This is a genomic window from Streptomyces sp. NPDC085900 (assembly GCF_044540925.1).
Classification (GTDB): Bacteria; Actinomycetota; Actinomycetes; order Streptomycetales; family Streptomycetaceae; genus Streptomyces; species Streptomyces gilvifuscus.
Genome location: NZ_JBITSP010000011.1, coordinates 112833 through 168295, shown reverse-complemented (window position 1 = coordinate 168295; position 55463 = coordinate 112833). Strand labels below are relative to the sequence as shown.

Annotated in this window: 56 protein-coding genes, 1 pseudogene and 1 riboswitch (2 of these 58 cut by a window edge); of the genes and pseudogenes, 31 read left to right on the top strand and 26 right to left on the bottom strand. The window is 72.4% G+C overall.

Annotation, left to right across the window (positions count from 1 at the left end):
- On the top strand, positions 1-816 hold the 3' portion of the coding sequence (locus ACIGDI_RS32605) for a type III polyketide synthase (RefSeq protein ID WP_399904208.1). It extends 369 nt beyond the left edge of the window; only the last 816 of its 1185 coding nucleotides appear in the window; the start codon falls outside the window, past its left edge; it ends in the stop codon at positions 814-816.
- A gap of 97 nt (positions 817-913) precedes the next feature.
- On the opposite strand, the gene ACIGDI_RS32600 is transcribed toward ACIGDI_RS32605, so the two are convergent.
- The 5 genes from ACIGDI_RS32600 to ACIGDI_RS32580 form a co-directional block, all read right to left on the bottom strand.
- On the bottom strand, positions 914-3076 hold the full coding sequence (locus tag ACIGDI_RS32600; RefSeq protein WP_399904205.1) for a SpoIIE family protein phosphatase: 2163 nt from the start codon (positions 3074-3076) through the stop codon (positions 914-916).
- Positions 3077-3567: 491 nt separating this feature from the next.
- Positions 3568-4242, bottom strand: coding sequence for a hypothetical protein (locus ACIGDI_RS32595; RefSeq protein ID WP_399904203.1), 675 nt, complete (start codon positions 4240-4242; stop codon positions 3568-3570).
- The gene (locus tag ACIGDI_RS32590; protein WP_399904200.1) at positions 4239-4619 is read right to left on the bottom strand and encodes an STAS domain-containing protein; all 381 of its coding nucleotides are present in this window, start codon (positions 4617-4619) and stop codon (positions 4239-4241) included. Before ACIGDI_RS32590 ends, ACIGDI_RS32595 begins: the two co-directional genes overlap by 4 nt.
- A gap of 360 nt (positions 4620-4979) precedes the next feature.
- The gene (locus tag ACIGDI_RS32585; protein ID WP_399904197.1) at positions 4980-5237 is read right to left on the bottom strand and encodes a hypothetical protein; all 258 of its coding nucleotides are present in this window, start codon (positions 5235-5237) and stop codon (positions 4980-4982) included.
- A gap of 17 nt (positions 5238-5254) precedes the next feature.
- Positions 5255-5863 (bottom strand): DUF5994 family protein, encoded by a 609-nt coding sequence (locus ACIGDI_RS32580; protein WP_399904194.1) that lies wholly within the window; start codon positions 5861-5863, stop codon positions 5255-5257.
- 334 nt (positions 5864-6197) lie between these two features.
- On the opposite strand from ACIGDI_RS32580, the gene ACIGDI_RS32575 reads away from it, so the two are divergent.
- From ACIGDI_RS32575 to ACIGDI_RS32550, 6 genes are all read left to right on the top strand, one after another.
- Entirely contained in the window at positions 6198-6542 is a 345-nt protein-coding gene (locus ACIGDI_RS32575) for a hypothetical protein (protein ID WP_399904191.1), read from the top strand.
- Positions 6543-7477: 935 nt separating this feature from the next.
- Positions 7478-7927, top strand: coding sequence for a DUF5994 family protein (locus ACIGDI_RS32570; protein ID WP_399904189.1), 450 nt, complete (start codon positions 7478-7480; stop codon positions 7925-7927).
- Positions 7928-8119: 192 nt separating this feature from the next.
- The gene (locus ACIGDI_RS32565; RefSeq protein ID WP_399904186.1) at positions 8120-8323 is read left to right on the top strand and encodes a cold-shock protein; all 204 of its coding nucleotides are present in this window, start codon (positions 8120-8122) and stop codon (positions 8321-8323) included.
- Between the two features lie 178 nt (positions 8324-8501).
- On the top strand, positions 8502-10022 hold the full coding sequence (locus ACIGDI_RS32560; RefSeq protein ID WP_399904183.1) for a DEAD/DEAH box helicase: 1521 nt from the start codon (positions 8502-8504) through the stop codon (positions 10020-10022).
- Positions 10023-10105: 83 nt separating this feature from the next.
- Complete coding sequence (locus tag ACIGDI_RS32555; RefSeq protein ID WP_399904180.1) at positions 10106-10411, top strand: CBS domain-containing protein; 306 nt, start codon at positions 10106-10108, stop codon at positions 10409-10411.
- Positions 10412-10418: 7 nt separating this feature from the next.
- Positions 10419-10742, top strand: a complete 324-nt coding sequence (locus tag ACIGDI_RS32550; RefSeq protein WP_399904177.1) for an SCO5918 family protein — start codon at positions 10419-10421, stop codon at positions 10740-10742.
- 54 nt (positions 10743-10796) lie between these two features.
- Here the strand turns inward: ACIGDI_RS32550 and ACIGDI_RS32545 are convergent, their stop codons facing one another.
- The 5 genes from ACIGDI_RS32545 to ACIGDI_RS32525 form a co-directional block, all read right to left on the bottom strand.
- Complete coding sequence (locus ACIGDI_RS32545; RefSeq protein ID WP_399904174.1) at positions 10797-11873, bottom strand: fatty acid desaturase family protein; 1077 nt, start codon at positions 11871-11873, stop codon at positions 10797-10799.
- A gap of 21 nt (positions 11874-11894) precedes the next feature.
- Entirely contained in the window at positions 11895-13022 is a 1128-nt protein-coding gene (locus ACIGDI_RS32540) for a ferredoxin reductase (RefSeq protein ID WP_399904172.1), read from the bottom strand.
- 457 nt (positions 13023-13479) lie between these two features.
- Positions 13480-13950 (bottom strand): VOC family protein, encoded by a 471-nt coding sequence (locus tag ACIGDI_RS32535; RefSeq protein WP_399904169.1) that lies wholly within the window; start codon positions 13948-13950, stop codon positions 13480-13482.
- A 98-nt stretch (positions 13951-14048) separates the two neighbouring features.
- Positions 14049-14258 (bottom strand): hypothetical protein, encoded by a 210-nt coding sequence (locus tag ACIGDI_RS32530; protein ID WP_399904166.1) that lies wholly within the window; start codon positions 14256-14258, stop codon positions 14049-14051.
- A 79-nt stretch (positions 14259-14337) separates the two neighbouring features.
- Positions 14338-14823 (bottom strand): hypothetical protein, encoded by a 486-nt coding sequence (locus ACIGDI_RS32525; RefSeq protein ID WP_399904163.1) that lies wholly within the window; start codon positions 14821-14823, stop codon positions 14338-14340.
- A 363-nt stretch (positions 14824-15186) separates the two neighbouring features.
- On the opposite strand from ACIGDI_RS32525, the gene ACIGDI_RS32520 reads away from it, so the two are divergent.
- From ACIGDI_RS32520 to ACIGDI_RS32505, 4 genes are all read left to right on the top strand, one after another.
- Positions 15187-15534: a MerR family transcriptional regulator gene (locus ACIGDI_RS32520; protein ID WP_399904161.1), complete on the top strand. Its 348-nt coding sequence runs from the start codon at positions 15187-15189 to the stop codon at positions 15532-15534.
- A gap of 231 nt (positions 15535-15765) precedes the next feature.
- A complete protein-coding gene (locus tag ACIGDI_RS32515) occupies positions 15766-15969 on the top strand; it encodes a cold-shock protein (RefSeq protein ID WP_007383480.1) in 204 nt (67 codons plus the stop codon).
- A gap of 179 nt (positions 15970-16148) precedes the next feature.
- Positions 16149-17639 carry a DEAD/DEAH box helicase gene (locus ACIGDI_RS32510; RefSeq protein WP_399904157.1) on the top strand — a complete coding sequence of 497 codons (1491 nt, stop codon included), beginning with the start codon at positions 16149-16151 and terminating at the stop codon, positions 17637-17639.
- Positions 17640-17703: 64 nt separating this feature from the next.
- On the top strand, positions 17704-17991 hold the full coding sequence (locus tag ACIGDI_RS32505) for an SCO5918 family protein (protein ID WP_399904154.1): 288 nt from the start codon (positions 17704-17706) through the stop codon (positions 17989-17991).
- Between the two features lie 169 nt (positions 17992-18160).
- On the opposite strand, the gene ACIGDI_RS32500 is transcribed toward ACIGDI_RS32505, so the two are convergent.
- On the bottom strand, positions 18161-18940 hold the full coding sequence (locus ACIGDI_RS32500; protein ID WP_399904152.1) for a polysaccharide deacetylase family protein: 780 nt from the start codon (positions 18938-18940) through the stop codon (positions 18161-18163).
- A 202-nt stretch (positions 18941-19142) separates the two neighbouring features.
- Here ACIGDI_RS32500 and ACIGDI_RS32495 point away from each other — a divergent pair, with 202 nt between their 5' ends.
- Entirely contained in the window at positions 19143-19529 is a 387-nt protein-coding gene (locus ACIGDI_RS32495) for a hypothetical protein (protein WP_399904149.1), read from the top strand.
- Positions 19530-19554: 25 nt separating this feature from the next.
- Here the strand turns inward: ACIGDI_RS32495 and ACIGDI_RS32490 are convergent, their stop codons facing one another.
- The gene (locus tag ACIGDI_RS32490; RefSeq protein ID WP_399904147.1) at positions 19555-20286 is read right to left on the bottom strand and encodes a DUF4232 domain-containing protein; all 732 of its coding nucleotides are present in this window, start codon (positions 20284-20286) and stop codon (positions 19555-19557) included.
- Positions 20287-20500: 214 nt separating this feature from the next.
- On the opposite strand from ACIGDI_RS32490, the gene ACIGDI_RS32485 reads away from it, so the two are divergent.
- Positions 20501-21838 carry a helix-turn-helix domain-containing protein gene (locus ACIGDI_RS32485; RefSeq protein WP_399904144.1) on the top strand — a complete coding sequence of 446 codons (1338 nt, stop codon included), beginning with the start codon at positions 20501-20503 and terminating at the stop codon, positions 21836-21838.
- A gap of 170 nt (positions 21839-22008) precedes the next feature.
- Complete coding sequence (locus ACIGDI_RS32480) at positions 22009-25212, top strand: alpha-L-rhamnosidase (RefSeq protein WP_399904141.1); 3204 nt, start codon at positions 22009-22011, stop codon at positions 25210-25212.
- 107 nt (positions 25213-25319) lie between these two features.
- On the opposite strand, the gene ACIGDI_RS32475 is transcribed toward ACIGDI_RS32480, so the two are convergent.
- Together ACIGDI_RS32475 and ACIGDI_RS32470 are read right to left on the bottom strand one after the other, a co-directional pair.
- The gene (locus ACIGDI_RS32475; protein ID WP_399904139.1) at positions 25320-26057 is read right to left on the bottom strand and encodes a GAF domain-containing protein; all 738 of its coding nucleotides are present in this window, start codon (positions 26055-26057) and stop codon (positions 25320-25322) included.
- A 51-nt stretch (positions 26058-26108) separates the two neighbouring features.
- Entirely contained in the window at positions 26109-26873 is a 765-nt protein-coding gene (locus ACIGDI_RS32470; RefSeq protein ID WP_399904136.1) for a GAF and ANTAR domain-containing protein, read from the bottom strand.
- 289 nt (positions 26874-27162) lie between these two features.
- Between ACIGDI_RS32470 and ACIGDI_RS32465 the strand changes: the two genes are divergently transcribed.
- The 9 genes from ACIGDI_RS32465 to ACIGDI_RS32425 all read left to right on the top strand — a co-directional run bounded on the left by ACIGDI_RS32465 (position 27163) and on the right by ACIGDI_RS32425 (position 36328).
- Positions 27163-27885: a response regulator transcription factor gene (locus ACIGDI_RS32465; RefSeq protein WP_384816827.1), complete on the top strand. Its 723-nt coding sequence runs from the start codon at positions 27163-27165 to the stop codon at positions 27883-27885.
- Complete coding sequence (locus ACIGDI_RS32460; RefSeq protein ID WP_399904134.1) at positions 27882-29270, top strand: sensor histidine kinase; 1389 nt, start codon at positions 27882-27884, stop codon at positions 29268-29270. Before ACIGDI_RS32465 ends, ACIGDI_RS32460 begins: the two co-directional genes overlap by 4 nt.
- 81 nt (positions 29271-29351) lie before the next feature.
- Positions 29352-29741 carry a hypothetical protein gene (locus ACIGDI_RS32455; RefSeq protein ID WP_399904131.1) on the top strand — a complete coding sequence of 130 codons (390 nt, stop codon included), beginning with the start codon at positions 29352-29354 and terminating at the stop codon, positions 29739-29741.
- Complete coding sequence (locus ACIGDI_RS32450; RefSeq protein ID WP_399904128.1) at positions 29738-30697, top strand: FAD:protein FMN transferase; 960 nt, start codon at positions 29738-29740, stop codon at positions 30695-30697. Before ACIGDI_RS32455 ends, ACIGDI_RS32450 begins: the two co-directional genes overlap by 4 nt.
- On the top strand, positions 30694-31383 hold the full coding sequence (locus ACIGDI_RS32445) for a ferric reductase-like transmembrane domain-containing protein (RefSeq protein WP_399904126.1): 690 nt from the start codon (positions 30694-30696) through the stop codon (positions 31381-31383). Before ACIGDI_RS32450 ends, ACIGDI_RS32445 begins: the two co-directional genes overlap by 4 nt.
- Positions 31384-31706: 323 nt before the next feature.
- Positions 31707-33023, top strand: coding sequence for an NADH-ubiquinone oxidoreductase-F iron-sulfur binding region domain-containing protein (locus ACIGDI_RS32440; protein WP_399904123.1), 1317 nt, complete (start codon positions 31707-31709; stop codon positions 33021-33023).
- Entirely contained in the window at positions 33020-33232 is a 213-nt protein-coding gene (locus ACIGDI_RS32435) for a ferredoxin (protein WP_272176464.1), read from the top strand. The genes ACIGDI_RS32440 and ACIGDI_RS32435 overlap by 4 nt, the downstream gene beginning before the upstream one ends.
- Before the next feature lie 170 nt (positions 33233-33402).
- The gene (locus ACIGDI_RS32430; RefSeq protein WP_399904120.1) at positions 33403-34755 is read left to right on the top strand and encodes a S8 family serine peptidase; all 1353 of its coding nucleotides are present in this window, start codon (positions 33403-33405) and stop codon (positions 34753-34755) included.
- A 187-nt stretch (positions 34756-34942) separates the two neighbouring features.
- Positions 34943-36328 (top strand): hypothetical protein, encoded by a 1386-nt coding sequence (locus tag ACIGDI_RS32425; protein WP_399904561.1) that lies wholly within the window; start codon positions 34943-34945, stop codon positions 36326-36328.
- Here the strand turns inward: ACIGDI_RS32425 and ACIGDI_RS32420 are convergent.
- The gene (locus tag ACIGDI_RS32420; RefSeq protein WP_399904117.1) at positions 36315-37376 is read right to left on the bottom strand and encodes an alpha/beta fold hydrolase; all 1062 of its coding nucleotides are present in this window, start codon (positions 37374-37376) and stop codon (positions 36315-36317) included. The genes ACIGDI_RS32425 and ACIGDI_RS32420 overlap by 14 nt on opposite strands.
- A gap of 160 nt (positions 37377-37536) precedes the next feature.
- On the opposite strand from ACIGDI_RS32420, the gene ACIGDI_RS32415 reads away from it, so the two are divergent.
- A complete protein-coding gene (locus tag ACIGDI_RS32415; RefSeq protein WP_200702342.1) occupies positions 37537-37833 on the top strand; it encodes a zinc-ribbon domain-containing protein in 297 nt (98 codons plus the stop codon).
- An 18-nt stretch (positions 37834-37851) separates the two neighbouring features.
- The gene (locus tag ACIGDI_RS32410; protein WP_399904114.1) at positions 37852-38682 is read left to right on the top strand and encodes an SAM-dependent methyltransferase; all 831 of its coding nucleotides are present in this window, start codon (positions 37852-37854) and stop codon (positions 38680-38682) included.
- A 53-nt stretch (positions 38683-38735) separates the two neighbouring features.
- On the opposite strand, the gene ACIGDI_RS32405 is transcribed toward ACIGDI_RS32410, so the two are convergent.
- Together ACIGDI_RS32405 and ACIGDI_RS32400 are read right to left on the bottom strand one after the other, a co-directional pair.
- Positions 38736-39872: a sugar ABC transporter substrate-binding protein gene (locus tag ACIGDI_RS32405; protein WP_399904111.1), complete on the bottom strand. Its 1137-nt coding sequence runs from the start codon at positions 39870-39872 to the stop codon at positions 38736-38738.
- A gap of 174 nt (positions 39873-40046) precedes the next feature.
- A pseudogene (locus ACIGDI_RS32400) lies at positions 40047-41584 on the bottom strand (alpha/beta hydrolase).
- A 357-nt stretch (positions 41585-41941) separates the two neighbouring features.
- On the opposite strand from ACIGDI_RS32400, the gene ACIGDI_RS32395 reads away from it, so the two are divergent.
- Positions 41942-42841: a hypothetical protein gene (locus ACIGDI_RS32395; protein ID WP_399904109.1), complete on the top strand. Its 900-nt coding sequence runs from the start codon at positions 41942-41944 to the stop codon at positions 42839-42841.
- A 13-nt stretch (positions 42842-42854) separates the two neighbouring features.
- Here the strand turns inward: ACIGDI_RS32395 and ACIGDI_RS32390 are convergent, their stop codons facing one another.
- The 3 genes from ACIGDI_RS32390 to ACIGDI_RS32380 form a co-directional block, all read right to left on the bottom strand.
- Complete coding sequence (locus ACIGDI_RS32390; protein ID WP_399904106.1) at positions 42855-43580, bottom strand: DUF4328 domain-containing protein; 726 nt, start codon at positions 43578-43580, stop codon at positions 42855-42857.
- Positions 43581-43635: 55 nt separating this feature from the next.
- Positions 43636-45591 (bottom strand): YncE family protein, encoded by a 1956-nt coding sequence (locus tag ACIGDI_RS32385; RefSeq protein ID WP_399904103.1) that lies wholly within the window; start codon positions 45589-45591, stop codon positions 43636-43638.
- Between the two features lie 192 nt (positions 45592-45783).
- Entirely contained in the window at positions 45784-46188 is a 405-nt protein-coding gene (locus ACIGDI_RS32380) for a luciferase family protein (protein ID WP_399904100.1), read from the bottom strand.
- A gap of 168 nt (positions 46189-46356) precedes the next feature.
- Here ACIGDI_RS32380 and ACIGDI_RS32375 point away from each other — a divergent pair, with 168 nt between their 5' ends.
- A complete protein-coding gene (locus ACIGDI_RS32375; RefSeq protein ID WP_399904097.1) occupies positions 46357-46725 on the top strand; it encodes a DUF6479 family protein in 369 nt (122 codons plus the stop codon).
- Between the two features lie 12 nt (positions 46726-46737).
- On the opposite strand, the gene ACIGDI_RS32370 is transcribed toward ACIGDI_RS32375, so the two are convergent.
- Positions 46738-47424: a DUF6445 family protein gene (locus tag ACIGDI_RS32370; RefSeq protein WP_399904094.1), complete on the bottom strand. Its 687-nt coding sequence runs from the start codon at positions 47422-47424 to the stop codon at positions 46738-46740.
- A 246-nt stretch (positions 47425-47670) separates the two neighbouring features.
- Between ACIGDI_RS32370 and ACIGDI_RS32365 the strand changes: the two genes are divergently transcribed.
- Complete coding sequence (locus ACIGDI_RS32365) at positions 47671-48399, top strand: DUF4142 domain-containing protein (protein WP_272176638.1); 729 nt, start codon at positions 47671-47673, stop codon at positions 48397-48399.
- Positions 48400-48649: 250 nt separating this feature from the next.
- On the top strand, positions 48650-49555 hold the full coding sequence (locus ACIGDI_RS32360) for an LAETG motif-containing sortase-dependent surface protein (protein WP_399904091.1): 906 nt from the start codon (positions 48650-48652) through the stop codon (positions 49553-49555).
- Between the two features lie 67 nt (positions 49556-49622).
- Here ACIGDI_RS32360 and ACIGDI_RS32355 read toward each other — a convergent pair whose 3' ends face one another.
- Positions 49623-49982, bottom strand: a complete 360-nt coding sequence (locus tag ACIGDI_RS32355) for a metalloregulator ArsR/SmtB family transcription factor (protein ID WP_200702331.1) — start codon at positions 49980-49982, stop codon at positions 49623-49625.
- Positions 49983-50036: 54 nt separating this feature from the next.
- Positions 50037-50252, top strand: a riboswitch (cobalamin riboswitch).
- Positions 50253-50277: 25 nt separating this feature from the next.
- Between ACIGDI_RS32355 and ACIGDI_RS32350 the strand changes: the two genes are divergently transcribed.
- Positions 50278-51318 carry a HoxN/HupN/NixA family nickel/cobalt transporter gene (locus ACIGDI_RS32350; RefSeq protein ID WP_399904088.1) on the top strand — a complete coding sequence of 347 codons (1041 nt, stop codon included), beginning with the start codon at positions 50278-50280 and terminating at the stop codon, positions 51316-51318.
- On the opposite strand, the gene ACIGDI_RS32345 is transcribed toward ACIGDI_RS32350, so the two are convergent.
- Both ACIGDI_RS32345 and thrS read right to left on the bottom strand, forming a co-directional pair.
- A complete protein-coding gene (locus ACIGDI_RS32345) occupies positions 51315-52274 on the bottom strand; it encodes a nucleoside hydrolase (protein WP_399904085.1) in 960 nt (319 codons plus the stop codon). The two genes, ACIGDI_RS32350 and ACIGDI_RS32345, sit on opposite strands and share 4 nt — an antisense overlap.
- Positions 52275-52485: 211 nt before the next feature.
- A complete protein-coding gene (gene thrS / locus ACIGDI_RS32340; RefSeq protein WP_399904083.1) occupies positions 52486-53706 on the bottom strand; it encodes a threonine--tRNA ligase in 1221 nt (406 codons plus the stop codon).
- 289 nt (positions 53707-53995) lie between these two features.
- Between thrS and ACIGDI_RS32335 the strand changes: the two genes are divergently transcribed.
- Positions 53996-54766 (top strand): hypothetical protein, encoded by a 771-nt coding sequence (locus tag ACIGDI_RS32335; RefSeq protein ID WP_399904080.1) that lies wholly within the window; start codon positions 53996-53998, stop codon positions 54764-54766.
- 15 nt (positions 54767-54781) lie between these two features.
- Here ACIGDI_RS32335 and ACIGDI_RS32330 read toward each other — a convergent pair whose 3' ends face one another.
- Positions 54782-55060 (bottom strand): ribosomal protein L7/L12, encoded by a 279-nt coding sequence (locus tag ACIGDI_RS32330; RefSeq protein WP_399904078.1) that lies wholly within the window; start codon positions 55058-55060, stop codon positions 54782-54784.
- A gap of 10 nt (positions 55061-55070) precedes the next feature.
- Positions 55071-55463 carry the 3' portion of a GAF domain-containing protein gene (locus tag ACIGDI_RS32325; RefSeq protein WP_399904075.1) on the bottom strand. Its footprint extends 366 nt past the window's final position, so 393 of the gene's 759 nt are visible here — the last part of the coding sequence; its start codon lies off the right edge, out of view; it ends in the stop codon at positions 55071-55073.

Below are 55463 nucleotides of genomic sequence, written 5' to 3'. Positions count from 1 at the left end.
CGTGCGGCGCGCGGGGCCCTGCAGATCGCCGGGCTGGACGCCGCTGACGTCGACTGTCTGATCACCAGTCACTCCACCACGCCGGCGCTGCCGGGGCTGGACGTCTCCCTGGCCAACCGACTCCCGCTCCGCAGCGACGTGATGCTGCTGCCGGCCACGCAGTGGGCCTGCATAGCCGGGACCCGCTCCCTGGCGCTGGCGGCGGATCTCGTGGCCGCGGACCCCGACCGGGTGGTCCTGGTCGTGATAGCGGAGGCGCTGAGCACGACCTACCAGCCCGCGGACGACACCCTGGAGTCCCTGATCGTCCGGTTGCTGTTCGCGGACACCGCGGTCGCCGCGGTGGTCACGGGCCGCCCGAGGCCCGAGTCGGTGCTGCGGCTGGACGCCGCCTGGAACCACACCCTGCCCGGCACCCAGGACCTGCACCGCCTGGAGACACGGGAGGACGGCACCCACTTCGTGATGGACCGGCGCGGGCCGCGCGCCGTGCAGGAGACGGTCACCGCGATGTGGGAGTGGCTGCGCCTGCGTTACGAGGACGACCCCGCCTCCTGGCACCCCGACGTTCTGCTCGCGCACCCCGGCGGGACGCGGGTGCTGGAGTACATGGAGCAGACGATGCCCGACGGGTGGCCGTCCGGGCTGCTGGACTACAGCCGGGACAGCTACACCACCGGCAACCGCGGGGGCGCCGCCGTGTTCGACATCATGCGCAGGGCGTACGACGCCGGGCAGAAGCCGGGCAGCCGTGCCGTCCTGTACGCGGCGGCCCCTGGGCTCACGGCCACCGCCCTGGAAGGGGAGTGGCTGTAGGGCGAACTCCCGCCACCCGTACCGCCGGTGGCGCCAGTGGCGCCGGCCGACGAGCTCACGCACCGTCCGGCCGAGGTGCCGCCGGGCCGAAGACTCGTCACCGCTCGACCGAGGCCCAGACCACCTTGCCGGTGTCCGTCCACCGCACCCCCCACCGGGTGGTGAGTCCATGGACGACGTGCAGGCCGCGGCCACCGTCGTCGAGGAGGCCGCCCGGGCCCAGCCGTGGCCTGCCGTTGCCGGTGTCGCCCACCTCGCACAGCAGTCCGCGGCCGGTCCTGATCAGTCGTACCGTGATGGGTCCGCCGGCGAAGCGGACCGCGTTGGCGACCAGTTCGTCGACCACCAGCAGCACGCTGTCCCGGGTGTCGTCCCTGGTGCCCCACCTGCTCAGCAGCTCGGCGGTCAGCGTGCGGGCCCGGGCGGCCGCGTCGCCGCGAGCGGGCAGCCGCCAGGTCGCGGTGTCCCCCTTGCGGTAACCGATCATGCGCGCGAGCAGCAGGGTCACGTCGTCGCGCCGGCGCGCAGGCGCCAGCGCCGAGACCACGCGCCGCGCGGCCTGCTGCAGGCCGTCCCAGGGGTGCACCGAGGACACGGCGTCCGTCAGCCTGTCGATGCCCTCGTCGATCGACAGGGCGGGATCCTCCACCAGGCCGTCGGTGTAGAGGGCGAGCAGCGAGCCCGGCGGTGCGGAGAAGGCGTGCACGTCGTACGGCTCCCGCAGTGCGAACTCGGTACCCAGCCCGGGGTGAGGGCGTATCGCGACCGGGCCGGCGGGTCCGCCCGGGGGTACCAGGACCGGGGGGAGGTGGCCGGCGCTGGCCAGCTCCACGTGGTGGCTGACCGGGTCGTACACGGCGATGCAGCACGTCGACCCGAGGGCGCTGTAGCCGGCCGCCAGCCCGGACTCCGCGTCGTCCAGCAGCGACACGGTGTCGTCCAGGTGCTCCAGCACCTCGTCGGGCCCCAGCCCCGCGGACAGCAGCGCGCGGGCCTCCATGCTCAGCTGTCCCATGGTCGCCGCGGCTCCCAGGCCGTGCCCGACGACGTCTCCGACCACCAGCGCGGTACGGCCGTCCGGCAGCGGAAAGCTGTTCACCCAGTCCCCGCCGACGCCCGCGCTGTCGGGGGTGGCGGGCTGGTAGACGCTGGCGGTCTCGATGGTGTCGCCGGCGGACCTCGGCAGCAGCCGGCGCTGCAACGCCAGCACCTGCGTGTGCTCGCGCTGGTGCTGGCGGGCCAGGTCGACATGGTGGGAGGTCCTGGCCACGAGCTCCTGCAGGTCGAGCAGCTCGCTGTCCTCGAAGGGGCGGTCCGCCCGCCGCCAGACCTCCGCCACCCCCAGTACGACGGGCGGCGCGCCGTCCAGGACCAACGGGATGCACGCCACGCTCGCCGCCTGGTCGCCGGGCACCAGGGCACGTACCAGCTGCGAACTGCCCAGTACCCGCTCGATCGCTTTCCGGTCGGGTATGACGATGGCCTGCGCGGCGTCGTCGCGCAGGATCGCCTGCGACAGCAGGCGGCTCGCGTCGCCGGGAAGGTCGTCGCCGGGAGTCACGTAGCCGTCGGGCCATGCCCGGTCCGGCACCAGGGCCGCCCGCCGCAGCCGGATGCGCCCCTGTGGGTGCTCGGTGACCACCTCGCCCGACCACACGGCGAAGTCGAGGTCGATGGCGGTGACGTCTCCCCAGGCCAGCAGGGACTCCGCCAGCGACTGCGCGGTCTCGCCGATGTCCAGCGAGGTGCCGATCGCGGTCTCGGCGGCGTACAGGTGCAGCCGCCTGGCCATGGCGATCAGGGAGACGGTCAGGCCCTCCTGAGGTGCGGCGGCGGCCAGGATGCTCATCGAGACCACCAGCTCCGACCCGTCGCCGCGCCGCAGCCGCTGAACCCGGGCGACGTGCGGCTCACCGGTCTCGAGGACCTGCCGCAGCCGCCGAGTGACGGTCGGTACGTCCCACGGAGGCAGGAGGTCGACGAAAGGGCTCCCGATCACCGCCTCCACGCCCGCGAAGACGGGGGCGTCCAGATTGGCGCGGGTGATTCTCAGTTCAGGGTCCAGATTGACCGCGCCGAGGATTTGCTCCTGACGGGCGGGGGGTGGATCGGCGGGTACGGGTCGGAGGGCGGCGTTGTCGCCCCGCGGCTCGGCGGAACCGGCGGCCGCTGCCGCTCCGTCGGCCGGCATGTACTGCCCCAAAGCGCTGCTGACCATGTCGAACGGTGACGCAGACGAGGGGGGTGGGGTGGAGTCCATGCGGCTCTCTCAGCTCGCTCGCCGACCCCGGCACCGTGCTGGGGCCGTACCAGAACCCCGGGCGACAGAGGACCGGGATTCCTGACCGCAAACCTCATTCAATAACACCTGGGGCCGCTTCGCCTACACCAGCAGGTCGCAAGGTGACCGCGGACCGTGGTCGGACGAACCGTTCTCCCGGGGAGAAAAGGTGTGGCGAGCCGCAGGAAAGCCACGCGCCCTCGGTGCGGGGTGGACGGCGGGCGAAGTCGACGTCGAAGGGCAGCCGGGGCCGGTGCGCGCACGCATCACCGCCGGAGGCCGGTGTGCATACGCATCCGCAATCACGCATGGATCGGGGGCATGATCGAGCGGCCGACCGCCGAGGGGCCCGCGTCGGAACGGGTGGTCGCCGGGAGGTGTCCGGAACACCTTGTGGCGGCCCGGGGCGCGGTGGCGGGCCCGCAGAGGCCGGGCGGGGCACGTCGCCGTGCGGCCCGCCCGGGCGGCTGTCAGTCGGGGCGTTGGGTGCGGTTCTCGTGGGCGAGACCGTCCGGACGGGTGGCCAGGGGCTGCCCGAGGGGAAGGACCAGGGCCCGCAGGAGTACGGGGGCCGGCGGCCGCAGGGTCGTGGGATCCGACGGTCGGCGGAGCGCCCCGATGTCGCGCCATCCCCACGACAGGAAGGCGTCGTAGGAGCGGGTGTCGGCCTGGTCGACCTGCGTCGCGCCGAGCGAGGCGTGGTGGTCGGCGAGCAGGCCTTGCTGGAGTCGCCGGGCGAGGCCCTGGTCGTCCGTATGGGGATGCACCACGATCTCGGTGATCGCGAAGACGTGTCCGGACGCGGTGAGCTGTTCGACGCTGTGTGGCAGGGGTCCGTCGAACCCCCTCCACCATGTCCCCTCGCGCGGGACGGGGAATCCGTACACGCACCCGGCCAGGGCCGTGTCCTCCGCGACCAGCAGGGCGAACCCGGCGCGCCGGATGTCGCCGGTGAGCCGACGCAGAAACGCCTTGCGGCTCCGGAACTCCTGGCCCGCCCGTACGCGGGTGGACTCGACGTACAGGTCGGCCAGGTCCTCCCGGAGGGTCTCGGCCTGCCAGCGGTTCAGCCGGCGCAGACGCACCGCGTGGGCGGGGGTCCTTTCCTCGCTCCGTACCCGCTCGCGGCGGAGCGGGGCCGTCACGGCGCACCGCGCATGGCCGCGGGAATCCCACCGCGCAGTGAACGGGCGGGCCGGACGGCGTGCAACCGGTGGAGCAGGAAGCCGGAGCCGGTGATCTCGATGACGCGGGCCATCACCGGTGGCGGGTAGTGCAGTTGGAGGACCGTTCCGGCCCGGGTGGCCGCCTGGAAGGCCGCGAGGAAGACGTTGAGTCCGCTGGCGTCGCAGAAGGTGACCGCCGTGAGATCGACGTCGACCTTGCCGACGCCGTCGCGCGCGCATGCGGCCAGCGCGGCGTGTACGACCGGGGCGCTGGACAGGTCGATCTCTCCGGCGAGGGTGATCTGCGTGTGGTCCGCGTGGTCGTGCCGGTAGACGTTCAGCTGAGGTATGGACATGGTTCCTCGGTTCGGGGTGCCCGGCGCGGTGTACCGCCGACGCGGGGGGTGCTGAGGAGTGAACGGCCGGTCCGACGGCCCGAGTCCTGGAGGGCGGTGGGGGATGGCCGTCCGGCGATGCGCCTCGGGACCGGGCGGACGGTCCGCACCCCGGTGGGCATCGTGTCCTGCAGGGGGCCGCCCGGAGCCCGGACGGCGCCGTCGGGAGCCTGGTCGGCTCGGAGGGGACAGGACACGCGAAGACCCCGGCCTGTCAGTTCAGTGCTGCGGCCGGGGTCACGGGCTGCGGTGGTGCACGTCAGTCGTTCGGTTCGGCCCGTTCGGTGACGAACGGGGGGTGGGGGCCGGAGGAGCGGGAGCTCAACCGGCCCTGTTACGGGTGTGGCGCCTGGGGCGGAGCCGTCCGCGTCCGCCGTCGCGGTGGTCGCGCCGACGGTCGGCGCCGTTCGTCCCGGCCTTGCCGTGGACCTTGCGCGGGGTCGGGGCGGCCGGTCCCTCGACGGGCGTTCCGGAGCGGCCGTAGTGGAAGGCGGCGACGCGGTCGCCGTGCTGTGCGTCGAGCCGGTGGATGAGGAACGCCCCGAGGGCGATCATCGCGAGGATCACGAGTACGGTCACGAACGCCTCCACGGTGCTCACCTCCCGTCCGTCGGCCTGTGCGGCATCGCGGGCATCGGGGGCGTCACGGCCGGAATCCGTGGACGTGCGGCCGGGTCGAGGGCCGTATGCCCTCCTTCGTAGTCCCAGACCGCCTCAACGGCACGGTCGGCCGCGGACACCGCCCGCACGCGTGCCGCGTCCTCCATCAGCCGGCTCGCGGTCGACGTGCCCAGGGGGTCGCTCGCGGCGGTCATCAGCCAGGCGGCCGTGACGGGGTCCGTACGCGGCGGGATCACGAGGAGGTTCCAGCGGCCCACGTGGTACGAGAGCAGCATCAGCTCGTGTTCGTCCTGCTCGGCCTTGAACCAGCCCACCTTCACCACATGCCCGGCGACGGGCACCTTGCGCGGGACGACCGGCCAGTGGGTGGGATTCACCGTGATCCGGGTGATCCGCCCCCACAGCGGGTCCAGAACGGCGGTGAGAGAGGGGAGTTCGGCCACCAGATCGCGGGAGTGGGGCCACCAGGCGCCGTCCAGCAGAGCCGGTACGGAACCGGCGGGAGCCAGCGACAGACGGAGTGGCGACAACGAGGAGCGGATTTCGGCTTCGGCTGCCGTCGGAAGGGAGATGGTCGCAGTCATGACGCGAACCCTGCCCCGGGCCGGATGCGAACCGGCCCGGCATATTCGATCGCCGAAAACGACACGGGCGTGGAAGCCGGTGCTCGAAAAATCCTCGGTAGTTCCAGGGTACTCCCCGAACGGGCCCGGCGGGCCTTACGGCGGCGGAGGAACGGCCCCATGCACGCGCGATGCGCCCTTAAAGCACCGAAGACGGCTGACCGCGGCGCGTAGGCCCGCGTTGACATGAACCGCCACCGGACGTTGACTGACAGCACGGCGCGGGGTGGTGCCCCGGACACGACCGGGTCTTCCGATGTCGCCCCCCGACACAACGGAAGCGGTACACACGACGATGTACGACCAGACACGCGCCCAGCAGCCCGCGGACCGGCCCCGGGCGACGGACGAACGCCGTGCCACGGGCCCGGAGCCGCTGATCCCGCCGGATGGCCGGGAGGAGATCGCGCGCCGCCTCGGACATGCCGTCAACACCTTCGCGGACAGCCCGCGCGAGGCGCTGGAGGAGGCCGAGGGCGCGCTCGACGAAGCGGCCGCCCAGTTGGCGACCGCCCTCGCCGCCCGGCGGCAGTCCCTGCGCGCGGGCTGGGCGGAACTCGACCCCGAGACACGGTCCACCGAACTACGGCTCGCGCTGCGGGAGTACCGAGAACTCACCGGACGACTGCTGCGCGCATAGCCGGCCCACGGGACCGGCGGTGGGCGGGGTCCCGGGCGCCGGGGCAGAGCGCCAGGGGCATGGCGCCTGAGGGTGCGGTGGCACGGCGGCTTCCGGCGGGCGGATGCGGCACGCGGTCCGGGCGCCGGGACATGCGGTGGCAGGGCGTCTCCGTGCGACACGCGGCCCGGATGCCGAAACGTGCGGTGCCACGGCGGTCTCCGGCGGGTGGGCGCGACAGGCGCCCGAGTGCCGGAGCGTGCCGTGGCACGGGGGCCTCCGGCGAGTGGGTGCGGGCAGGCGGCCCGGGCGCCGGAGCGTGCGCTGTGGGACGCGGGTGCGACACGCGGCCCGGATACCGGAGCGTGCCGTGGCACGGCGGCCTCCTGCTAGTGGGTGCGGGCAGGCGGCCCGGGCGCCGGAACGTGCCCTGTGGGACGCGGGTGCGACAGGCGCCCGGGTGCCGGAGCGTGCGGTGGCACGGCGGCTTCCGGCGGCCGCCGCCACGCGCCCTGGCCGGGCGGCGGCCGCCGGGGCTCCCCGCGCGGCCCTTCCCCCTCCGGGACGCGCGATGCGGGAGCCGGGTGCCCCGCGTCGGACCGTGCGACGGCACCGCGGAAAGTGACCGCGCCGGTCTCGCGACGAAGGGAAGCGACTGGGTGAACGCAGGGACGGCCGGGACGGGGCAGGAGAGCCGACTGCTCTGCGGAGGCCGGGAACCGGTCCTTGCCCGGGGTCACGGGGCACGGGCGGCCGTCAGGGCCGCCGAACGCCGTAACCCTACGTGCACCCAAGCCGGGAGAGAACCCTCCCGCACGCCCCGCTCGCCGGACCGCCGGGCGCAGTAGCGTGGAGGGCACCGGGAGTCACCCGTACGCCGGCCCTCCGTCGGTGTCGTTCCCGGCGCACCACGACACCGGGCCGCCGCACGACGGCCCGGGGACAGGGACCGCGACATGAACGCGCCCACCGGTCAACGCGCCTCACCCGAACGGGAACTCCCCTCGTTCCTTCCCCAGGCACGACTCACCCTGCGCCCACCGACCTTCCCGCCCGGCCCGGTGAGCGGCGCCTGGTGGCCCCGCTCCGACGACCTGGCGGCCGAACTGCCCGCTCTCATTGAGGCGTTCGACACATCGTGGGGCCGTGTGACACGCATGACCGCACACCGCGACACCTGGCGGCAGGCACCGTGCGACCTGCCCGTCGACGGTCACACCGTGCGGGCCGCCTGGCTCACATCCGGTTTCGACCCGCACTGCGTCCGGCTCTTCGCCTACGGCGTCGGACGCCGCGACCTGCTCGTCGTCCCGCCCGGGACGACGGAAACCGCGGCTCAGCGGCTGATGAGCGCCGCGGCCGATCCCGCGCACCACCTCACCGCGAGCGCGCTCCTGGCACTGTGAGAGTGAGTTCCAAACACGAAATGGGGCGGAATTATTCCCGGCCCGTCATCGAGCTTGCCGTGCTACTGTCGAATCAGGTTGCAGTTGCAGTTGTGGTTGCCAAAAGGGTTCTTTTTCCGACGGGTTGATCATCACGGCGACACGGAGACCGCATCAGGCGAACTCCGAGCCCGTTCCCCAAGGAGAAATGACATGGCCACAGGCACCGTGAAGTGGTTCAACGCCGAAAAGGGTTTCGGCTTCATCGCGCAGGACGGCGGCGGCGCCGACGTCTTCGCCCACTATTCGAACATTGCCGCTCAGGGCTTCCGCGAACTGCAGGAAGGCCAGAACGTGTCGTTCGACATCGCTCAGGGCCAGAAGGGCCCGACCGCCGAGAACATCGTTCCGGCCTGACACCGGCTCTGACGCATACTTCGCAGCTGGGGCCCGCACCTTGGGGTGCGGGCCCCAGCTCGCTTCTTTTCCAGGGGGATTCACCCCTGTTGTCTTCGGCTCGTTCTCGCGATTCTCTGCGCCGTTCATCGTGCTGCGGGAATTCCTTGGTACGCGCCCGCATCGAGGAAGGTTCCGCATGAACCGAGCACGCCCGTCACGCAGTTCACGCCCCACCCGCACCTACGACCGCTTCGAGGGCTCGGCGGCCGGCCGCTCCGGCACCACCCGGCACCGCCCCAAGACCAAGCCCAAGGGCCACGGCGGTCGACCCTCGGCGCCCGGCGGCGAATTCACGCCGCCGAAGACGATCGAGCCCGCCCTGCCCGCCGTCGAGTCCTTCGCCGAACTCGCCATGCCGGCACCGCTGCTGGCCGCGCTCGGCCACCAGGGGGTGACGGTGCCCTTCCCGATCCAGGCGGCCACCCTGCCGAACTCCCTGGCCGGCCGTGACGTACTCGGCCGGGGCCGTACCGGCTCGGGCAAGACCCTCGCCTTCGGCCTCGCGGTGCTGGCCCGTACGGCGGGCCGACGCGCCGAACCGCGGCAGCCGCTGGCCCTCGTCCTGGTGCCCACCCGCGAACTCGCCCAGCAGGTCACCGACGCCCTCACCCCGTACGCCCGCGCCGTACGGCTGCGCCTGGCCACCGTGGTCGGCGGGATGTCGATCGGCAGGCAGGCGCACGCTCTGCGGGACGGGGCCGAGGTCGTCGTCGCGACGCCGGGACGGCTGAAGGACCTCATCGACCGAGGTGACTGCCGGCTGAGCGACGTCGCCATCACCGTCCTGGACGAGGCCGACCAGATGACCGACATGGGGTTCATGCCCCAGGTCACCGCCCTGCTGGACCAGGTGCGTGACGGCGGGCAGCGCATGCTCTTCTCCGCCACCCTGGACCGCAACGTTGACCTTTTGGTCCGCCGCTACCTGAGTGATCCGGTGGTCCACTCCGTGGACCCGTCGGCGGGCGCCGTCACCACGATGGAGCACCACGTCCTCCATGTGCACGAGGCGGACAAGCACCGCACGACCACCGAGATCGCGGCCCGCGACGGCCGCGTGATCATGTTCCTGGACACCAAGCACGCGGTGGACCGGCTGACCAAGCACCTCCTCGGCAGCGGCGTCCGCGCCGCCGCCCTGCACGGCGGCAGGTCCCAGCCGCAGCGCACCCGGACCCTCGCGCAGTTCAAGGACGGTCACGTCACGGTGCTGGTGGCGACCAACGTCGCGGCGCGCGGCATCCATGTCGACGACCTCGACCTGGTCGTCAACGTGGATCCGCCCGGCGACCACAAGGACTACCTGCACCGGGGCGGCCGTACGGCCCGCGCCGGCGCGTCCGGCAGCGTCGTCACCCTGGTCACCCCGGGCCAGCGCCGTGAAATGGCCCGGCTGATGACCTCGGCCGGCATCGCCCCGACGATCACCGCGGTCCGTTCGGGCGAGGAGGAGCTGACCCGCATCACGGGAGCCAAGGCCCCCTCCGGTGTCCCGGTCGTCATCGCCGCGCCGGCCGCCGAACCCGCCCGCCGGACCACGGCCGGCGCATCGGGTTCCTCCCGGGGCCGCCGGGGACGCACCACCGCTCAGGGACGCACCGCCGCTCAGGGGCGCACCTCTCAGGGGCGGCCCGCGGGCAGGCGCCGCGCCGCGTGACGGGTCCGCGGTCCGCCGTCGCCCCGGCGGCCTGCCCGGAGCCGTCCCGACCAGCACGTCAACCCGTACCGCAGGAGGCAGCCGTGACACCGGTCCAGACCCATCGAAGCCCGATCGCTCGCGACCTGAGGAACAGGGCCGGTCACCCGGACCCCATGGAGCTGCGGGTCGGTGACGACATGACCGTCGAGGTCGCCCTGTCCGTCATGGCGGGTGCCGGGGTGGAGCACCTGCTCCTGTGCGACGCGGACGACACGCGGACCGGCTCGGTCACCCGCGCCGAACTGGTCGTACACCTTGGCAGCTCCGCCTACACGGACCGCGTCCGCCTGCGCGACGTCCTCGGCCGGCCCTCCCCCATGGTCGGCACCCCTTCCTTCCTCCTGTGAGGCATTCATGCGCTGTGTCATCGCCCGCTACCCGTTCGAACTGACCAAGGACGGGGTGCTGGCCACGATGGCGGGTGTCAAGCCCGAGCTGGTCACCGGCGACTCCGTGGCCATCGGCCGCCGCCGCTACCCCGTCATGCAGGTCGGTGAGGTCATCACCCGGCAGGACCGCCGCGACTTCAACGGCGGCGAGGTGACCCGCGCCATGGTCCGCCTCGGCTTCACCTGCCACGCCGGCCCCCGGGCCACACCGCCCCCGTCCGCCGTTTCCCGCAGCCCCCTCCAGGTCGCCTCGGACCTGCTCGGGAGCCCCGACCCGCAGAACGTGTGACGACGACCTCGTGCCGCTTCCCCGCCGGCGCCGAGGTCGCCCGGTCGGGAAGGGCTACGGCAGTGTGTGGCGCAGGACCCGCCCCCACATCGACGCGTACTGCCGGGCCAACGGCCCGGTGACGTACGGCAGTCCGTAGCGGTCGCAGATCTCCCGCAGCCGGGGCGCGATCTCGGCGTAGCGGTTGCTGGGCAGGTCGGGGAAGACGTGGTGCTCGATCTGGTGGCTGAGGTTGCCGCTGAGCAGGTGCAGCAGCCGGCCTCCCTCGATGTTCGCCGAGCCCTGGATCTGCCGCAGATACCACTCCCCCCGGGTCTCGCCCTCGATCTCGTCCTCCGTGAACGTCCTTACGTCACCGGGGAAATGGCCGCAGAAGATGATGGTGTGGGCCCAGACGTTGCGCAGGGCGTTCGCCGTCAGGTTGCCGAGGAGGCAGGGCACGGCGGAGGGGCCGGCCAGCAGCGGGAAGAGGACGTAGTCCTTCGCGAACTGTCCCGCCGCCTTGCGGGCCAGGCCCCCTAGGTCGCCGAGGAAGGACCGCACGCTCTTGCGGCCGGACGGCACCGCGTCCGCCTCCAGGTCGTACAGCGCGATCCCCCATTCGAAGACCGGCGCGAGCAGGGCGGCGTACAGCGGCTGGAGCAGATGTACGGGCTGCCAGGGCTGGTCGGGACTCACCCGCAGAACGGTGTAGCCGAGGTCGCGGTCGCGTCCGACCACGTTGGTGTAGGTGTGGTGCAGGTGGTTGTGGGTGCGTTTCCAGGCGTCGGCGGGGGTGGCGAAGTCCCACTCCCAGGTGGTCGAGTGGATCGCCGGATCGCCCATCCAGTCCCACTGCCCGTGCAGGATGTTGTGGCCGAGCTCCATGTTCTCCAGCGTCTTGGCGACGGCGAGCATGGCGGTGCCGGCCAGCCAGGCGGGCGGCAGGATCGAGACGGTGAGCGCGAGGCGGCCGCCGGCCTCCAGGGAGCGCTGCGCGACGAGGACCGTGTGGATGTAACGGGCGTCGTGCGCGCCTCGCGCCTCGACGACCTCGGAGCGGATGCGGTCGAGTTCGCGGCCCAGTTCGTCGGTGGTGGTTTCGTCGGTGGTGGTGTCGATTTGCTGTTCGGTCACGGCACTTGTGGCCATGAGGAGCCTCCTCGGGAGGTCCTAGATGTCGAGGACGAGCGGCCCTGCGGCGCCGTTGACGCAGGTCTGGATCAACTCGCCCACTTCTCCGTGCAGTTCGCCGGTGCGCAGATCACGGACACGGCCGTCGAGAAGGGGGACGAGACAGCTGTGGCAGATGCCCATGCGGCAACCGTGCGGCATCGTCACACCCGCCCGCTCACCGGCCGCCAGCAGCGGGCCGGACGCCTGCGCGTCGATCTCGATGCCGCTGCGGTCGAAACGAACCCGGCCGCCGGTGGAGAGGGACTGGACGGGCCTCAGCCTGAAGCGTTCCGTGCGCAGCCGTCCGCCCGAGCCGGCGGCGGCCCAGTGGCGTTCGGCCGCCTCCAGCAGCCCCGCGGGGCCGCACACCCACGCCTCCCGCCCCCGCCAGTCGGGGCACAGCGCGGCAATGCGCTCCGGGGTGAGCCGGCCTTCCGCACGCGTGTACGTCAGGACGAGCCGGAGCCAGGGTGAACGGGCCGCCAGCTCGGTCAACTCCTCGCGGAACAGGCACTGTTCGGGATCGGGTGCGCTGTGCAGCAGTACGACGTCGCCGGGTGGCCGGTGGCGTCGAGCGAGAGTCCGGAGGATGCCCGCCACGGGGGTGATCCCGCTGCCCGCCGTCACCAGCAGCATCCGCTCCGGAGGCGGTTCGGGCAGCACGAACTCCCCCTGCGCCGGGCCGAGTCGCAGCACGGTGCCGGGCGGCGTGCGGTGCACGAGGTGCGGGGAGACCCGGCCACGGGGGTCCGCCTTCACGGTGATCGTGAGCGCGGAGTCGCCGGGCCGTGCGGTGATCGAGTACGTACGCCAGTGCCGTACGCCGTCGATCTCCACCCCCACCGGCAGGTACTGCCCGGCCCTGTGTCCGCCCCAGCCCCGGCCCGGCCGGATGGTCAGCGTGGCCGCGGCGGAGCCCTCGGCACGCACCGCGACGACCCGTCCGGCGGGATGCCGGACGGACAGCAGCGGATCGAGCAGGGCCAGGTAGTCATCGGGAGTGAAGGGGCTGGTCAGCGGGGCGACCAGCCGGGACGCGACCGCGAGGACGCGTCCTCCGGTGCGCCCGGCCCACCATCCGGTGAGCCGATCGACGACGGGTGACGGCGGCGGGGAGCTCGGCATGGGCGTCTGGATGCCCTTCTCCTGGGTGCGGTCCTGGGTGCGCTCCTGGATTGCACTCCCGGTGCGTGTCCGGGTCGGGCGTCCCGGTGGGTCTCCGGGGGGGTGGGCTTCCCCGGGGGTGTCCGGGGTCGGGCTTCCCGGTGGGTCTCCGGGCGGCGCGTACGGCGGGCGGCCTTGGGTCCCGCCGGTCGCGGGCGCCGACAGCCCGCCTGCGCCACGGCCGGTTACCCCGCGGCCGGCGAGGCACACCGGGCGGCGGCCCGGAGGACGCGGGCTTTCGGCCACCGGCCGCGCACCACCCGTCGGCCGCGACGCCGAGCCCGCCCGGCGCGACCGCGGTGACCTGCGCGGACGGGCACACCGAGGGGAGCCTGCCGCTCCCCGGAACGACCGAATGACGGCGGCGTGGGGGGCCGACGAGCGGCGGCGGTCTCCGTGCTCCGAGCGCGGCGGTGGGTCAGAGCCTGGCGTCGGCGTCCTGCGCGGAGGCCGCGAACGCCTCGGGGCCCTGCTCCGCCGCCGCCGGGTCCATCCACATGACCTGCCAGCCGTGGCCGTCGAGGTCGAAGAAGCTGCGCGAGTACATGAAGCCGAGGTCCTCGGCGCCGTCCGCCTCGGAGCCGCCCGCCGCGAGCGCGGCGGCGCCGACCCGGTCGACCTCTTCGCGGGACGACACGCTGAAGCAGAAGAGCGCCAGCGCGTGCGTGGTGGGGTCGGCCAGCGGCAGTTTCGAGAACTGCGCGAACTTCTCCCGCGTGAGCAGCATGACGAAGGCGTGCTCGCCGACCAGCATGCAGGCGGCGGTCTCGTCGCTGAACGCCGGGTTGAAGCTGAACCCGAGCCCGGCGAAGAACGCCTTGCTGCGCTCGAGGTCCACGACGGGAAGGTTCACGAACAGCATGCGGCCGGGGTGTACGGGCTGGGTCATGGCTGGTCTCCAGTGGGTGGCTCGATGGCGTACGTCCTGGTAGACCGGGGCGGCCGGCGGAACTCATCGGTGGCCCTCGGAGCGAACCGCCGTCGAGATCAGCCCGTCAGGACACGCAGCGCTCCTGCCAGCAAGAAGACGGACACGATCCCGAAGCTGATCCGCATGGTCGTCAGACTGCGCCAGCGTTTTCCGTACGGCCCGCGCAGTGCTTCCGCCCAGTCCCAGGCCCACACGTCCACCCCGCGGCAACCGCATGCCACCGCCGCGCAGGCTCCGGCCCCGAGCAGCAGGAGCACACCGAGCACTCCCTGAATGATCAACCCCATTGCCCGCCCCCGTCGCTTCTCCGCCCTTCAGCGCGCCCCCTAAGTCTCCCTGAGCCGGTCAGCGACTCCCGAGCGGGCCTCCGCGAGGCCTCGCCGTGCCCGCGCGGGGAAGTCCGCGAATCGTCAGGGTCACGCACAGGACCGCGAGAGGGAGCTCGGCGACGGCCGCCATGGCCAGGGCCGATATGAGATCGGCGCCCGATGACGCCGTGGTCGTGTCGAACCAGGCGTCGGCGAGCAGGAGCGCGGCGGTCGCGGAGGCCGCGAGGGTGCGCCGGGGGTCGCGCCACAGCACCAGCAGGCCCGTGGTCACGAGGCCGACCGCTTCCAAGCCGTCCAGTCCGACCCAGGTCAGGGACTCCCGGGCGCTGTCGACGAGGGCCGGAACACCCGTGGCGAGGACGATCAGCCAGGGCACCAGGGCGAGACCGCAGGCGATGAGGCCGTAGCCGATGCGGGAGCGGGTGCGCTCGTCCATGACAGGGTCCCTGACGGACGCTCCGGTGGGCACGCCGGCGCGGGGCGAGGGGTCGAGGACGGTCATGCGGCGGTCTCCTGGTTCGTCGGACAGCGGCGGCTCAGGTGGTTGCGGTCTCCTTACGTCTCGGTTCCGGGTCGCCCGCGGCCGGTCGTACGAAACCCGGATCCGCGAGGCGGGGGGGTGTGAGGTCGACGTGCCGGGGAGCGGGCGCCGTCGTCATCGTCCCTCCGCGATCTGAGCATTCGCTGTGAGGCCCGTGAGAATGGGCTTCAGGAGCCCTGGGCGCGCGCCGGTGAGAAAGTCTGTCGCGGCGGGGACATATCTCCGGGGCGGGCGGAGTTAGGGTTGTCCGGCGGGTGGGCGATGTGCCGGAGCTTCGGCCGTGTCCGCCCGGATCCCTCTCCGCGTTCCCGAAGACAAGGTGCTATGCCCGCTGACAACGCCCCTGCCCCCGGGAACCTCGACGACGACGACTACCCCGCCTACACCATGGGGCGGGCCGCCGACGTGCTCGGGACCACGCCCGCCTTCCTGCGGGCCGTCGGCGAGGCCGATCTGATCACTCCGCTGCGGTCGGAGGGCGGCCACCGCCGTTACTCCCGGCGGCAGTTGCGGATCGCCGCCCGCGCCCGTGAGCTCGTGGACCAGGGCACGCCCATCGAGGCCGCGTGCCGCATCGTCTCCCTCGAGGACCAGCTCGACGACGCCCGCCGCGTGCACCGGGAAATGCGCCGGAAGCTGGACGAGGGCGACGAGGACAACCCGGATACCTAGTCCGGCCGCTACAGAAATACACGGCACCGCGGAGTGAGAGTTTCCCAGGTGATCCAGAAATCGATGGGGTTGCCGCCCGACCTGTGTTAGCGTGATAGCAGTTGCAGTTTTGGTTGCCAGAGAATTTTTTCTTTGCAGAGCTTTCCGGATCCTTCCGGAGGGGTGATCATCGCGGCGACTCGGACTCCGTAAAGTGCGGTTTCCGGCACTGCCCCTCAAGGGAGATTCAATATGGCATCTGGCACCGTGAAGTGGTTCAACGCGGAAAAGGGCTTCGGCTTCATCGAGCAGGACGGCGGCGGCGCTGACGTGTTCGCCCACTACTCGAACATCGCCACCAGCGGCTTCCGCGAGCTTCAGGAAGGCCAGAAGGTTACCTTCGACGTCACGCAGGGCCAGAAGGGCCCGCAGGCCGAGAACATCGTTCCCGCCTGATCGCTGACGCGACCGCGTGACTGGGGCCCGCACCCGTGGGGTGCGGGCCCCAGGTCGTTGCCTCACGCATTTCCCGGCCGTTTTCCGGCCCATTTTCTTCGGCTCATTCTTGCGATTCCCCGTGCGGCTCCCGCCACGGCCGGAATTCCTCGATGCGCCGCATCGAGGAGGGTTCCTCCATGGACCGCACGCGCCGTGACGGCCGCGCCTCCGGCCGCTTCCGAGGCCAGGAGAAAGGCCGCCAGAGTCATCGTCCGGACACCGGGCGAACCGGTGGCCGACGGGCACACGTCACACCCCGACCGCAGGAGTTCACCCTTCCGGCGACCCTGACCGAGCCACTGCCGCCGGTCGCGACGTTCGCCGAACTGGACATGCCCGCCCGCCTCCTGAGCGCGCTCGACGCCGAGGGGGTGACCGTGCCCTTCCCGATCCAGGCGGCCACCCTGCCGAACGCGCTGGCCGGACGGGACGTGCTGGGCCGCGGACGCACCGGCTCCGGCAAGACTCTCGCCTTCGGCCTGCCCGTGCTGGCCCGGCTCGCCGGGCAGCGGGCCCTGCCCCGGCAGCCGCTCGCGCTCGTCCTCGTGCCCACCCGGGAACTGGCCGGGCAGGTCACCGACGCGCTCGCCCCCTACGCGCGCGCCCTGCGCCTGCGGCTCACCACCGTCGTCGGAGGCGTGTCGATCGGCCGCCAGGCGAGTGCGCTGGGCGGCGGCGCCGAGGTCGTCGTGGCGACGCCCGGCCGGCTCAAGGACCTCATCGAGCGCGGCGACTGCCGGCTGGACCAGGTCGCCGTCACCGTCCTGGACGAGGCCGACCAGATGGCCGACATGGGCTTCCTGCCGCAGGTGACCAACCTGCTCGACCAAGTCGGCCCCGGCGGCCAGCGGTTGCTGTTCTCCGCCACCCTGGACCGCAACATCGACCTCCTGGTCCGGCGCTACCTGCACGACCCCGTCGTGCACTCCGTCGACCCGTCCGCGGGCGCCGTCGCCACCATGGAGCACCACCTGCTGCACGTGCACGACGACGACAAGCGCACCACCGCGACCGAGATCGCCGCCCGCGAGGGCCGGGTGATCATGTTCCTGGACACCAAGCACGCCGCCGACCGGCTGGCCAAGCACCTGCTGTCCGTGGGTGTGCGCGCCTCGGCCCTGCACGGTGGCAAGTCGCAGCCGCAGCGGAACCGGACGCTCGCCCAGTTCAAGGAGGGCCACGTCACGGTCCTGGTCGCGACGAACGTCGCGGCCCGCGGCATCCACGTCGACGACCTCGACCTCGTCGTGAACTTCGACCCTCCGGGCGACCACAAGGACTACCTGCACCGGGGCGGGCGTACGGCCCGGGCCGGCGAGTCCGGCACGGTCGTCACCCTCGTCCTGCCGCACCAGCGGCGCGCGATGGACCGTCTGATGGCCGACGCCGGCATCACCCCGAGCACCACCCGGGTCCGGCCCGGCGAGGCCGAACTGCAGCGCATCACCGGCGCCCGGACGCCCTCCGGGGTGCCCGTCACCGTCACCGCGCCCCCGCCGGCCGGCCGGAGCGAGGGAAGCGGCGCCGGTTCCGGCGGTCGCCGTCGCAGGGGCCGGACCGGCGGCCGGGGCGGGGCCGTAAGGACGGCTGCCCGAGGCCGTGGATCCGCTTCGCGCGGCAACTCGTAGCCCGGTCCGGTCCCCGGGCGCGTCCCGTGGATCGGCGTATCTCCCCAACTCCATGGAGGCATCCATGCGTTGTGTCATCGCCCGCTTCCCCTTCGACCTCACCAAGAACGAGGTCGAGCAGTCGATGAGCGGTAAGGAGCCCGAACCCGTCACCGGGGTGGCCGTCACCATCGGCGGCCGCGTCTTCCCGGTGATGCAGGTCGGGGAAGTGATCACCCGGCAGAGCCGCCGCGACTTCACCTCGGGCGAGATGCGCCGGGCCCTGACCCGCCTCGGCTTCACCTGCCACGACGCCGCGCCGAGCACTCCGACCGAGACCCCGCGCCCCGACGGCGACGTCCTGGGCTGGTGACGGCGCGCGCAGGTGATGCGCGCAATGCCGTGTGGACACCGCAGGATGTGGCACCCGTGAACGGGCGGGCCGTACACCTGAACCAGGTCCCGCCGGGGCGGTTCGGCCAGGAGCCGCGGCGCGCGGGAGCGTACGGCCCGTACCGAACGGCCGTCCGGACCGAGTGGGCTCAGGGCCGGTAGACCATGCCCGGCTTCGGCTTGGCGGGCGCGAGCAGCTGCGAGACCGTGACGATGGTGTAGCCGCGCTGCCTGAGTGCCTTGAGGATGCCGGGGACGGCGGGCACGGTGCCCTTGTGCAGGTCGTGCAGCAGGATGATGCCGTCGCGATGGGTCTGTTCGAGCACCCGCTTGGTGATCAGGGCCGAGTCGGTGGTCTCGTAGTCCTTGGCCGTGACGCTCCACAGCACCTGTGCCAGGCCCAGCTCCCGGCAGATCTTGGCCACGTCGCGGTCGGTGCGGCCCTGCGGCGGGCGCATCAGGACCGGCTTGGTGCCGGTGATCCTCTCGATGGCGTCCTGGGTGCTGCTCAGTTCGTGCCGGGCGTCGGCCGTGTCGATCTCCGTCAGGACCTTGTGGTTCCAGGTGTGGTTGCCGATCTCGTCGCCCTCGTCCCTGATGCGGCGGACGATCTGCGGGTACTTGGCGATGTGCCCCTTGCCCTGCAGGAAGAACGTCGCGTGCAGGTGCTCCCGCTTCAGGATGTCCAGAAGCCCGGGGGTGGTCGGGCTGGGGCCGCCGTCGAAGGTCAGGGCCACGCACTTCGCCTTGCGGCAGTCGACGGACCCGGGTACCGAACCGGACGCCTTGCTCCGGGCGGCGCGCGGCGAGGTGTGGTCGTAGGTGGTGACCGTCAGGGCCACGATCACGACGACGGTCAGGACGACGGTCGCGGCCGTGGCGAGGGCGATGAAGAGACGTGACGGTCTTATTCGAGCGTATTTCGACACAGCAGAGCTCCCCCTGGAAAAGACATTTCCGACGTCGACCGTCGTTGACCGTCACCGTTGGTTATTGATGGCTTTTCCGCTCGTCAGGTTCATCCGCGCTCGAAATATGGCCGGGAGACGACGCCTCGCGGGTGTGCCGGGGCGGCGACAACTCCGGTGCCGCCGCGCGCCGACACAGGATGTCGGGCTAGGCTCCCGAGGCATGAAGCGCCCTGACGACCTGCTCCTCGCGATCGCCGCGATGGTGGAGTCGCAGCACAACAGTCAGATGTCCTTGACCGTGGTGACCCCGGGAGCCGTCATCACCGGACGGCTCGCCCCGGAGGCCCTGTGGAAGGAACGCGTGGCCGAGGTCCTGCGGGACTCCGAGCACCTGGGGCGGTTCGCCGCCGCGTTCACCCCGCCCAAGGACGACGGTGACGACCCGCCGGACGACGGTGAACGCGGCGACCCCACCCACCTCCACTTCCATGTCGCCCGCATCCTCCAGGGCAGTTACGGCATCCCCGACACGGGCGGCATGTACCGCGTCGCGCTGGAGGACGTGAGCGCCTGGACCATCGGGGACATCGGCTACTCGGACCGGTGAGCCACCGGCCTCCCTCCTCCCTCCGTCACCAGTTCAGGGCGTCGTCCATGGTGGACTGCCAGTACGAGACGCGGATCGAGTCGTCGACGTAGACGCCCTTGGCGGGCAGCGACGGGCGGGCGGCGGTCGTGCCGTCGTTGAAGTAGACCTCCAGCGACTTGGCCGTGTAGCCGTTGGAGCCGCTGCCGTCCGCGGAGGAGAGCAGGACGCTCGCGTAGCCCGACTCGCCGGGCGCCAGCGTGACCACCGCCTGCGGCTTGGAGGCCTCGAAGACCGGCGGGACGGCCTGGGCCTCGCCGAAGCGGGGCGCCGGGTAGCCGATCAGGTTGCAGTTCTTCGAGCCGGTGTTGGTGACGGTGAGGAGCACGTGGTTCAGCGGGCGGGAGACCACCGTGGCGGTCGTCCGGGTGGTGGAGGTGGAGCAGCGGGTGCGCGTGGGACCGGGGTCCTCGGCACCCGAGCCGCCCGCCGAGCCCTTGGCACCGGTGGAGCCGGAGGAGTTCCTGGAAGCCGAGGAGTTCTTCCCGGTCGACGAGTTCTTGGCGGCCGTGGAGTTCCCTGAGGACGAGGAGCCCTTGGAACCCGGTACGGACGTGGACGTGCCCGTCGCCGACGCGGTCGCGGACCCCGCGGACGACGCCCCTTCGTCGTGGACGCCCTCTCCGTCCTGGCACGCCGTCAGCGTGAGTGCGGCGGCCGCCAGCGCGGCGGCGGTGAGCAGACGGGCGCGGCCGGTGCGGCGAGTACGTGCTGACATGTGATCCCCCATGTGTTGTACGGGTGTTGGCACGGGCCGCTCGACCGGGTGCCGGGAGCGGCGTGCTTGGATGGCCCAAGGTTGTGCGGCGATCCGTCCCGCCCGCCAGGACTGCCGGGACATCCGGGACGCTGGAACGCTCGCAACGGCCCTGAACTGGGGGAATGACCTCCCCCTGGAACGCGGGGACGGAACGCGGGGAGAGGGAGGAACGGTGGCGGGGGACGAGTTCTCGCAGCTGCTGGGGCGGTTGAAGGAGCGGTCCGGGCTCAGCTACGGCGTGCTCGGCAAGCGGCTGCACACGAGTGCGTCCACGCTTCACCGGTACGTCAACGGGGACGCCGTACCGACCGACTACGCGCCCGTGGAACGGTTCGCGCGGGCGTGCCGGGCGACGCCCGAGGAACTGGTCGAGCTGCACCGGCAGTGGATCCTCGCGGATGCCCGGCGCCGCGAGCAGCGGGCGGCCGCGGCCGAGGCGACGGAGACCGGTACGGGCGGCGGGGGCGGGACCGAGACCCCGAGCGGCATCGACGCCGTGGAAGCAGGCGCAGACAGCGACTCGGGAACCCACGGCGGCTCCGCCCCCAGCGACGACTCCGAGCCGATCGGCGAGCGGGCGCCCCTGGCCGAGAAGCCCCTCTCGCGGCGGCGCCGTACCGTCGTGTTCGCCGGAGCCGCCGTGGTCGCCGCCGTCGTGTCGGCGGCGCTCGTCGTGAGTCTCGTGCCCGGCAAGGGAGACGACGACCGGGGCGGGCGGCGGTCCGTGGGGGCGGCCGGCGCCGAGTCCGGCGGCGCGCGTCCCAGCGCCTCCCCGTCGGCCGGGAGCGGGTCGGCCTCGCCGTCGGCCTCGCGCGGCGGGACACCCACGGCCTCCGTGTCCGCCTCCCGAAGCGGTGGCCTGGGGGCGGCCCCGGAAGCCGGGGCGCGGGACGGGGCCACCGCGCCCACCGTCGCCGTGAACCCGTACAAGTGGGAAGACCAGTGCAGCCAGCACTACCTGTTGAACCGGCAGCCCGAGCAGGTCCCTCCACCGCCCGGCGAACCGGACGCGCGCGGGTGGGTCAGCGCGCTCGGCGGGGTGCCCGGCGGGGAGCAGATGCTCGCGCTGACCGTGCAGGGCACCGGGAAGGCCACCGTCGTCCTGGAAGCGCTGCACGTCCGGGTGGTGGACAAGAGCGCTCCCCTCGCGTGGAACGACTTCGCGATGGGCGTCGGATGCGGCGGCGGCGTACGGACGGCGGCCTTCGGGGTGGACCTCGACGCCGGGCGGCCCGCACTCTCCCCGAAGAACGGTCAGCGCGACTTCCCCTACAAGGTGAGCGAGTCCGATCCCGAGGTGTTCTACGTCTTCGCGGACGCGCGGGCGCACAACGTGAGCTGGTACCTGGAGCTGGACTGGTCCAGCGGTGACCGGCAGGGCACCGTGCGCGTCGACGACCGCGGCCGGCCGTTCCGCACGAGCGGGAACGTGGGCCGGCCCGCGTACACCCACCCGCTCGGCTCCTCGGAGTGGGGGCGGGACGAGGTGAACCCGGACATTCCCGGCTGACGCTCCGTCCCCGCGGAACGGGCGCGCTCACACACCTCCGATTGAAACCGTTCAATGAGCAAGTCAATCGTGACGCAACGATTGACCCAAGCACCGCACGGCTCTACGGTACCCACGCCTCTCCGTTCTGAATCGATTCATCCCTTCCGTTGTGTGAGTGAGGAGTCGTAGTGATCAGCAGGAGGAACATTCTCGCGACCGCCGCCGCCACCGTCGTGGCGGCGGCGGTCGACGCGGTACCGGCGGCGGCCCGGCCCGCATCCCGGGCTGCCGGGGCAAGCGCGCCGCGCGTCGCCGCGCCGACCGTGGAGTACGTCCGGCACCCCCTCGGCCTCGACGTCCCACGCCCCCGGCTGAGCTGGCCGCTGGTGTCCGACGGGACGGACGTGCGGCAGAGCGCCTACCAGGTCCGGGTGGCCACCGACGCGTCGCTGCTGCCGTCCCGTCCGGACGTCTGGGACAGCGGCAGGGTCACGTCCGCCGAGTCCGTGCTCGTGCCGTACGCGGGACCCGAACTCCGGCCCCGCACCCGCTACTTCTGGTCCGTACGCGTGTGGGACGGCGACGGCCGGGCCTCCGGGTGGAGCGCGCCCTCGTGGTGGGAGACCGGGCTCATGACGACGGGACGGTGGGCCGCCGACTGGATCTCCGCACCGGCGAGTCTCACGGACGCGCCGTCCTTCGAGGGCGGCTCCTGGATCTGGTTCCCCGAGGGGGATGCCACGGTCGGCGTGCCGGCGGCGACCCGCTGGTTCCGCCGTACCGTCGCCCTGCCCGCCGGCATCACCGCGGCGACGCTCGCCATCACCGCCGACAACGTGTACGCCGTCTCCGTGAACGGGGTCGAGGTGGCCCGCACCGACCTCGACACCGACCACGACGACTGGCGCCGGCCGGCCGTGATCGACGTGCTCGACCGGGTGCGCGCCGGACAGGACAACGTTGTCGCCGTCTCGGCCACCAACGCCACCGAGGGCCCGGCCGGGCTCCTCGCCGTCCTCGTCGTGCGCACCGCCTCCGGCGAGGAGAAGGTCTTCACCGACGGGGCATGGAAGACCACGGACCACGAACCGCCCACGGGATGGCGGGAATCGGGCTTCGACGACGGCGGCTGGCCCGCGGCCCGGGTGGCGGCCGCCTGGGGCGGCGGACCGTGGGGACGGGTCGTCCCGGTGTCGTACGCCGTCACGCGACTGCGCCACGAGTTCACGCTGCCGCGCCGGAAGGTGGCCCGCGCGCGGCTGTACGCCACCGCGCTCGGCCTGTACGAGGCCCACCTCAACGGCGGCCGCGTGGGCCGCGACCAGCTCGCCCCCGGCTGGACGGACTACCGCACCCGCGTGCAGTACCAGACCCACGACGTCACCGCCCTGCTGCGGCCCGGCGCGAACGCGATCGGGGTGTACCTGGCCCCCGGCTGGTACGCGGGCAACGTCGGCATGTTCGGGCCCGGGCAGTACGGACAACACCCGGCGTTCCTCGCCCAGTTGGAGGTGGAGTACGCCGACGGGACGAGCGAGCGCGTCACGTCCGGCACCGACTGGCGGGCCGCCGCCGGGCCGATCGTGGCCGCCGACCTGCTGAACGGCGAGACGTACGACGCCCGCAAGGAGACGCCCGGCTGGACCTTGCCCGGCTTCGACGACGGCGGCTGGCTCGCCGTGCGCGGCGAGGGAGACGTCGGGCCCGGCCTGATCGTCGCGCAGGTGGACGGCCCGGTGCGCGTGGAGCGGGAGCTGACGCCGAAGGCGGTGACCCGACCGAAGCCGGGCGTCTTCGTCTTCGACTTCGGGCAGAACATGGTCGGCTCGGTACGGCTGCGGGTCTCGGGCGCCGCCGGGACGACCGTCCGGCTCAGACACGCCGAGGTGCTCAACCCGGACGGCACCGTCTACACCGCGAACCTGCGCAGCGCGGCGGCCACCGACACCTACACCTGCAAGGGGAGCGGGGAGGAGGTCTACGAGCCGCGCTTCACCTTCCACGGGTTCCGCTACGTCGAGGTCACCGGGTTCCCCGGCACGCCCTCCGCGCGGGCCGTCACCGGACGCGTGATGCACACGGACGCGCCCTTCACCCTCGACTTCGAGACCGACGTGCCGATGCTCAACCAGCTGCACAGCAACATCACCTGGGGACAGCGCGGCAACTTCCTGTCCGTCCCCACCGACACCCCGGCGCGTGACGAGCGGCTGGGCTGGACCGGGGACATCAACGTCTTCGCGCCGACGGCCGCCTACACGATGGAGTCGGCCCGCTTCCTGTCCAAGTGGCTCGTCGACCTGCGGGACTCCCGGACCGCGGCGGGCTCGTTCACCGACGTGGCGCCGATGGTCGGCACCGTCGGCAACGGCACCGCCGGCTGGGGCGACGCGGGCGTCACCGTCCCCTGGGCGCTCTACCAGGCCTACGGCGACCGGCGGGTCCTGGAGGACGCCTGGCCGTCGGTGCGGACCTGGCTGGCCTACCTGGAGCAGCACAGCGACCGGCTGCTGCGTCCGGCCGAGGGCTACGGCGACTGGCTCAACGTCGACGACGAGACACCCAAGGACGTCATCGCCACCGCGTACTTCGCGCACAGCGCCGACCTCGCGGCCCGGATGGCCGAGGCGCTCGGCGAGGACCCCGCTCCCTACAGCGGCCTGTTCGGGCGGATCCGTACGGCCTTCCAGAGCGCCTACGTCTCCTCCGACGGCAGGGTGAAGGGCGACACGCAGACGGCGTACGTCCTCGCGCTGTCGATGGACCTGCTGCCGGAGGCGGTGCGGAAGGCGGCGGCCGACCGGCTCGTCGCGCTGATCGAGGCCCGGGACTGGCATCTGTCGACCGGGTTCCTCGGCACGCCGCGTCTGCTGCCCGTCCTGACCGACACCGGGCACACGGACGTCGCCCACCGCCTGTTGGCACAGCGGTCCTTCCCCAGCTGGGGCTACCAGATCGACAAGGGCTCCACGACGATGTGGGAACGCTGGGACTCCGTCCGGCCCGACGGCAGCTTCCAGGACCCGGCCATGAACTCCTTCAACCACTACGCCTACGGCTCGGTCGGCGAGTGGATGTACGCCAACATCGCCGGCATCGCGGCGGGCCGGCCCGGCTACCGCGAGATCGTCGTGCGGCCCCGCCCCGGAGGCGGCGTCACCTCCGCCCGCGCCCGGTTCGACTCGGTCTACGGCCCCGTCGCCACCCGCTGGCGGCAGCGGGACGGGCACTTCACCCTCACCTGCGAGGTGCCGCCCAACACGACCGCCGAGGTGTGGATCCCGGCGTCCTCCGCACGAGCGGTGACGCGAGCCGAGGGGAGGTTCCTGCGCCAGGAGGACGGCAGCGCGGTCTACCGGGTCGGCTCCGGCACGCACCGCTTCGCGGTCTGAGGGGAACTCTCCAGGGAACCTGGACCGGTCAGGGGCCGGGGGGACGCCCCGGTCCCGGCCGGTGGTTCAGGCCGCCGTGCCCAGGTCCGCCCGTGCTCGCGGCGTGCTCAGCCGCTCGTCCGCGATGCGAGGACGTCGGCCGGGTCCAGCGTGCGGGTGACCAGGGCGTAGGCGGTCTCGGTGAGGCGGACGTGCCGTCTGCCGACGTAGGCGTCGAGCAGCCGGGCGGCCTCGCCGATGGTGGACCCCGCGCACTCCGCGATCATGCCCCTGGCGATGTCCAGCGTGGCCTTGGCCGCGATGACGCTCTGGACGCGGGTGACGACGTCGTCGGCGCGGTCCGGCTCGGTGGACCAGTGCATCAGGCCCAGCGACGCGGAGTCCGCGAGGGCCTGCGCCAGATGGACGTCGTCCGCGGCCAGGGGTCCCGGCCGCCGGCGCAGCAGGGTGAGGCCTCCCAGGGAGCGCTCGTGCAGCCGCATGGGGATCGCCTGCAGGGACCGGTAGCCGGTCGCGGTCATGGCGGTGACGAGTGCGGGCCAGCGTTCGTGCTCGGCGCCGATGTCGGGGACGCTCCTCGGTTCGCCGCTGCGGTAGCAGTCCATGCAGGGGCCCTGCCCGCTCTGCACCTGCAGCAGCTCCATGAACTCGGCGTCCTCGTCGGTCGCCGCCATCGTCTTCAGGCCGCCCCGGGCGTCCGCGATCATCACCGCCACGGCGTCCACGTCGAACAGGTTCCGGCAGGTGTGGACCAGGCGGCGGAACAGACTCAAGGGGTCGAATTCGGCCGCGTAGGTGTCCGACAGGGCGACGAAGGCCTGAGCCAGCTCTCGCTCGCGGTTCATGCTCGCCTCCCCGGCTTCGTGGTCGCGCGCTGTCGCCGACGCCTGGTGTCCTCAGTCATCGCCGAGGTCCATGGTCCGGGCGACGATGGCACGGGCGACCTCGGTCGCGGTGCGTCCCTGGGCGAAGGCCCGGGCGCGCAGCCGCAGCAGGGCCTCCTCGGCGCTCACTCCGAGCCGCACCATGATCATTCCTGTGGCGTGGTGCACCTCCTCGCGGTCCGTCTCCGCACCTGCCAGCCACGTTACGACTCCTTCGGGGGCCGGAGAAGCGTGATCGAGCGCGATCACGGCGAGACTCAGCGCGTCGGCCACCAGCAGCGCGGTGCGCAGGTGGGCTCCGGTCAGCGAGCCGGACGCGCGTCGGTAGAGGTCGAGGGTGCCCAGAGCGTGCCCGGCACCGGCCAGCGGCAGCGAGAAGACCGACTGCGCGCCCGCCTTGATCGCCTGGACGGAGAACAGCGGCCAGCGGCGGGTGTCGGGAGGGCGGTTGAGGTCGGGGGCGAAGACGGGCGCCCGCAGCCGGACGGCCTCCGTGCTGGGGCCCTCGCCGAGGGTGTACTGGATGTCGGCCAGCCGGGTGGCGACGTGGTCGCTGGCGCAGAGCACTATGCCCGTGCCGTCGTTGTGTCCGGCCACCGTCACCGACAGGCCGGTCGCCAGCGGGAGCAGCCGGCAGCAGGCGCGGCACAGCGCCTCGGGCACCTCGGGCGGCCGCAGACCGCCCACCGCGGCGATGAGCTCGTGGGCGATACGGGCACGCTCCATCTCCATCTCCCGTTCGGCGTCACCGTTGCCCAGTACATCGCCGTCCGGCATGCCCCTCACCTCCCCGCGGCCCTGCCGCGCACCGGTCTCGCCCGATCTTGGCACACACGGGCGGCGACCAGGCGTGTACGGCGACGTATGACAGGGACCCGACCAGCCGCTCTTCCACTCCTCGCCCTTCCGCTCACGCCGGGCATCCACGTCCTCGGACGGCCGCCGGGTACCCGTCCCCGCTCGATCTCAGCGTCCGCGGGGACGAACGGCCCCTTTCGCCGGTGCGGGCCGGCGCGCAGGCTGGGATGCTGGCAGGTGGGGCACCTCAGCGCGCCGGGAGGCGGTCGTGGGCACGAACGGGCAGGCCGCCGGCGCCTTCGAGGAGACCCGGGTGCTGGTCGTCGAGGACGACCGCGGAATCGCCGACTCCCTGGTGCGCGGCCTGCGGCAGGCCGGCTACGTGGTGGAGGGCGTCCGGACCGGGCGGGCGGCCCTGGCGGCCCCCTCCCCCGACGTCGTCCTGCTCGACCTGGGGCTGCCGGACATCGACGGTGTCGAGGTGTGCCGGCGGCTGCGGGCCCGTTCGGACGCCGCGATCATCGCGGTCACCGCGCGCGGCGAGGAGGCGGACCGGGTGGTGGCCCTGGACGAGGGGGCCGACGACTACCTGGTCAAACCGTTCGGGCTGGCCGAGCTGATGGCCCGGATGCGGGCCGTGCTGCGCCGCCGGCGCCCCAGCGGCCCGGAGATCCTGCGGCACGGCCCGCTCTCCGTCGACCTGCGCACCCGGCAGGTGTCGGTCGAGGGGCGGCCCATCGCCCTGACACCGAAGGAGTTCGGGATCCTGGAGTGCCTCAGCGCCGATCCCGGGCGGACGGTGAGCCGGCAGGAGATCCTGGAGCGGGCCTGGGACGCCCACTGGTACGGCCCCACCAAGGTGCTGGACGTGCATGTCGCGGCCCTGCGGCGCAAGCTCGGCGTGCCGGGGCTGATCGAGACGGTGTACGGGCACGGCTTCCGGCTCGGGGCCGTCGCGGACGCCGAAGGGGCCGGGGAGCCGCCGCCGTGAGCCGGCGCATCGCCCTGACCTTCCTCGTCCTCACCACCGTGCTGCTGGTCCTGGCGGTGGTGCCGCTCGGGGTGCTCATGACGGCCCGGGAACGGGTTTCCTTCCGCGACGACCAGCAGGCGGCGACCCGGACGATCGCCGCGGCGGCCGAGGAGCACCTCTCCGACCACCGGTCGGCCGCGGCGATGGACAAGGAGCTCCACGCGGCGGCCGAGGCGGGCGACTGCGCCGCCGTGTACAACGGCTCGGGGCGCCTGGTCGCCAGTACGCCCTGCAAGGCCGCGCAGGGCGAGGAGGCCGACGAGCTGGTGGGGCGGGTGCTCGCCGGGCACGAGCCGGAACCGCCGCAGAACGAGGGACGACTGCTGGCCGCCGAGCCGGCCGGCGACGTGCGGCAGCCCGCGGGGGCCGTCGTCCTGGCCCGTTCCGCCGCGCCGCTCGACGCCCGCATCGCCGCCATCTGGGGCTGGTCCGCCGGGATCGGCGCGCTCGGGCTCGCCGCGTGCGTGCTGCTGTCCGTGCGGCTCGCCCGCTGGGTGAGCCGTCCGCTGTCCACGCTGGACGCGGCAGCCCATCGGCTGGGCGAGGGGAACCTGGGGGAACGGGCCGCCGTGGACGGCGGGCCGCCGGAGGTACAACGGCTGGCCACCACGTTCAACACCATGGCGGGGCGTACGGAGGCGCTGGTGCACGGGCACCGGGCCGTGATCGCCGATGTCTCGCACCAGCTGCGCACCCCGCTCGCCGCGCTGCGGCTGCGGCTGGACGTGCTGGCCGCCGGGGCGCGGGGCGAGACCGCGGCGGAGCTGGCCGCCGCGCAGGTGGAGATCGCCCGGCTGTCCCGGCTGGTCGACGGGCTGCTCGCGGTGGCGCGCGCCGAGCAGACCACGCCCCGGCCCGTCGCCGTACCGGTCGCCGAGGTGGTGGAGGAACGGGTGGCCGCGTGGGCGCCGGTGGCCGAGGAGCGAGGGGTGCGGCTGACGGCCGCGGCCGGGCCCGCCCCGGCCGCCGCGCTGGGCGGCGGGCATCTGGAGCAGGTCCTCGACAACCTGATCGCGAACGCCCTGGACGCCGTGGACGACGGGGGCCGGGTGACCGTCGCGCGGCGCGTGGTGGCGGGGCGGACGGCCGAGCTTCGGGTGGTCGACGACGGGCCGGGGATGGACGCGGAGGCCAAGGAGGTGGCGTTCCACCGGTTCGGCAATCCCGAGGCCCGCGGCAGCGGGCTGGGCCTGGCCATCGTGCACCGGCTGGTCACGGTGAACGGGGGGACGGTACGGCTGGAGGACACACCGGGGGGCGGGCTGACCGTCGTAATGGAACTGCCCCTGTGGACCCGGGAGTCGACGGGGCCGAGATCTTTACCGGTTCTGAAGGAGAGGTGAGCGGATTCCAGGGGGCCGCCCGCGGAGTCTGGAGATGCACGCAGCCGAAAGTGGGCCGCCGATCCTCCAGGAGCCGCTGCCATGTCGTACCCGCCTCCCGACTACGACCCGTCGGCCGTGCCGTCCGCCGGCGCGGCGCGCGCCCGTGATCGCGGGCTGACGCGGATCCGCGGCCTGACCGGCTGGATCGCCGCCGCGGCCGTCGCCGGCACCGCCGCCCTGGGCGCCGTGTACACCCACGTCCTGCCCGGCGGCACGGCCTCCCCGGCCCCCGCCGGACCGGCCGCCCACAACCCGGCGGCACCCTCCTCCTCGGCGACCACCCACCGCACCGGCGGGGAGGGCGACGACGGCGGCGGTGGCGAGGAGGGCGACGACGACGGAGGAGCACGCCAACCCGCCCTCCAGTCCCCCGCCCAGCCTCCCGCCCCCACCCAGCAGCAACCCCAGACCACGACGGGCGCGTCATGACACCGACCAAGACCCAGCCCGCCGAAGTCGCGTTCCCCGCTCTCGGGACCACCGCCGTGCTGCTCGTGGGTGATCCGCGGGCGCTGGGCGTCGCCGAAGAGGTGTTGCGGGACGAGTTGGTGGCGATCGACGTGACGTGCAGCCGGTTCCGGGCCGATTCCGAGCTCAGCCGGGTCAACCTGGCCGCGGGCTCACCGGTCCGGGTCGGCCCGCGGTTCGCCGAGGCGCTCGAGGCCGCGCTCAGGGCCGCCGAACTCACCGACGGCGCGGTCGACCCGACCGTCGGACGGGCGGTGATCGCGCTCGGCTACGACCGTACGTTCGCCTCCGTACGGCCCGAGGACGCCCGCCCCCTGCCGGTGTTCCGGCCCGCCCCCGGCTGGCGCCGGATCGCGTGGGACCCGCGCACCTCGGTGCTGCGCCTGCCCCCGCACACCTCCCTCGACCTGGGCGCGACCGCCAAGGCGCTGGCCGCCGACCGGGCCGCCCGCCGGGCCGCGGCCGCCGCCGGCTGCGGGGTCGTGGTCAACCTGGGCGGCGATCTCGCGGTGGCCGGCCCGGCTCCCGAGGGCGGCTGGCGGATCGCGCTCGCCGACGACCACTCCCGCCCGGTGCCCGGCAACAGCCCCGTGGTCACCGTGACGGCCGGCGCCCTGGCGACCTCCGGCGTCCGGGTGCGCACCTGGCGCCGCGGCGGCCGCACCGTGCACCACATCGTCGACCCGGCCACCGGCGAACCCGCCGCCCCCGTCTGGCGCACCGTCACCGTCGCCGCCGCGACCTGCGTGGACGCCAACGCCGCCAGCACGGCGGCGGTCGTACGGGGCCACGCGGCCGCCGACTGGCTGCGCGACGCCGGACTGCCGGCCCGGCTGGTCGCGGCGGACGGACGGGTCCTGCGACTGGGCGGCTGGCCGCCCGACGACTTCGACGCCCCCGACGGAGGCCCCCGATGACCACCCTCGCCCTGGTCGGCAGCCCGCTCTGGTACGCCAGCCGCGCCGGCGGCACCCTGTCGCTGCTGCTGCTCACCGCCACCGTGGTGCTCGGCATCGCCTCCGGCGGCCGGGCCGCGCCCCGCACGATCGGCCGCTTCGAGATCGGCCTGCTGCACCGCAACCTGTCCGTCCTGACCCTGGTGTTCCTCGTGCTGCACGTGGTCACCGCGGTGCTCGACCCGTTCGTGCACCTGGGGTGGGCGGTGACGGTGCTGCCGTTCGCCGCCTCCTACCGGCCGCTGTGGCTCGGGCTCGGCACGGTCGCGTTCGATCTGCTGCTGGCGGTGCTGGTGACCAGCGCGCTGCGGCTGCGGATCGGGGCACGGCGCTGGAAGGCGGTGCACTGGCTGGCCTACGCGGCCTGGCCGTTCGCCCTCTTCCACGGCGCCGGCACGGGCACGGACACCCGCCTCTCCCTCCAGCTGTGGCTGTACGCCGGGTGCCTGGTCTCCGTGGTCGGCGCCGTGTGGTGGCGGCTGGCGAAGGCCGGTCCCGGTCGGGCCGCCGGGCGGCTGGCCGCCGCGCTCGGCGCGGGCGCCGTACCCGTCGTCCTCACCGCGTTCCTGGCCTCCGGCCCGCTGCAACCCGGCTGGGCCCAGCGCGCCGCCGTCACCACGGCCCTGCACTTCGGAGGTGGCCGGTGAACGCCCCCGCCGAGCGAGCCACTTGGGCCGCGACCGAATCCCGGCTGCAACCCGGCCGCCCCCATCCCGCCACCCTCACCACAACCCCGACCCTCGGAGGTGACCGGTGAACGCCCCCGCCAAGCGAGCCACTTGGGCCGCGACCGAGACCCGCCTCCAACCCGCCACCCTCACCACAGCCCTCACCACAACCCCGCACCACGGAGACGACCGGTGAACGCCCCCGCCAAGCGAGCCACTTGGGCTACGACCGAGACCCGGCTGCTGTCCGGCCGCCCCCATCCCGCCACCCTCACCACAGTCCCGCACCTCGGAGGTGACCGGTGAACGCGCCCGCCGAGCAGGTCACTTGGGCCGCGACCGAGACCCGGCTACTGTCCGGCTGGTATGCCACCGGGCGTCCGGCCGACCTGACCGATCACCTGCGTCGCCACGGTTCGCCCCCGGTCACCGCGGCCCGCGGCAACCACCGGTCCAGGCCGCTGATCCGGGCCCTGGAGGCGGCCGGGCTCACCGGGCGCGGTGGCGCCGGGTTCCCGACGGCCGAGAAGCTGCGCGCGGTCGCGGCGGGACGCGGGCGGCCCGTGGTCGTCGTCAACGCCATGGAGAGCGAACCGGCCAGCCACAAGGACCGGTTCCTGCTCGCCGTGGCCCCGCACCTCGTCCTCGACGGTGCCGTCCTGGCCGCCGAGGCGATCGGCGCCGACTCCGTGCACCTGTGCGTGCCGCGCGGAAGCTCGGCGCAGTACTGGCAGCTGCGCAGGGCCGTCGACGAGCGCCGGGCCGCCTGTCTCGACGAGGTCGACCTGCGCCCGCACGCCCTGCCGCACGCCTACGTTTCCAGCGAGTCGACGTCGCTGGTGCGCTGGCTCAACGGCGGCGAGGCCCGCCCGCTCGGCACCCCGCCGCGTAGTCACGAGCGCGGCGTCGGACGCCGCCCGACCCTCGTCCACAACGCCGAGACCCTCGCCCACCTCGCCCTCATCGCCCGCTACGGCCCCGGCTGGTTCCGGCAGGCCGGCACGCCGGACGAGCCCGGCACCACGCTGGTCACCGTCTCCGGGGCGGTCGCCGCGCCGGGTGTCCTGGAGGTCGCGCTCGGCACGCCGCTCGCCACGGTCCTGGACCGGGCCGGCGGAGCCGTCGAGCCGCTGCGGGCGGTGCTGCTGGGCGGTTTCGCCGGTACCTGGCTGGCGGCCGAGCACCTGGGCACGCCGCTCACCCGGTACGACCTGGCCCGGCTGGGTGCCGCGCCCGGCGCGGGCGTGCTCGTCGCCCTGCCGCGCGCCGCCTGCGGGCTCACCGAGACGGCCCGCATCCTCGCCTACCTGGCCGCGCACAGCGCCGGGCAGTGCGGTCCCTGCCGGTTCGGACTGCCCGCGGTCGCCGACGACTTCGCCGCCCTGGCCGCCGGACAGGCCGACGCCTTCCTGCTGTCGCGGCTGCGCCGGCGCACCGGTCTGCTGCCCGACCGCGGGGCCTGCCGTCATCCCGACGGCGCGGCCCGCCTCGCCGCCTCCGCCCTGGAGTGCTTCGCCGACGACGTCGACCACCACCTCACCCACGGCACCTGCCCCGGCGCCCGGCGCCCGCCGCGGCTGTCCGTCCCCGCGGCCACACCCCCGGAGACCTGGCGATGACCCGCACCCGCACCCTCCGCGTCGACCGCGCCACCTGCACCGGCCAGGGCCTGTGCGCCGAACTCCTGCCGGAACTCGTCGATCTGGACGAGTGGGGCTACCCGATCCTCAAGGGGACGGCGATCCCCTCCCATCTGCACGCCCATGCCCGCCGTGCCGTCGCCGCGTGCCCCGTCCTGGCCCTGCACGCGGACCGGGAAGGGCGGTGAAGGTCACATCGGTGCCCGCTCCGGCCATCGCCCGGTAAAGGGTTCGGCATCGTCCGTTCAACGGCCTTGAACTGTGCATGACCCATTCGATGGGATGCGCGAAGACCATTCGCGATCACCTCATATGACCGCGATCACTTTTCGTGAGACCTCGAATCGCAGGGGGATTCATGCACATAGCCCGCACCGGGCTGGGCGTCGCGTCGGCCACGGCCGTCGCCGCCCTCGCGGTCACCGCTCTAGGGACCGCCGCACCCGCCGCCGTACCGCACACCCTGGCGGTACCGGCCGTCGCCGGACACACTCTCGTCCACGGCGTGAGCAGCCCGCTGACCAGCGAGCAGTGCCAGACCAAGTGGCACATCAACTGCTACACCCCGCTGCAGTACCGCACCGCGTACGACCTCAACGCCCTGTACCACAAGGGCGTGACGGGCAAGGGCCGCACGATCGTCATCGTCGACTCCTACGGCTCGCCGACCGTCCAGCACGACCTGGACGTCTACAGCAAGCAGTTCGGGCTGCCGAGCACCAAGGTGAAGGTGGTCAAGTGGGGCCACGTGCCCGCCTTCGACCCCAAGAACTCCGACATGACGGGCTGGGCCGGCGAGACCACCCTGGACGTCGAGATGGCGCACGCGGTGGCGCCCGCCGCCAAGATCGTGGTCGTAGAGACGGCCGTCTCCGAGACCGAGGGCACCACCGGTCTGCCGGAGATGATGGACGCCGAGAAGTACCTGATCGACCACAACGTCGGCGATGTCATCAGCCAGAGCTTCGGCGCCACGGAGAACACCTTCCCCGGCTTCGACAAGGGCGACTTCTCCAGCATCAAGAAGCTGCGGTACGCGTTCCAGGACGCGAACCGCAAGCACGTGACCGTGCTGGCGGCCTCCGGTGACGGCGGCGCGACCGACCTGAAGCTGGACGGGAAGACGTACTACAACAAGCGCGTCAACTCCTGGCCCTCCTCGGACCCGTTGGTCACCTCCATCGGCGGCACGCAGCTGCACCTGAACGACAAGGGCGAGCGCGTCAAGCCGGACAGCGTCTACAACGACTACGGCTCCGGCGGCGGCGGCCAGTCCCACGTCTTCACCCGCCCGTCCTTCCAGAACGGTGTGAAGAGCAAGGTCGGCGCCCGCCGCGGCACCCCGGACGTCTCGATGTCCGCCGCGGTCAACGGCGGTGCCTGGATCTACTCCAGCTACGACCCGACCGCCGTGGGCTGGGACGTCAGCGGCGGCACCAGCGAGGCCACCCCGCTCTTCTCGGGCATCGTGGCGCTCGCCGACCAGGCGGCCGGCCACCGGGTGGGCAACATCCAGCAGGCGCTGTACGGCCTGTACGCCCACCACGCCAAGGCCAACGGCATCGTCGACGTCAACGACGGCACGAACAACAGCTACGAGGGCGTGACCGGCTACAAGGCCGTCAACGGCTACGACCTCGCCACCGGCGTCGGCACCGTGGACGCCCTGAAGTTCGTCCCGGCCCTCGCCAAGGCGAGCCGCCACGGCTGACGCCCGACAACGGCACACGAACGGCCCGGGTCCCCACCCGGGCCGTTCCCGTGCCCCCCGCCGCCCCAACTGCCTTAATTGCCATGCGGTTTGGGGCGACACCCTCATACGATCCGTTCGCCGCCCGCACGCCAGTTCCCATCCGGGCACCGGCCGCGGGCATCCGAACGGGAGGGATCACTTGACCATGTCCATCGGCGCGCGTTCGCGTGCCGTCCTCGCCTCGCTGGGGACCCTCGGCCTGGCCCTGGCAGCCGCCGTGTCGCCCGCGAGCGCCGCCACCGGCACGCCGACCACGCCGACCCACCTCTTCAACGGCAACCGCGACTGCTCGGCCGACGCAGGCCGCCCCACCTACCTGTGGGCCGGCATCGGCCTGGTCGTCGAGGGCGTCCCCGGGACGACCGACCCGGGCGGCAACCCCTCGGTGGGCGTGCGGTACCAGGCGTGGCCGGTCACCGATCCGACGCACATCACGACGGTCACGCGGGACCACGCGAGCACCGGGTTCGAGGCGCCGGCCACCCTGCCCGCCGACGCCCTCGCGGACGGGCAGACGTACGCCTGGCAGGCGCAGACCGTGATCGGGAGCGCGGCCTCGGACTGGTCGGCGCCCTGCTACGTCACGATCGACGACACCCGCCCGGCGAACGCGCCCACCGTCACCTCGCCCAACTACCCGCCGGACGTGTGGAACCAGGGCGGCGACCGGGTCGAGTTCAAGCTGGGCGCGAACGGCGTCGACGACGTCGGCGGCTACGAGTTCTCCTGGCAGCAGGACCTGCCAGTCATCGGCACGAGCATCGGCGACCACGGCATCCCGCACCCCGTCGACCCGTACGAGGACACCCGGTACTTCAAGCGCGCCGACTCCTCCGACGGTTCGGCCACGCTCAGCCTGGTCCCGCCGCGCGGCTCCGGGGTGCTGACCCTGTGGGTGCGCAGCCTGGACCGGGCCTACAACGGCTCGGCGACCGCGAGTTACACCTTCCGCGTCGGCTCCACCGCGCCCACCGTCACCCCGTCCGACCCCTCGCCCGAGTTCGGCGAACCGGCCACCTTCACGCTCACCCCCGACCCCGCGCTCCAGGCGAAGAGCCCGGTGGTGAGCTACTCGGTGGAGACCACCGGCGGCGCCGACGACAGGACCGTCGAGGTCCCCGCGGCGGCCGACGGCACGGCCCGGGTGACCCTCACCCTGGACGGCCTCTACGGCGAGGGCCTGTGGGTGAGCAGCAACAGCGCCGACGGCTGGGTCAGCGACCAGGCCACGTGGAGCGTCTCCTACGACACCACGCCCACCGTCGCCTCGGACGTCTACCCCGAGTACGGCTCCGGCGGCGGCGCGGGCGTCCCCGGCACGTTCACCCTCGCCCCGAAGGTCAAGGACGTGGTGAGCTACACGTACTCCTTCAACGGCGACCCGGAGGTCACGGTCCCCGCGGCCGCCGACGGCGACGCGAGCCTCGACTGGACCCCGGCCGCGGCCGGCGACCACGACCTCATGGTGTACGCGACGACCGGCTCCGGCCTTCGACTGGCGCCGTACGACTACTACTTCACCGTGAACTGACCTGTCGGAGGCGGTCGGCGTCGACGACCGCTCGGGCGAAGGCGGTGGGCGCCTCCTGCGGGACGTTGTGGCCGACGCCGGTCAGGGTCCGGTGCTCGTAGGCGCCGGTGAACCTGTCCCGGTAGGCGGAGCCCCCGCCCGGGGCGGTGAAGGGGTCGCGCTCGGGGTCGAGGGTGATGGTGGGCACGCCGATCGTCGGCCGCCCGGCGAGGCGCTGCTCGAGTCCGTCGTAGCGGCGCTCGCCGTCGGCGAGGCCGAGGCGCCAGCGGTAGTTGTGGACGACGACGGCCGCGTAGTCGGGGTTGTCGAAGGCCGCGGCGGTGCGCTCGAAGGTGGCGTCGTCGAAGTCCCAGGTCGGGGAGACGGTGTCCCAGACGAACCGGGTCAGGTCGTGGCGCAGGTCCGGGTCCTCCATGGCCCTGCGGCCCCGCTCGGTGGCGAAGTAGTACTGGTACCACCAGTTGTGCTCGGCCTGCGGCGCGATCGGTGCGCGCTGGGCCTCGCGGTCGGTGACGAGGTACCCGCTCACCGACACCAGGGCCGTGCAGCGCTCGGGCCACAGCGCGGCGACGATGTCGGCGGTGCGCGAGCCCCAGTCGAAGCCGGCCAGCACGGCCCGCTCGATCTTCAGCGCGTCCATCAGGGCGATGACGTCGAGGGCGATCGCCGACTGCTGGGCGTTGCGGAAGGTCCGCGCGGACAGGAAGCGGGTGGTGCCGTGGCCGCGCAGATAGGGGACGATCACGCGGTAGCCCTGTTCGGCCAGGAGCGGGGCGACGTCGACGTAACTGTGGATGTCGTACGGCCATCCGTGCAGGCAGATGACGGCGGGGCCGTGGACCGGGCCCAGCTCGGCGTAGCCGACGTCCAGCAGGCCGGCCCTGATCCGCTTCAGCCGCGGGAAGCCGGTGTGCCCGCCCGCGGCCGTGTCGCCCGTGGCCGCGGCCGCGGTTTGTGCGCCCGGCAGACCCGGCAGGCCGGTCAGCGAGACGGTGGCCGCGCCGGTCGTGAGCCCCAGGACCTTGCCGAAACCACGCCTGTCGATCATGCGAATCCCTCCGGACGGCCGTGTCGCCGACTTGTTGGCGGACCGACTGTCGCACGCACCGCGTCACCGGTCAAGCCGGTGACGCAATCGAGGCAGCCCGAAGCGGCCCGGAGCGGCCGTAGCCTGTGCCGACAGGCTTCGTTCCGGAAGGATGCTCCCCATGATCATTTTTGGCACCAAGGGGTACCTCTACCAGCTCGCCATCCTCACCCTCATATGCGGCCAGTGCGGCAACCCCTCCGCTCACACGCTGCGCAAGCGCGTCACGAAGTTCACGCTGTTCTTCGTTCCGTTGTTCCCGATCTCGACCAAGTACGCGACGCAGTGCACCTTCTGCGGCGCCGAGCAGCGGGTGACCAAGGAGCAGGCGGAACAGCTGCAGGCGCAGGCCGCCGCCGGGCAGGGCGGGCCGGCGTACGGGCAGCCGCAGCAGCAGCCGAACCCCTACCAGCAGTGAAGGACGGTGTCAGCGAAGATGAGCTCTCCGTACGGCGGTGACGGCGCCGGCGGCACCCAGCCGTTCGTGATCGACACGAGCAGACCCCACCCGGCCCGGATGTACGACTACTTCCTCGGCGGCAAGGACAACTACGAGGTCGACCAGGAGGCGGCCGAGCGGTTCATCAAGGCGGCCCCCGAGGTGCGGGCGGCCGTCCGGGCGAACCGGCGGTTCATGGAGCGCGCCGTCCGGTACGTCGTCGCCGAGGGCGGCGTCCGGCAGATCCTCGACATCGGCACGGGCCTGCCGACCGAGCCGAACGTGCACCAGATCGCGCGCGCCGTCGCCCCGGGGACGCGGGTGGCCTACGTCGACAACGACCCGATCGTCAGCGCCCATTCACGGACGCTGCTGGACGACGACGACACCGACACCTCCGTCGTCCTGGCCGATCTGCGCGACCCCCGCGCCGTCCTCGACCACCCGGACGTGCGCAGGGTCCTCGACTTCGACCGGCCGGTGGCGCTGCTGCTGCTGGCCGTGCTGCACTTCCTCACCGAGGCGGACGACCCGGACGCCGTCGTCGCCACCCTCCTCGACGCCCTGCCGGCCGGCTCCCACCTCGTGCTGTCCCACGCGACCGTCGACATCCACGAGGACGGCCGCGCGGACGCGGTGAAGGTCTACAACAACGCCACCGCCACCATGAACCCGCGCAGCCACGCCCGGGTCCTGGACTTCTTCGACGGCCTCACCCTGGTCGACCCGGGCCTGGTGCTGGTCCCCGACTGGCGCCCGCAGGAACCGCCGGAGGCCGGCGCTCCGCCGATCGGCATCTACGGCGGGGTGGCCCGCAAGGACCGCTGAGGGACGGCCCGACCGCGGCCGCGGAAGGCCTGCTCCGCACCCGGGAGCAGGCCCTACTTCAGCCCGATGGCCGCACAGTCCGCCGCGTACTTGGACGTGCAGATGTCCTTCACGGTGTAGACGCCGTCCTTGATCACCGTCTCCTTGATGTTGTCCTTGGTGAGGGCGACCACCGGCACGAGCAGAGCCGGGATGTCCTTCTTCGTCGGGCTGTCGACCGAGTCCTGGGTCAGCGCGTCGAAGGCGATCCGGCGGTCCTGCACCTTGGCCACCGCCATCTCCGCGGCGTTCGTCGCCTCCAGCAGGAAGGACTTGTAGACGGTCATGCTCTGCTCGCCGGCGACGATCCGCTGCACCGCGTCCAGGTTGGCGTCCTGCCCGGTGACCGGCGGCAGCTTGGTGGCCCCCGCCTCCTTCAGGGCGTCGATGGCCGCTCCCGCCATGCCGTCGTTGGCCGAGTAGACGGCGGCTATGCCGTTCAGCCCGACGGACTGGACGGCCTTGCGCATGTCCGCCTTCGCCGTGGCGGGCAGCCACTCGTTCACGTCGTAGGACTTGGCTATGACCACCCGCCCCTTCAGCTCGCTCAGCGCCCCGGCCTTGAACAGGGCGGTGTTCGGGTCGGCGGGCGAGCCGTTGATCATCACGATCTTGCTCGTGCCGGCCTTGTCGCCCAGCGCCTCGATGATCGAGCGCCCCTGCACCTCGCCGACGAGTTCGTTGTCGTGCGAGATGTAGGCGTCGATCGGCCCCTGCGCGAGCCGGTCGTAGGCGATCACCGGGATACCTGCGTCCTTGGCCTTCCGCACGCCCGTGGCGATGGACTTGGAGTCGACCGCGTCCAGCACGATCACGTCCACCTTGCGGTCGACCAGGTCCGCGATCTGCCTGCTCTGCTTGGCCGCGCTCGCCTCGGCGTTCTCGTAGACGACCTCGCCCTTGCCGCTGGTGAGGGAGGCGACGCGCTGCTTGAACAGGGGGTAGTCGAACTTCTCGAAGCGGGCGGTCTCCTTGTCCGGCAGCAGCAGCCCGACCTTGATGTCCTTGCGCCGGTTCGGAGCTGCGGAGCTGTCACCGCCGCCCACGGCGTCGATCGCACCGCACGCGGTGAGCGAGAGGGCCGAGGTGGCGGCGACGAGCGGCAGAGCGAGACGAACCGCGGTGGATCTACGGGGGGTTGGAGCGTTCACTTACAGGTGCCTTCCGGGCGAGCGGGCGAGGTGCAAAAGGGCCATCAGGTAGCTGAGTAGCCAAACGGTGCCCGCGAGTCACGTCAAGACATCCGGTTGTCGTTTCGACAGTTCTACGGAATCTCCCCATCCGGGCGGGGGTTCGGATGGTTGTGGCGGAGGGGTGGGTGGACCCTACCTCGGCGGCGCCTGACAGGTGACATCCCGCTCCGGCAGCCGTCCGGTGGCCAGGTAGCGGTCGACCGCCGCGTCGGCACAGGCACTGCCGTAGACGCCGAACACCGCGTGCTGGTCGGCGCCGCGCAGGGTGACCAGGCGCGAGGAGGGCCACCTGCGGCGTACCGCCTCGGCACCCTCGTAGGTGGTGCGCGGATCCCCGGTGGCGTTGACCAGCAGGGCGGGGAGGTCGGCCCGGATCGTCGTGGGCTTCTCGCGGGGCGTGTCCCAACAGGCGCAAGGATTGGTGTTGTTGGCAACCGGTCCGAACAACGGGTCGCGGGCGCGGGCGCGTTGCACGTCGCGCCAGTAGACCTCCGGGTCGCGCGGGGCGGCCACGTCGCCGCACAGGATCGACGTCTGGACACTGCCGTACGCCGACTCCGCCCCGGTCAGCTCGAACCCGAGCGCGTCGGCCAGCCACGGGGACGGGGTGGCGACCGGCCTGCCGTCCGCCGCGCGCAGCAGGTCCCGTACGCCCTGGGCGAGGTCGCCGTACGCGGAGGCGTTGTCCTGCGAGAGGCCGTTGAGGCCGAGCACGGGCACCACGTGCTCGTCGACCCGATGGGCGCCGATCCGCAACGGGGAGCGGGCGGCGGCCGCCTGCACGCGGTCCACGGCGGCCAGCACCCGGCCCCGGGTGCGGCCCAGGCCGTACGTGGTGTCACGGGCCGCGGCCCAGGACGCCCAGCCCTCCAGGGCGTGCCGGTCGGCCGCCTCCACGCCGCGCAGCAGCCGGGACCGTACCGGTCCGGGGAGATCACACCGTCCAGCACGACCCGGTCGGTGCGGCCGGGGAACATCGAGGTGTACACCTGGCCGAGGTACGTGCCGTAGGAGTAGCCCAGGTAGGAGATCCGCCGCTCGCCGAGCGCGGCCCGCACGACGTCCATGTCGCGCGCGGTGTCACGGGTGGTGGCGTGCGGCAGCAGGTCTCCGGCGTACGTCCGGCAGCGCCGGGCCAGTTCCGCCGAGAACGCGGCCGTGCGCTCGAAGCCGGCCCGGTCGACGCCCGCCGAGCGGAACGCCGATCCGGTCCGCCAGTGGCAGTCCAGCGGAGTGCTGCGGCCGACGAAACGTGGGTCCACGCCCACGATGTCGTACCGCGCGCCGACGTCCTTCATCGCCTGCCGCACCCAGGGCGGGTCCCCGATCGTCTGCCCGCCGGGGCCGCCGCCGTTGAGCAGCAGCGCGCCGACGCGGTGGGCGCGGTCGGTGGCGCGGATCCGGGAGATCGCGACGGTGACCGTACGGCCGTGGGGCCTGCCGTAGTCCAGCGGAACCGTCACATCGGCACACCGGGCACCCGCCTGCTCCAGCTCCTTGCCCAACGCGTCTTCGGGGCCCCGCAGGCAGCTCTTCCAGGTGAGGCGCTGGTGGTGGTAGCGGAGGAGGGGGTCGGAGGCCGCCGCGGCCGGCAGGGCTGCGGCCGCCGGAGCGACGGTCAGGACGAGGGCGGCCAACAGGGCCGCCACACCCGCGCGTTTTCCCGGCATGAAGGTGCTGAGGGGGGTGGCCATGCCCACCACGCTAGGCACGCGCCGCGCCGCGTTCACTCCGGCCGGCAGCCGGTTCGCCGATGGTGCCGACGCCACCGCGGCGCGGGGGACAGCCCCACCGCCGCCGTCCGACGCCCCGATGAGTGATCAAGGCCACAGGCTCGCACGGCATCCGGAAGAGCCGGTCCTGACCTGGCCGTTCACCCGCCGGGTGGGGAGTGTGAAGAGAATCCGCGCAGGAGCACCACACAGGGCCCACACAGTCTTTCGAAACCATCGTTACCGTTGCGACCCGCCCGATCCCCCATGCGAAAAGTCGAACAGCGACACGCCGAACCGTCAGGATGACAGCGGATGGACTACTGCTCCTCGTGCCGCCGGCACCTCAACGGCGCCCTGGTGTGCCCTGGTTGTGGCGCCTACGCCCCGGACATCGCTCCGCTGCCCCACGGTGGCCGTGCCGTCGCCGCTCCCGCCGCCACGGCGGCCTGGCCGGAGCCGGTGCGGGAGCACGCCGCCTCCGCCCCCTCGTACGACGAGCCGGAGCCCGTCGGCGGTGACGCCGACGTCGAGGACCCGGTGGCCACGCGGGAGGGCAGGGCAGCGCGGCGCCGGCAGCGGGAGCGGTGGAGGAAGAACCAGCGGCGGGCCGTCGTGGCGACCGCCGTCGCACTCGTCGGCGGCGGACTGACCGTCTCCGCGATGAACCGCGGCGGCTCGGGCCAGCAGACCCAGGCCTCGCAGACGCCGGACGTGACGAGCATGGGCGTCGCGGAGACCCCGGACCAGGGCGACGCGGTCCTGCCGCCGGCCGGCACGGGCAAGCACCGCAAGCCCGACACCACGGCATCCGGGTCGTCCACGAACGGCGGTGTCACGCAGGAGCGTTCCGCCACCGCGACACACACCGACTCGGCGCGCACACAGCCCTACACCGTGTCCGGCACGCCCTCGACGAAGACCGCGACCGGCTCCACGCAGCAGACCTCCACGGCGGCCGGCGGCGGCTCGGGCACGACGTCGGGCCGGTCGTCGACCTCCTCGTCGGCCGGCGGGAGCACGACGTCGAACTCGACCTCGTCATCGGACTCGACGTCGTCCTCGTCGTCCTCTTCCTCGTCCTCGACGTCCACCTCGGGAAGCTCGGACACCTCCGGGACCTCTCAGTCCACGGGCACCTCCGGCTCGGGCACTTCGACGGCGTCGACGTCCCCGTCCGGCATCTGCCTGCTCGGCCTGGTGTGCGTGAGCTGAGCGGCCCGCCCGCTCAAGCCGCCTCACCGCCCGCGGAGTCGGGGCCGGCCGCCGCCCCTCCGTACTGCAACCGACCGTCCGCGTACCGCAGTTGTACGGCGGTGACGGCACGGACGACGAAGACGCCGGCCACCGCCGCGCCGACGACGGCGGCATCGGCCGCGAGCAGCACCCACACATCCGTGTAGGCACGGGCGATGACCTCGTCCGTGTCGTCGGCGTACATCAGGCCCACGCCGCCGAACATGCCGAGCAGCCACAGGGCCCACCACACGTTCAGCGAGCGCGGCAGCCGCTCGCCCGGTGCGCTGTCCTGGTGGACGCCGGCGACGATGCGGCGCGGGATCCACAGGTTGGCGAGGGGGATCAGCCAGCCCGCGTAGAGCCAGAAGCCGGAGTAGCGCGGCCGCCTGCCGGACAGTTCGCGCGCGTTGTCCCGCACGTTGTCCAGCCAGACGACGAACAGGATCGCGCAGATCGCCGCGGTGATCCCGCCCGCGCTGCTGATCAGGTGGTACCCGTTCTCCAGCGAGGTCAGCGGGCGGTGTTCGCCGCCGCCCTGGTCCGGCGGCCCCGAGGCCGGCTCCCCCGTCACGGCCAGCCGGATCTCCCAGACCGCCCGCAGCGCCCAGGCCGCACCGGCCAGGCCGAGCGCCACGGCGGTCAGCCGGGCCGGGGTGCGGACCGGGCGCAGTGCGGGAGAGGAGGCGGGAGGTGGTGTCGCTATGTGGTCGCTCACCGGGGCATCCTCCCGGACCCCGGCTCACGACCGCCAGGAGGACACTCCGCGTGCGCTAGTTGGAGAAGTAGATGTACTTCCACCCGGTGTAGGTGGAGCTGTTGACGGTGTCACCGGACGAGCCGTTGATGTACGCCGCCCGCACCCGGGCCTTGATGCCGGACTCGCCCGCGGCGCCCAGGCTCACGGCCGACTTGCCGTTCGTGCCGAGCTGGAAGTACTGGGGGCTGCCGTCGACCGGGTACCACTGGCCGGCGTAGTAGACCTCCAGCTCCAGGCGCTGCCGGCGGCCCGGGTAGTAGGTCATGCTCGTGGTGACGACCGGCGACGTGTTCTTGTGGAACCAGTAATACGTGCGCGAGCCGATCTTGGCCTTCTTGTAGTGCTTGGTGATCGCCGTGGAGACGTTCACCTTCGCGTAGGCCGTGACCTTGACGGTCCTCGGCTTGTAGCGGGCGTCGCCCTTGAAGACGGCCGTGACGTCGGTGTCCCGGGTCATGTCGACCGTGCCGGAGAGGTTGCCGTGGGAGTCGACCCGGCCGGACTTGACGAGCTTGTTGGGCTTGTCACTGCCGAAGGGGTTGGCCCAGATCTCCACCGTGCGGTTCTTGTACGTCGAACCGAGGTGGGCCGTGAACTTCACGTCCTTGCCGTACGCGTACAGCTTGCCGTTGTTGTTCAGCGTCAGCGCGGGCGTGGCGCGGGAGACCTCGACCGCGCCGGAGCCGGAGGCAGCGGCGTGGGTCGCGTCGCCCGCGAAGGACACCTTGTAGGTGACCTTGCCGCCGGCCGGCGGGGTGTCGGTGAAGGAGAAGCTCCCGTCGGCCTTCGTCGCGACGGCGGCCAAAGTCTTGCCGCTCGGCGAGTCCAGGTCGGTGCGGGTGACCTTCAGGCTCGTGCCCGCCGGGAGGGCCGTCATCGAGGTCAGCTTCCCGGTGACGGTGAGCTTCTTGGCCCGGTCCGCCTTGGTGGGGGCCGACACCTTCAGGGTGGGCAGCTCCTTGGTGGGGTCGGTCAGCGCCCGCAGGGTGTACACGCCGCCGTCGTTCTCGGAGACGGCGAAGAGCCTGCTGCTGTCCGGCGCCCAGGCCAGGGCCGCGTCCACCAGGGTGTCGGAGCCGCTGCTGTTCCCGGTGTTGGGGAAGTCGTACTCGCGCACCGGCTTGGTGCCGCCGGGCCGGAAGACGTGCACGTCGGGGTCGTACCAGGAGAAGGAGCCGCCGGCGACGGAGCCGTCGGGGGCGACGGACACCGCGTTCGGGTAGGCGTTGCCCGGGTAGTCCGTCACCTTGCTCAGATCGGTGGTGGAGTACGCCGGGAAGCCGTAGCCGCTGCCCCAGGAGGTCAGGACCTGCTTGCCGTCGGGCGTGACGTCGACCTGCTTGCCGCCGGAGTCGAGGCTGCCCTTGACCCGCAGCTTGGCGCCGTCCGCCGAGACGTCGTACACGGCCAGCGTGTTGCCGTCGCCGGCCGCCAGGACGCCCGGTGCCGACGGGTCGGCGCCCAGGTGCACCTGGCCCGACAGATCGCCCGGCGCCTGGTCGAGGTGGACCGCCGTCTCGCCGCCGGCCGGGTCGACGAACCCGAGGTCGGAGTCGTAGGAGAACCAGATCCGGCCGTCCACGACCTCCAGGTCGCGCGGCGCGGCCGCGCCCAGCGAGAAGCTCAGGGCCGGGGTCACCGTCTGGGTGTCCACGGTGACGATCCGGTTCTCGCCCTTGATCGCCGCATACAGCGTGCCGGAGTCGGCCGACAGCGCCAGACCGGTCACCCCGGGCTCGTTCGCCAGGGTCGCCCGGACGGTGCCCGAGTAGTCGGCGACGAGGATCTTCCCGCCGGCCGGGTCGGAGATGTACACCACCTTGTGGACGCCGTCGACGACCATGTCGCCGACCGACTTCACCGGCAGGATCTTTGCGGAGTCGGCCGCGGCCGGTCCCGCCGCGCCGACGGCGAGCGCCGCCGAGCCGAAGAGGACCGCGAGTGCCGTCGCGGTCGAGATGCTGCGCATGCGCACAGTACTGATACCCCCCCGAGAGAACCCGGTGTGGCACCGGGTGGTCGAAAGTGCCGCGCGGCGCCCGGGCACGACCGCTCGACGGCGGTGGCGCACGGGGCGCGGCTGCTGTCAGCAGCGTATGTCATGCCTGTGACAGTCGTGGAGGGAGTTTCGGGTGATGGGAAGGTTTCGTGCGGGTGGCGCTCAGTCCTCGCCGTCCGCGTCGCGCTGCAGCACGGTCACCCGGCGGAAGTTGCACACGGTCTCCGGCAGGCGGTCGGTGCCCGGCGCCCCGCCCTGCCGGTCGTGGGCCTTGAGGGCGACGCTGACCAGGCTGAGCAGCAGGTCCACGTCGGCGTCGCAGTCGAGGTGGACGGTGACCCAGCGCGAGCCCGGCACCAGACGGATCGCGGACGACTCCGCGAAGTCGTAGTGCAGCCGCTGGATCGCGCGGGCCGTGAGGTGGAGGTCGACGTCCCGTCCGGAGTGGAAGTGCACGATCTCGTCCCGCGCCGAACGCAACGCCCGGCCCGTGCCGCAGCCGGCCGCGCACGGGGTGAGGTCGGGCCACGCCGCGAGCCGGTCCATGGCCTTCTGAGCCGGTGTCATGTGCCCATGGTGAGGTGCTCACCGCGGCGACACCAGGGATTGCGGCAACCGTAACCCTCAAGAGACGTCGCGCATTTCGGCCTCCCGCACCCCGGGACGCCACCGGGGCCTGGGCGGCCCCGTCGCGTCCGGCCTCGCCAAACCCGTCAATGGGGTGATAATCGGTACATGAGTACCGCGACGTTCGAAATAGCGGCCTCGTCGGGTGACGTACTCAACGTGATCGCCGCCTTCGCCGGCGGCCTGATCATCGCAGGTGCCCTGATCTGGGCCTTCTGGTTCGGTATGCGGGTCGGCGACCGCGAGCTCCCGCGGCCCGGGCCCGGCGAGCAGCCCCACCTTCCCGCGGGCGGAGCCGTCCACGAGATGAGCGAGGTGCGCGAACCGGACGAGGTCCCGCACTCGCAGGACGGTGAGCGCCTGACGCCGTACGAGCTCCACCACTCGGGAAGCCGTACCGGAAAGGACCAGCACCGCCGGCGCTGGATGCCCGGCTCCAGCGGCTCCTTCGGCAGCGGCGGCCTGGGACACAGGTAGCGTCCCGGCCGCTCACGCCATCCAGAAGAAGACCGCCGTCATCCGCTTCTCCTCCAGCGTCCTGCCGGTGTAACCGGTCGCGCTGTGCACGAGGTTGGCGTTGTAGAGGAGCAGCCGGTTGTACCTGTGCGGGACGCGTACGTCCTCCTCGAAGTGGTCGGCCGGCACGTACCGCGTGCCGAGGGCCTCGACGAGGTTGTTGTGCGGGGCCTGGACGATGTTGCCGCCGAGCCGGCCGCCGGGCAGGGACTGACGGTAGAAGGCGGTGCCGCAGTCCTTGCCGACGCCCGGGTTGAGGTACAGCACGGCCGCGTACCGGCACAGCGCCCGCGAGTCGGTGTGCGGACGCGGCTCGCTCTCGCCCTCGCCGACGACCTGGACCCAGTTGTGGTTGAGGGTCCCGCCGCCGGGCGCCTTCTGCACCCACAGCTCCTTCGCCCCGGTCGCCTGCCGCACCAGGCGCTCGACCCGGGCGAGCTCCGCGGGTTCGAGCCCCGGCATGGTGCGCAGACCGGGCCAGGTCTCCGAGGTGTAGGGGTAGCCCCGAACCCAGTCGTCCTTCGCCAGACAGCGCGCGCGTACGGCGTCCACGTCGGGCAGCACGTCGTCGAGGACCCAGTAGTCGCGGCCCTTGGTGGGCTTGCGGTAGGGCAGGACGGGAAGGGCCGCGGGGACCCGGGGGGCGGGCTGTGGGGGCATGGGCCGAATCTAGGTCGGGGGCCCGTCTCGACTCTCCCGTGAAGTGGTCAACATTCCGTCAACCTGTGTCATGAACACCGCACCATGATCCGCCTCACACCCGTGGGATTTTACCGAATCAAAAGGTTCCGGCCCCCGGTGCCGTCCGTACTCACCTCCGTCCGACCCCCGCCGCAGAAGGGCGGGACAACCGATTGGGCAGGAGGCACGGTGCGCTTTTCGCGGAACGCGACGGGAACTCTCTTCGTGGGCGGTGCCCTCAGTCTGACCCTCGTCGCACTCGCCTATCCCTCGATGCTCGGGGTGAACACCGTGTCCAGTTCGGGGACGAGAGTCATCGCGCAGACGCAGTGGGGGCCGCTGACCGAGTCGGACCGGGACTTCGTGGTCAAGGTGCGCGCCGCCGGCCTGTGGGAGTACCCCGTCGGCCAGCTCGGCCTGCAGAAGGGGCAGAGCGCGGCGGTCAAGACCGCCAGCAAGCACCTCATCGACGGCCACGCGGCACTGGACGCCAGCTGCCGCAAGATCAGCACGATGCTCAACATCACGATCCCCAACGTGGCGAGCCCGCAGCAGGTGGGGTTCGTCAACACGCTCAAGGCGGACAGCGGCAAGCAGTTCGACACCGACTTCGCCAACATCCTTCGCGTGACGCACGGTTCGATCTTCAACACCATCGCGAAGATCCGCTCCACCACCAAGAACACCGTGGTGCGGACCCTGGCCGACCAGGCCAACGCAACGGTGCTGGACCACATCACGGTCATGGAGAACACCGGGCTGGTCAACTTCGACCAGGTGCTCTTCCAGGAGACCACCCCGCCGAAACTGCCCGCCAAGGACCTGACCCCGCCGCCCCCGGCCGCAGGTCAGCCCCAGATCGTGCTCACCCCGCCGGTGGACAGCACCACCCAACCCCCGGTCCTGCCGGGCGAGTCCAGCCCGAACGCCAGCCCCACTCCGACGGTGGGCTGAGCGACGGACAGCGGAAGGACCCTCTCCCGCTTGTGTCGAAATTGTGATGGACGGTTGAACTACCGCTGCGTCACCGCAGGTTGACAGCGTTCGATCACGGGATCCACGATGTGAGCGCACTGAGGCTCATGTGACCAGTGAGCCCGGTGTTTCTCCGACCATCACCCCGGCAGGGCCGGCCGCCGCATGCCCTCACGCTGCCCGCGCGGCCCTCGCCGGGTGCTGCACATGCCGAAGTGGGGATCCCGCCATGTCCACAGCGAGACGTGTCACCGCGCGCCGACTCCTCGGAACGGGCGCCGCGTCGCTCGCCCTGTGCGCCGCCACCGTCGCCGCCGCCTCCGGGGCCTGGGCGCACGGCGGCGCCCCCGGCGGAGACGGCTGGAAGGCGGGCGGCTCCTACAAGCCCGGCACGGGCGCCGGCACCAAGACGGAGACCGACCGCTGCCAGTTCTCCCTCGACGGCACGGACTTCTACGACTCGGTGAAGGTCGACGACCAGAACCTCAAGCCCACCGACGACGGCAAGGTCCACATCAAGGTCCGCACCGCCGGCGACGCCTCCACCTGCACCGCCTCGCTCGCCTCCTACCTCGCGCACGGCGCCACCTTCGCCACCTCGGGTCAGCAGGTCTTCGTCGACTTCGACACGGTGACGGTCAAGCCCGGCCAGACCGACTCCCTGGACATCGCGGTGCCGGACGCGGGCTGCTTCGCGCAGATCGACCTCTACCGCGGCGCCACCAGGTTCGACGGCAAGCAGGGCGCCGGCGACGGCTTCGAGCACGGCGACCTGCCGGCCGGCCCGGACCACGCGGTCATCAAGGACAAGCTGATCGCGTCCTGGAACGGCGGCACGAAGGACTGCACGACCACCGAGTCGCAGCCCCCGGCCACGCCCTCCACGACCCCGTCCACCCCGGCCGGGGAGAGCCCCACCCCGACGCCGAGCGCCTCGGAGTCGACGCCGGACACCCCCGTGGCGTCCGCGTCCACCAGCGTCCCGGCGGCCACGCCGAACGGCGGCGGTGGCGACCTCGCCGAGACCGGCGGCGGCAGCGACTCCGGCATGATCGCCGGCGGCGCGGCGGTCCTGCTGGCCGGCGGCGCGGCGATCGTCGTCGCGAGCCGACGCCGGCGCGGCGCCCGCTCCTGAACCACTCCCGAACGACGGACGCCCCGGGGATCCCCCGCTCCGGGGCGTCCGTCACGTCCGCACGCCGTCAGCTCGCGTCGGCCGCACAGTGCTTGAGCAGCAGCCGTACGTCCTCGTCGACGACCCGGTAGCGCACGACCCGCCCCTCCTTCTCCCCGGCGACCGCACCGGCCGCGCGCAGCAGCCGCAGCGCCTGGGAGACGGCCGGGTCGTTCATGCCGGTCGCGATCGCCAGGTCGGACACGGCCAGCGGCCCCGTGCGGTGCAACGCGAGCAGCAGGGCCAGCCGCTTGGGGTCGGCGAGCAGGGAGAAGCGGTCGGCCCAGGCGCGGACATGGGCCTCGTCACCGATGGCGGCGATGGCGTCGCACACCCGGTGGCCGTCGATGGTGCGACGGTCTGCGCGGTCGGCCGGGACGAGATGCATGGAGTCATCCTCGCAGCCCCATATGTGATCTTGAATACCTGCGCAGGTACGCAGCTATGCAGGGATACGTGCGGTCGCCTACGGTGAGCGGGCCGTGGCGTTCGGGAATCCGGTGCGATACCGGAGCGGCCCTCGCCACTGAAATCGGGGAGTCCCCGTCCCGCGTCCCGCAAGGGACAGCCACTGGTCGTCTCACGACGGCTGGGAAGGCAGGGATGACGGACGCACGACCCGTAAGCCAGGAGACCGGCCACGGCAGCTCACGAAAGATCCACGAGGTGCTGGAGCTGATCGCATGACCCTGCCTGAGATCAAGGACGTCTCCTTCCGCTGGCGGCGCGAGGACACCGTCAAGACCGCCGGACTGGTGGCGGTGATCGCCGCCCTTCACATCGTCGCCTTCGGAATCCTCTTCCTCCTGGTGGTCCCCGGCCACTACGAGGTCGGCTCCAAGGCCTTCGGCATCGGCCTGGGCATCACCGCCTACACACTGGGCGTGCGGCACGCCTTCGACGCCGACCACATCGCCGCGATCGACAACACCACCCGCAAGCTGATGGCCGACGGCAAACGGCCGGTGTCCGTCGGGTTCTGGTTCGCGCTGGGGCACTCGAGCGTGGTGATCGTGCTGGCCGTGATGATCGCGGCGGGCACGCAGCTCGCCGACAAGGTGACCAACCAGAACTCCGGCACCCACCAGGTCCTCGGCTTCCTGGGGACCACGGTCGCCGGTGCCTTCCTCTACCTGATCGCCGCGCTCAACCTGGTGGCCCTGGTCGGCATCGTGCGCGTGTTCCGGGCGATGCGGGCGGGGACGTACGACGAGAACGAGCTCCAACGGCACCTCGACTCCCGCGGTTTCATGAACCGCTTCCTCGGCCGTCTCACCCGGTCCATCAGCCGCCCCGGCCAGATGTACCCGGTCGGCTTCCTGTTCGGGCTCGGCTTCGAGACGGCCACCGAGGTCACCCTCATGGTCATGGCGGGCTCCGGAGCGGCGGCGGGCCTTCCCTGGTACGCGATCCTCTGCCTGCCCCTCCTCTTCACCGCGGGGATGTGCCTGTTCGACACGCTCGACGGCACGTTCATGAACTTCGCCTACCAGTGGGCGTTCTCCAACCCGGTCCGCAAGGTCTTCTACAACCTCACCATCACCGGCCTGTCCATCGTGGTCGCCTTCTTCATCGGCACGATGGAACTCGCGGGCCTGGACGTCGGCAACATCGGCTACGTCATCGTCGCCCTGTTCATCATCGTGTGGGCGGCCGCACTGGCCTACTGGCGCCTGGCGAAGGTGGAACAGCGCTGGACGGCACGGGCGGCCGAAGCGGACTAGGACCGCTCGACGGTAGCCAGATACAACTTCACGAACCGCTCCACGTCCACGTCCAACGCCACATCGACCAGGGCCTGTTCACGGGCGCCCTCATGGTGCTCGGCCTCGCCGGGCCGAGGGCGCCGGTCGACGATCGTCTGCCCTCGCGTCGCCCCCGGCGCGAGGGAGACCTCGACGGGGAGCAGCCGCGTGCCGATCCCCGCCGGATCGACGACAGCGCACACGGCACCCGCGTCCCCCAGCCCACCGGCCTCCTCGGCCTCGGGCGCCTCACCGGGATGGGCCGGCCGATGGGCCAGCAGCTCACCGGCCAAACGAGTCCCGGGTTCGGAGGACGCCCGCAGCCGATGCACGTCCGCACTGGGCACGACGACCTGGGTAAAAACATCCAGCCCGTACATGGTGATCGGCACCCCGGCGGTCAGCAGCACCGCTGCCGCCTCGGGGTCGTGCCAGACGTTGAACTCGGCGACGGGTGTGGCGTTGCCGGTCGCCACCGCGCCGCCCATGAACACGATCCGCTCGATGTTGCGGGTGACCTCGGGATGGGTCCGCAGCAGCAGCGCGATGTTGGTCAGGGGCGCGGTGGGAATCAGGGTCACCGGACGCGGCGAGGCGAGGATCTCCCTGTGCAACAAAGTCACCGCGTCCACGTCGACCGGCCTCCGCCCGGGCGCGGGCAACCCGAGATCGCCCATACCGTCGACCCCGTGCACCGGAGCCGGCCGCGCAGGCTCGATCAACGGCCGCTCGGCCCCCCGGGCGACCGGAATGTCGGGCGCCCCGGCCTGCTCCAGCACGGTGAGGGTGTTACGGACGACGCCGTCCACGTCCGTGTTCCCGGCGACGCAGGTCACCGCCCGCAGATCGAGCCCCGGATGCCGCACGGCGAACAACAGCGCCAGGGCGTCGTCGACACCGGTGTCACAGTCGATGATCACCGGAATGCCCACCACGACGAACTCCTCTCGACGCCCCGCACCAGCGACTGTACGAGGGATACCGCACCCGGGCCACAAGGGACCCGCGGCCGCGTACGGCGAGAAGGGGCCGCGGCGGGGGGTGCCCGCCCGCAGTGTCGGGCGTCAAGAAACAGCACATCCCACCCCACAGCACCGCCCGACCGAGGACGGACACCCCCGGCGCCGCGGCCCCGCCCCCAGACCCCTACGCGCACCCCCACAACGCACCACCACGCGCCGCGACCCGCTCCCCGACCCGCCGCACCAACTCCGCACCGGACATCACACCGACCCGCCGCCCGTCCCGCAGCCGCAGCGCCACCTGATCCCCCTCGGCCTCCCGCGCCCCGATCACGGCCTGGTACGGCACCAGCCGAGCCCCCCGGATCCGAGCCCCCAGACTGCCGCCCTCCGGCCCGACCAGTTCCACCCGCAGCCCCAGCGCCGAAGCCCGCCGCACCAGCGCCTCCGCCACCGCCCGCTGCTCCTCCGCGACCGGCAGCACCACGAGCTGCACGGGCGCGAGCCACACCGGAAACGCGCCGCCGTGTTCCTCGACGAGTTGCGCGACCACCCGCTCCACGCTGCCGATGATGCTGCGGTGCACCATCACGGGCCGGTGCTTCGCACCGTCGGCACCGACATACTGCAGGCCGAACCGCTCGGGCTGATGAAAGTCGATCTGCACGGTGGACAGGGTGGCCTCACGCCCAGCGGAGTCGACGACCTGAACGTCGATCTTGGGCCCGTAAAAGGCGGCTTCGCCCGCAACGGCCTCGTAAGGAACACCCTCGGCGTCCAGCACCTCCCGCAGCAACCCGCTGGCCCGCTCCCAAACAGCTTCCCCGGCAACGTACTTGCCGCCCTCACCCGGCAGAGAAAGCCGGAAGCGAGCGGCCCGGATGCCGAGATCGGCGTAGGCCCGCCGGATGAGCCGCAGAGCATCCCGGGCCTCCCCGACGGCCTGATCCGGAGTGCAGAAGATATGGGCGTCGTTGAGCTGGATGGCCCGCACACGGGTGAGCCCACCGAGCACACCCGACAGCTCGGACCGGTACATGGCACCCACCTCGGCGATCCGCAGAGGCAGTTCGCGATAGCTGTGTGCCCGCGACCGATAGATGAGCGCGTGATGCGGACACAGACTGGGCCGCAGCACGACCTCCTCACCGCCCAGCCGCATGGGCGGGAACATGTCGTCGCCGTAGTGGGACCAGTGCCCGGAGATCTCGTACAGCTCCCGCTTGCCCAGCACGGGCGAGTACACGTGCCGGTACCCGGCGGCGCGCTCGACCTCCCGGACGTACTCCTCCAGCACGTGCCGCACGGTCGCCCCGTCGGGCAGCCAGTACGGCAGTCCCGCGCCCATCAGCGGGTCGGTGTCGAACAGTTCCAGCTCACGGCCGAGTCGACGATGGTCGTACATGGTCGTTCTCCTCACGTCACTGCGGGAGGGGCGAGCGACCGGCCGACGACGAAGCCCCGGGGCACTCGCCCCGGGGCTTCGGACAGGAATCAGCGCGCCGGGACACTCTCCGGCGTCGTCGTGGAACACACGTAGGCGCGCTGCATGAGAAAAAACTAGCGCCCCCCGAAAAGAAGACGCGAGCCGTTTTCGGAGTAGCCCGTACGGACCGGAGCGCTGGTGACACAGGACGCGGGATGGTCCCTTGAAAGACAACCGATCATGTAAGCGCCCTCCGGGAGGCCCCTCGATGCCCCGCACCCCCACCCGCCTCCTCACCGCAGCCGCACTCACCGCAGCCGCCCTGCTCACCGCGACCGCCTGCACGGCGGGCACACCGCAAGCGAAGGAGAAGCCCCCGGCCGCCCCCAAGAAACCGTCAGCCACCGGCTCGGCACCGGCCCCCCGGGTCCTCACCCAGGCCCAGGCCCAGGCCGCCTTGGTCACCGCGACCGACCTGGGGGAGCCGTGGGCGCCGACGCAGGGGGCGGCGACTTGGCGGGACGGGCTGCTGAAGGCCACGACCGAGTCGCCCGAGTGCCGTCGCCTCCTGGACGCGCTCTACGCCGACGACCTGTTCGGCGGGAACACCGGCACCCGGGCGGTGACGGGCCTGGACGACCCGCTGGACCAGACCCAGCTCCGCTACCAGGTCCTCGCCCTGAACACCTCAGACGTGGACCGCACGCTGGCGTGGCTGAAGTCGCTGCCGCGCGGCTGCGGGAGATTCACGGCGGTCACCGCGCACGGCGCCGTGCAGGGGGTGACGGTCAGGGAGGCCGACCTGCCGCGGGTCGGGGACGCCCAGCAGGGTCTGCGGATCACACTGAGCAGCGAGACGGCGGACGGCGAGCCGACGGTGCTGACGATGGACGTCGCCGCGGTCCGCGTCGGCGACGACACGATCGCGGTCAGCCTGGGCGGCCTGGGCGACGTCTCGCCGGACGCGACGCGGGCGGCGGTGGAGACGGGCGTGCGCCGACTGAGCGAGGTCAGAAAGTCGGGCCGGGCACAGATCTAGTGAGCACCCGCCCGCCTAGGCGAGCCGCTCGACGGCTTCCTTGGCCTCGCGCAGGTCGGCCCCGGTGGCCTCCCGGTAGACCTTGATCGCCTGGATCTTCTTGCCGTCGCGCAGGAGCGCGGTCACCTCGTCGTTCCAGGGTTCGGAGGCGTCGATGCCCAAGTGCTCGATGATCAGGTCGAGTTTGCGCTCGACGCGGGCAACTCGCTTGTCCGCGCGGGAGATACGGCTCTCGACGCTGCCGACACCGACGATGAGGAAGAGGGCGGCCAGGGAGTAACCCAGTATGTCCATGGGCCCGATCCTAGAGGTCGCCGTCGAACCTCATCCTGCGCGCCACGACGTCCCGTGCCACGTCGAGGACCGTAAGGCCGAGGACGAACGCGTGGCCGCGCAGCCGGGCCAGCGCATCGGCCGCGTCGGCTCCGAACTGCGCCATGATCATGCCGACGGCCTGGTTGATCTCGTCGTGGTCGGCGACCAGCCCGCACACCCACGGCTCGTCACCCCGCTCGCCGCACTCCTCCCACGGCAGCGTCACCAGGGCCTCCGTGAGGAGCCAGGCCGCCCGCCGCGCGGTACGCAGCTGCCGCTCGGTGAGCTCCCCCGGGGTGCCGCGGTAGAGGTCGAGCGTGCCGACGCACAGCGCGTCGATGCCCAGCGGAATCGAGTACACGGCCGCGACTCCGGCGGCAGT

Coding starts and splice junctions, on each gene's coding strand:
- ACIGDI_RS32600 (WP_399904205.1), bottom strand. CDS start 3,076: ATGGACTCCACCCCACCCCCCTCGTCTGCGTCACCGTTCGACATGGTC.
- ACIGDI_RS32590 (WP_399904200.1), bottom strand. CDS start 4,619: ATGTCCATACCTCAGCTGAACGTCTACCGGCACGACCACGCGGACCAC.
- ACIGDI_RS32580 (WP_399904194.1), bottom strand. CDS start 5,863: ATGACTGCGACCATCTCCCTTCCGACGGCAGCCGAAGCCGAAATCCGC.
- ACIGDI_RS32575 (WP_399904191.1), top strand. CDS start 6,198: ATGTACGACCAGACACGCGCCCAGCAGCCCGCGGACCGGCCCCGGGCG.
- ACIGDI_RS32570 (WP_399904189.1), top strand. CDS start 7,478: ATGAACGCGCCCACCGGTCAACGCGCCTCACCCGAACGGGAACTCCCC.
- ACIGDI_RS32565 (WP_399904186.1), top strand. CDS start 8,120: ATGGCCACAGGCACCGTGAAGTGGTTCAACGCCGAAAAGGGTTTCGGC.
- ACIGDI_RS32560 (WP_399904183.1), top strand. CDS start 8,502: ATGAACCGAGCACGCCCGTCACGCAGTTCACGCCCCACCCGCACCTAC.
- ACIGDI_RS32550 (WP_399904177.1), top strand. CDS start 10,419: ATGCGCTGTGTCATCGCCCGCTACCCGTTCGAACTGACCAAGGACGGG.
- ACIGDI_RS32545 (WP_399904174.1), bottom strand. CDS start 11,873: ATGGCCACAAGTGCCGTGACCGAACAGCAAATCGACACCACCACCGAC.
- ACIGDI_RS32540 (WP_399904172.1), bottom strand. CDS start 13,022: ATGCCGAGCTCCCCGCCGCCGTCACCCGTCGTCGATCGGCTCACCGGA.
- ACIGDI_RS32535 (WP_399904169.1), bottom strand. CDS start 13,950: ATGACCCAGCCCGTACACCCCGGCCGCATGCTGTTCGTGAACCTTCCC.
- ACIGDI_RS32525 (WP_399904163.1), bottom strand. CDS start 14,823: ATGACCGTCCTCGACCCCTCGCCCCGCGCCGGCGTGCCCACCGGAGCG.
- ACIGDI_RS32520 (WP_399904161.1), top strand. CDS start 15,187: ATGCCCGCTGACAACGCCCCTGCCCCCGGGAACCTCGACGACGACGAC.
- ACIGDI_RS32515 (WP_007383480.1), top strand. CDS start 15,766: ATGGCATCTGGCACCGTGAAGTGGTTCAACGCGGAAAAGGGCTTCGGC.
- ACIGDI_RS32510 (WP_399904157.1), top strand. CDS start 16,149: ATGGACCGCACGCGCCGTGACGGCCGCGCCTCCGGCCGCTTCCGAGGC.
- ACIGDI_RS32505 (WP_399904154.1), top strand. CDS start 17,704: ATGCGTTGTGTCATCGCCCGCTTCCCCTTCGACCTCACCAAGAACGAG.
- ACIGDI_RS32495 (WP_399904149.1), top strand. CDS start 19,143: ATGAAGCGCCCTGACGACCTGCTCCTCGCGATCGCCGCGATGGTGGAG.
- ACIGDI_RS32490 (WP_399904147.1), bottom strand. CDS start 20,286: ATGTCAGCACGTACTCGCCGCACCGGCCGCGCCCGTCTGCTCACCGCC.
- ACIGDI_RS32475 (WP_399904139.1), bottom strand. CDS start 26,057: ATGAACCGCGAGCGAGAGCTGGCTCAGGCCTTCGTCGCCCTGTCGGAC.
- ACIGDI_RS32470 (WP_399904136.1), bottom strand. CDS start 26,873: ATGCCGGACGGCGATGTACTGGGCAACGGTGACGCCGAACGGGAGATG.
- ACIGDI_RS32455 (WP_399904131.1), top strand. CDS start 29,352: ATGTCGTACCCGCCTCCCGACTACGACCCGTCGGCCGTGCCGTCCGCC.
- ACIGDI_RS32450 (WP_399904128.1), top strand. CDS start 29,738: ATGACACCGACCAAGACCCAGCCCGCCGAAGTCGCGTTCCCCGCTCTC.
- ACIGDI_RS32445 (WP_399904126.1), top strand. CDS start 30,694: ATGACCACCCTCGCCCTGGTCGGCAGCCCGCTCTGGTACGCCAGCCGC.
- ACIGDI_RS32435 (WP_272176464.1), top strand. CDS start 33,020: ATGACCCGCACCCGCACCCTCCGCGTCGACCGCGCCACCTGCACCGGC.
- ACIGDI_RS32430 (WP_399904120.1), top strand. CDS start 33,403: ATGCACATAGCCCGCACCGGGCTGGGCGTCGCGTCGGCCACGGCCGTC.
- ACIGDI_RS32425 (WP_399904561.1), top strand. CDS start 34,943: ATGTCCATCGGCGCGCGTTCGCGTGCCGTCCTCGCCTCGCTGGGGACC.
- ACIGDI_RS32420 (WP_399904117.1), bottom strand. CDS start 37,376: ATGATCGACAGGCGTGGTTTCGGCAAGGTCCTGGGGCTCACGACCGGC.
- ACIGDI_RS32415 (WP_200702342.1), top strand. CDS start 37,537: ATGATCATTTTTGGCACCAAGGGGTACCTCTACCAGCTCGCCATCCTC.
- ACIGDI_RS32410 (WP_399904114.1), top strand. CDS start 37,852: ATGAGCTCTCCGTACGGCGGTGACGGCGCCGGCGGCACCCAGCCGTTC.
- ACIGDI_RS32395 (WP_399904109.1), top strand. CDS start 41,942: ATGGACTACTGCTCCTCGTGCCGCCGGCACCTCAACGGCGCCCTGGTG.
- ACIGDI_RS32385 (WP_399904103.1), bottom strand. CDS start 45,591: ATGCGCAGCATCTCGACCGCGACGGCACTCGCGGTCCTCTTCGGCTCG.
- ACIGDI_RS32380 (WP_399904100.1), bottom strand. CDS start 46,188: ATGACACCGGCTCAGAAGGCCATGGACCGGCTCGCGGCGTGGCCCGAC.
- ACIGDI_RS32375 (WP_399904097.1), top strand. CDS start 46,357: ATGAGTACCGCGACGTTCGAAATAGCGGCCTCGTCGGGTGACGTACTC.
- ACIGDI_RS32370 (WP_399904094.1), bottom strand. CDS start 47,424: ATGCCCCCACAGCCCGCCCCCCGGGTCCCCGCGGCCCTTCCCGTCCTG.
- ACIGDI_RS32360 (WP_399904091.1), top strand. CDS start 48,650: ATGTCCACAGCGAGACGTGTCACCGCGCGCCGACTCCTCGGAACGGGC.
- ACIGDI_RS32355 (WP_200702331.1), bottom strand. CDS start 49,982: ATGCATCTCGTCCCGGCCGACCGCGCAGACCGTCGCACCATCGACGGC.
- ACIGDI_RS32350 (WP_399904088.1), top strand. CDS start 50,278: ATGACCCTGCCTGAGATCAAGGACGTCTCCTTCCGCTGGCGGCGCGAG.
- thrS (WP_399904083.1), bottom strand. CDS start 53,706: ATGTACGACCATCGTCGACTCGGCCGTGAGCTGGAACTGTTCGACACC.
- ACIGDI_RS32335 (WP_399904080.1), top strand. CDS start 53,996: ATGCCCCGCACCCCCACCCGCCTCCTCACCGCAGCCGCACTCACCGCA.
- ACIGDI_RS32330 (WP_399904078.1), bottom strand. CDS start 55,060: ATGGACATACTGGGTTACTCCCTGGCCGCCCTCTTCCTCATCGTCGGT.